Source organism: Cuneatibacter sp. NSJ-177 (assembly GCF_022867805.1).
Classification (GTDB): domain Bacteria; phylum Bacillota; class Clostridia; order Lachnospirales; family Lachnospiraceae; genus Pseudolachnospira.
In genome coordinates, this window is sequence record NZ_JALIFO010000012.1 from 1 (window position 1) to 44,695 (window position 44,695).

General features: G+C 52.0%; 32 protein-coding genes, 6 tRNA genes and 1 riboswitch. Of the genes, 10 read left to right on the forward strand and 28 right to left on the reverse strand.

Annotation, left to right across the window (positions count from 1 at the left end; genetic code table 11):
* The 3 genes from MUB23_RS15990 to MUB23_RS16000 all read right to left on the reverse strand — a co-directional run.
* Window positions 1-7,829, reverse strand: a 7,829-nt coding sequence (locus tag MUB23_RS15990) for a DUF6531 domain-containing protein (protein WP_244801750.1), incomplete at its 3' end; no start/stop codon positions are given.
* 146 nt (window positions 7,830-7,975) lie between these two features.
* Window positions 7,976-9,355: a M56 family metallopeptidase gene (locus MUB23_RS15995; protein ID WP_244801752.1), complete on the reverse strand. Its 1,380-nt coding sequence runs from the start codon at window positions 9,353-9,355 to the stop codon at window positions 7,976-7,978.
* Entirely contained in the window at window positions 9,342-9,716 is a 375-nt protein-coding gene (locus MUB23_RS16000; RefSeq protein ID WP_244801753.1) for a BlaI/MecI/CopY family transcriptional regulator, read from the reverse strand. The genes MUB23_RS15995 and MUB23_RS16000 overlap by 14 nt, the downstream gene beginning before the upstream one ends.
* A 183-nt stretch (window positions 9,717-9,899) precedes the next feature.
* On the opposite strand from MUB23_RS16000, the gene MUB23_RS16005 reads away from it, so the two are divergent.
* On the forward strand, window positions 9,900-10,184 hold the full coding sequence (locus MUB23_RS16005; RefSeq protein ID WP_244801755.1) for a helix-turn-helix domain-containing protein: 285 nt from the start codon (window positions 9,900-9,902) through the stop codon (window positions 10,182-10,184).
* 66 nt (window positions 10,185-10,250) lie between these two features.
* On the opposite strand, the gene MUB23_RS16010 is transcribed toward MUB23_RS16005, so the two are convergent.
* Window positions 10,251-11,027, reverse strand: coding sequence for a helix-turn-helix domain-containing protein (locus MUB23_RS16010; protein ID WP_244801757.1), 777 nt, complete (start codon window positions 11,025-11,027; stop codon window positions 10,251-10,253).
* A 197-nt stretch (window positions 11,028-11,224) separates the two neighbouring features.
* Window positions 11,225-11,314: riboswitch (NiCo riboswitch) on the forward strand.
* A gap of 106 nt (window positions 11,315-11,420) precedes the next feature.
* Between MUB23_RS16010 and MUB23_RS16015 the strand changes: the two genes are divergently transcribed.
* On the forward strand, window positions 11,421-12,335 hold the full coding sequence (locus MUB23_RS16015) for a cation diffusion facilitator family transporter (RefSeq protein ID WP_330641914.1): 915 nt from the start codon (window positions 11,421-11,423) through the stop codon (window positions 12,333-12,335).
* Between the two features lie 113 nt (window positions 12,336-12,448).
* Here the strand turns inward: MUB23_RS16015 and MUB23_RS16020 are convergent, their stop codons facing one another.
* Together MUB23_RS16020 and MUB23_RS16025 are read right to left on the reverse strand one after the other, a co-directional pair.
* Entirely contained in the window at window positions 12,449-13,729 is a 1,281-nt protein-coding gene (locus MUB23_RS16020) for a glycosyl hydrolase family 18 protein (RefSeq protein ID WP_244801759.1), read from the reverse strand.
* A gap of 101 nt (window positions 13,730-13,830) precedes the next feature.
* Window positions 13,831-14,415 (reverse strand): LysE family transporter, encoded by a 585-nt coding sequence (locus MUB23_RS16025; RefSeq protein ID WP_244801760.1) that lies wholly within the window; start codon window positions 14,413-14,415, stop codon window positions 13,831-13,833.
* Between the two features lie 230 nt (window positions 14,416-14,645).
* On the opposite strand from MUB23_RS16025, the gene MUB23_RS16030 reads away from it, so the two are divergent.
* On the forward strand, window positions 14,646-15,176 hold the full coding sequence (locus MUB23_RS16030; protein ID WP_244801761.1) for a spore maturation protein: 531 nt from the start codon (window positions 14,646-14,648) through the stop codon (window positions 15,174-15,176).
* Between the two features lie 95 nt (window positions 15,177-15,271).
* Here MUB23_RS16030 and MUB23_RS16035 read toward each other — a convergent pair whose 3' ends face one another.
* The gene (locus tag MUB23_RS16035) at window positions 15,272-16,444 is read right to left on the reverse strand and encodes an SAM-dependent methyltransferase (RefSeq protein WP_244801762.1); all 1,173 of its coding nucleotides are present in this window, start codon (window positions 16,442-16,444) and stop codon (window positions 15,272-15,274) included.
* 242 nt (window positions 16,445-16,686) lie between these two features.
* Here MUB23_RS16035 and MUB23_RS16040 point away from each other — a divergent pair, with 242 nt between their 5' ends.
* Window positions 16,687-17,505 (forward strand): DNA-3-methyladenine glycosylase family protein, encoded by an 819-nt coding sequence (locus MUB23_RS16040; protein ID WP_244801763.1) that lies wholly within the window; start codon window positions 16,687-16,689, stop codon window positions 17,503-17,505.
* Window positions 17,506-17,517: 12 nt separating this feature from the next.
* Here MUB23_RS16040 and MUB23_RS16045 read toward each other — a convergent pair whose 3' ends face one another.
* On the reverse strand, window positions 17,518-18,411 hold the full coding sequence (locus MUB23_RS16045) for a helix-turn-helix domain-containing protein (protein WP_244801764.1): 894 nt from the start codon (window positions 18,409-18,411) through the stop codon (window positions 17,518-17,520).
* Window positions 18,412-18,731: 320 nt separating this feature from the next.
* Between MUB23_RS16045 and MUB23_RS16050 the strand changes: the two genes are divergently transcribed.
* The 5 genes from MUB23_RS16050 (at window position 18,732) to MUB23_RS16070 (ending at window position 23,993) form a co-directional block, all read left to right on the forward strand.
* Window positions 18,732-19,379: an MBL fold metallo-hydrolase gene (locus tag MUB23_RS16050; protein ID WP_244801765.1), complete on the forward strand. Its 648-nt coding sequence runs from the start codon at window positions 18,732-18,734 to the stop codon at window positions 19,377-19,379.
* Between the two features lie 87 nt (window positions 19,380-19,466).
* On the forward strand, window positions 19,467-19,955 hold the full coding sequence (locus MUB23_RS16055) for a TRAP transporter small permease (RefSeq protein ID WP_244801766.1): 489 nt from the start codon (window positions 19,467-19,469) through the stop codon (window positions 19,953-19,955).
* Window positions 19,949-21,235, forward strand: coding sequence for a TRAP transporter large permease (locus tag MUB23_RS16060; protein WP_244801793.1), 1,287 nt, complete (start codon window positions 19,949-19,951; stop codon window positions 21,233-21,235). Before MUB23_RS16055 ends, MUB23_RS16060 begins: the two co-directional genes overlap by 7 nt.
* Before the next feature lie 50 nt (window positions 21,236-21,285).
* The gene (locus MUB23_RS16065) at window positions 21,286-22,368 is read left to right on the forward strand and encodes a TRAP transporter substrate-binding protein (RefSeq protein ID WP_244801768.1); all 1,083 of its coding nucleotides are present in this window, start codon (window positions 21,286-21,288) and stop codon (window positions 22,366-22,368) included.
* 713 nt (window positions 22,369-23,081) lie between these two features.
* Window positions 23,082-23,993, forward strand: a complete 912-nt coding sequence (locus MUB23_RS16070) for an MBL fold metallo-hydrolase (RefSeq protein ID WP_244801770.1) — start codon at window positions 23,082-23,084, stop codon at window positions 23,991-23,993.
* A gap of 129 nt (window positions 23,994-24,122) precedes the next feature.
* Here the strand turns inward: MUB23_RS16070 and MUB23_RS16075 are convergent, their stop codons facing one another.
* Together MUB23_RS16075 and MUB23_RS16080 are read right to left on the reverse strand one after the other, a co-directional pair.
* Window positions 24,123-25,073, reverse strand: coding sequence for a serine hydrolase domain-containing protein (locus MUB23_RS16075; protein ID WP_244801772.1), 951 nt, complete (start codon window positions 25,071-25,073; stop codon window positions 24,123-24,125).
* A gap of 25 nt (window positions 25,074-25,098) precedes the next feature.
* The gene (locus MUB23_RS16080; RefSeq protein ID WP_244801774.1) at window positions 25,099-26,412 is read right to left on the reverse strand and encodes an SLC13 family permease; all 1,314 of its coding nucleotides are present in this window, start codon (window positions 26,410-26,412) and stop codon (window positions 25,099-25,101) included.
* Between the two features lie 197 nt (window positions 26,413-26,609).
* On the opposite strand from MUB23_RS16080, the gene MUB23_RS16085 reads away from it, so the two are divergent.
* Window positions 26,610-27,449 carry an AraC family transcriptional regulator gene (locus MUB23_RS16085; protein ID WP_244801776.1) on the forward strand — a complete coding sequence of 280 codons (840 nt, stop codon included), beginning with the start codon at window positions 26,610-26,612 and terminating at the stop codon, window positions 27,447-27,449.
* A 253-nt stretch (window positions 27,450-27,702) separates the two neighbouring features.
* Here the strand turns inward: MUB23_RS16085 and MUB23_RS16090 are convergent, their stop codons facing one another.
* From MUB23_RS16090 to MUB23_RS16175, 18 genes are all read right to left on the reverse strand, one after another.
* A complete protein-coding gene (locus MUB23_RS16090) occupies window positions 27,703-28,497 on the reverse strand; it encodes an HAD-IIA family hydrolase (protein ID WP_330641915.1) in 795 nt (264 codons plus the stop codon).
* A 175-nt stretch (window positions 28,498-28,672) separates the two neighbouring features.
* A complete protein-coding gene (locus tag MUB23_RS16095; protein ID WP_244801778.1) occupies window positions 28,673-29,920 on the reverse strand; it encodes a ComEC/Rec2 family competence protein in 1,248 nt (415 codons plus the stop codon).
* Between the two features lie 19 nt (window positions 29,921-29,939).
* Window positions 29,940-30,665 carry an amino acid ABC transporter ATP-binding protein gene (locus tag MUB23_RS16100; RefSeq protein WP_244801780.1) on the reverse strand — a complete coding sequence of 242 codons (726 nt, stop codon included), beginning with the start codon at window positions 30,663-30,665 and terminating at the stop codon, window positions 29,940-29,942.
* A complete protein-coding gene (locus tag MUB23_RS16105; protein ID WP_244801781.1) occupies window positions 30,652-31,359 on the reverse strand; it encodes an amino acid ABC transporter permease in 708 nt (235 codons plus the stop codon). Before MUB23_RS16105 ends, MUB23_RS16100 begins: the two co-directional genes overlap by 14 nt.
* Window positions 31,360-31,524: 165 nt before the next feature.
* Entirely contained in the window at window positions 31,525-32,436 is a 912-nt protein-coding gene (locus MUB23_RS16110) for an ABC transporter substrate-binding protein (RefSeq protein ID WP_244801783.1), read from the reverse strand.
* Window positions 32,437-32,830: 394 nt separating this feature from the next.
* Window positions 32,831-35,116, reverse strand: a complete 2,286-nt coding sequence (locus MUB23_RS16115; RefSeq protein WP_244801785.1) for a hydratase — start codon at window positions 35,114-35,116, stop codon at window positions 32,831-32,833.
* 328 nt (window positions 35,117-35,444) lie between these two features.
* Window positions 35,445-36,824 (reverse strand): thioether cross-link-forming SCIFF peptide maturase, encoded by a 1,380-nt coding sequence (scfB, locus tag MUB23_RS16120; RefSeq protein ID WP_244801786.1) that lies wholly within the window; start codon window positions 36,822-36,824, stop codon window positions 35,445-35,447.
* 188 nt (window positions 36,825-37,012) lie between these two features.
* Window positions 37,013-37,159: a six-cysteine ranthipeptide SCIFF gene (gene scfA, locus MUB23_RS16125; RefSeq protein WP_244801787.1), complete on the reverse strand. Its 147-nt coding sequence runs from the start codon at window positions 37,157-37,159 to the stop codon at window positions 37,013-37,015.
* An 84-nt stretch (window positions 37,160-37,243) separates the two neighbouring features.
* Entirely contained in the window at window positions 37,244-38,701 is a 1,458-nt protein-coding gene (locus tag MUB23_RS16130) for an aminotransferase class I/II-fold pyridoxal phosphate-dependent enzyme (protein ID WP_244801788.1), read from the reverse strand.
* A 265-nt stretch (window positions 38,702-38,966) separates the two neighbouring features.
* Complete coding sequence (locus MUB23_RS16135) at window positions 38,967-41,345, reverse strand: sensor histidine kinase (protein WP_244801789.1); 2,379 nt, start codon at window positions 41,343-41,345, stop codon at window positions 38,967-38,969.
* A gap of 17 nt (window positions 41,346-41,362) precedes the next feature.
* Complete coding sequence (locus MUB23_RS16140) at window positions 41,363-42,055, reverse strand: response regulator transcription factor (protein WP_244801790.1); 693 nt, start codon at window positions 42,053-42,055, stop codon at window positions 41,363-41,365.
* A gap of 339 nt (window positions 42,056-42,394) precedes the next feature.
* Window positions 42,395-43,537: an aldo/keto reductase gene (locus MUB23_RS16145; RefSeq protein WP_244801791.1), complete on the reverse strand. Its 1,143-nt coding sequence runs from the start codon at window positions 43,535-43,537 to the stop codon at window positions 42,395-42,397.
* A 477-nt stretch (window positions 43,538-44,014) separates the two neighbouring features.
* Window positions 44,015-44,087: transfer RNA gene (locus MUB23_RS16150), tRNA-Phe, on the reverse strand.
* 7 nt (window positions 44,088-44,094) lie between these two features.
* Window positions 44,095-44,168, reverse strand: a tRNA-Met gene (locus tag MUB23_RS16155).
* A 14-nt stretch (window positions 44,169-44,182) separates the two neighbouring features.
* Window positions 44,183-44,264: transfer RNA gene (locus tag MUB23_RS16160), tRNA-Tyr, on the reverse strand.
* A gap of 22 nt (window positions 44,265-44,286) precedes the next feature.
* Window positions 44,287-44,359 (reverse strand) — tRNA-Thr (locus tag MUB23_RS16165).
* Window positions 44,360-44,403: 44 nt separating this feature from the next.
* Window positions 44,404-44,476: transfer RNA gene (locus MUB23_RS16170), tRNA-Val, on the reverse strand.
* A 17-nt stretch (window positions 44,477-44,493) separates the two neighbouring features.
* Window positions 44,494-44,567, reverse strand: a tRNA-Asp gene (locus tag MUB23_RS16175).
* Window positions 44,568-44,695 lie beyond the last annotated feature (128 nt).

Below are 44,695 nucleotides of genomic sequence, written 5' to 3' on the forward strand. Positions count from 1 at the left end.
TCCGTCAGCGTATAGCTCCCGGTTGCTCCGCTTGCCATCTCATAAAGCTCACTCAGGCCGTCCGAAGCATCCTCCGGAATCACAGGAATTTCATGGTTCTCCTTCTTATTTCCATTCCCGTTCCCATTGTTCTTCTTCTCCGGCTCCACATAATCCAGCTGGAAGATCTTCTCCCCGTCCCCGTCATAGGTCGCGGCCAAAAGAATATGGCTGCCGTCGCTGACCGCCTTCAAACGGTTCTCCGCTGTATAGGTGTAGGTCTTCGTCTCAGTCCCGTCCGTCTCCGAAATCAGGTTCCCGTTGGCGTCGTACGTATACTCAGTGGTGGCCTGCTTTTCTTCCTTCTTGTTCTTATTCTTCGCCACCATCTCCGTGGTCTCCGCCTTCACCAGCTGATTGCTGTCGTTGTAGGTGTAGACCGTCTCGGAAATGAGCTCGCCCTTTAACGTCTCCTTCGCACGAATCCGGTTCCCTACCTCGTCATAGCTGTAGGTGTAAACCGTAGCTCCATAATTGGGATCCGTCTCCTCGCAGCCAATCAGGCGGTCGTTCTCGTCATAAGTATAGCTGCGGGTGGTCTCAATATAGCGGGCCTGGCCGTTTCCGTCCTTGTCATGCTTTCCGTTGTGCTTTAAGCCGTGGGGGTACAGTTCATCGTGCTTGTCGTCGTGTTTCCCGTCATGCTTGCTGTCGTAGAGGTAGCCCACCAGGGATTCCCCTGCGGTCTCGGAGGTGATATTTCCATTGTCGTCATAGGTATAGGCATAGGAGGAGATCACATCCCCGCACTCGGAGCAGACATTTTCCAGCAGAACGATCTGATCCAGCGCATCAAGGGTCACCCTGGTCTCGGTCTGGTTGGGGCGCACAGTTTTCACCAGACGGTTTCCGGCATCATATTCATAGGAAGTAATCTCCCCGTTCCGGTCCGTCACCTGCGTCAGATTTCCATTTAAATCATACTGATAAGAAACACTGGTGCCGTCTCCGTAGTCAATGGAAGCCAGATGGTCCGTCTCGTCATAAGCATAAGAAACGGTTTTGCCGCTTCCGCTGGTCACGGTGGCAATCCGGCCCAGAGCGTCGTAGGTATAGGCGCTGGTTCCGGTGGTATCCATCATGGAAAGCCGCTGGCCCGCGGTATCGTAGCCGTAGCGCACCGCTTCCTCGGCAGGATTTCCTTCCGCGTCCGTGTAGGACTTCTCGATCAGGCTGTTCAGCTTGTCATAGTCATAATGGATCTTAGATCCTCCCGGCATGGTATAGTCGGTCATCCGGCCCAGAGCATCGTAGGTATAGCTCTCGGTCCGCCCGGAGGCGTCGGTCAGCGTGGTCAGGTTGCCTTCCAGATCGTAGGTGTACCGGGTGGCGCGGCCCAGAGCATCCGTGTACTGGGTCAGCCAGTTCATGCTGTCGTAGGCGTAGAAGGTATCTCCGCCGCCGGGAATGGTCACCTGCGTCAGGTTGTCGTTCAGATCATAGGCGTAACGGCTGACCCGGCCGGTTTTGTCAGTGTAGGTCAGAATATTTCCGTGGCCGTCGTAGGTGTAGTTCTCCGTCTTTCCGTCCTTTCCGGTCCAGGAAGTCAGCCGGCTCAGAGTATCATAGGCCGCCGTCTCGGTGCGCCCCAGGGCATCCGTGGCCGAGACCTGACGGTTCAGAGCGTCGTAGCCGTAGGAAGTCTGATTGCCCATGGGATCTTTGATTCCGGTCAGGTTATAGTTCCCGTCGTAGGCATAGGTGGTCTTCCGGCCGCCGGACTGAAGAATTTCCTTCACATTGCCCACCGGATCATAGGTCAGTTCGTCGATCTTTCCTTCCGGATCAATGGCCTTCACCATCTGATCCGCCAGGTTGTAGACATACTGGTTGGTGCGGCCCAAAGGATCCGTCTCGGAAATCCGGTTGCCCGCCGCATCATAGGCGTACTGGGTCACGCCTCCCTCTGCATTGCTGGCGGTCAGCATCCGGTGCATCGAGTCGTAAGTGTAGCTGGTCTCGCGGCCCAGGCTGTCCTTTTCCTGAATCAGGTTGTCGCCGTCGTCATAAGTATAGGAAATTTCATAGCCGAGGGGCGTGGCGCTGGTGAGTATTCTTCCCATCTTGTCGTAGCTGTAGGTGTAAGCTCCGCCGTTGGCCTGGGTCAGCTTCGTGACCTGGCCGTTCAAGTCCACCTCATAGGAAGTCACATGGCCCAGCGGGTCCGTGGTGCTGGTCATCACCTGATGGGCATCGTAAGTATAGGAGGTCTTGGCTCCTCTGGGAGTGATCGCCTCCGTCAGGTTCCCCATCACGTCGTAGCGGTACTCGGTGATGAAATCCTCGTTTTCCTTGTATTTCAGCAGGTTATCCATGGCGTCATACAGGTACTCCACCGGATTTCCCATCGCATCGGTCATGGAAATCAGACGGCCCTTGGCATCGTAGCCGTAATGGGTCTCCTGCCCGTTTCCATCGGTGACGCAGGTCAGATTTCCCGCTTCGTCGTAGGCATAGCCCGTAGTAATTCCGTTTCCGTCTGTGATGCTGGTCAGATTTCCTGCTCCGTCATAGGTATAGGTGGTTTTGGCTCCCAGCGGATCCGTCGACTTCGCCAGGCGGCCAGCCCCGTCATAGACGTATTGGTTTACCGCCCCGTTTCCGGCCGTGATGGAGAGGACCTCTCCTGCCGGGCTGTATTCATAGGCAGTCACCGTGCCGTCCGCAGCCTCGGAGGATACGACCCGGTCCAAAGCGTCATAGGAGTATTTCGTCACCGCCCCGTCCGGATCCGTCTGGGAAACCAGGCGTCCGTCCGAGTCATAGGCGTATGTGGTCACGCGGCCCAGACTGTCGGTCTCAGACAGCAGGTTTCCGGCTACGTCGTAGGTGTACGCAAAGGAAGCTCCGGTGCTGTCCTCAGTGAGCGTCAGATTCCCCCGGCTGTCGTAAGAGAAGGTGGAGGCAAGACCGGCGGCATCCGTACTCTTTACCAGCTGGTTCAGAGTGTTGTATTCCATCGTGGTGACTCCGCCGTCGGGCGTGGTGACGGTCAGGTTGTTGCCGTTGGCATCATACGTATAACCGTAAGGGTTCCCGGCTGCGTCCACCGCGCCGATCCGGTTCCCCTGGATATCATAGGCAAACGTGGTGGTCCCTTCCATCGGGTCCACAGAGGACAAAAGGTTGCCCGCCGCGTCGTAGGTATAGACCTGGATGGATCCGGCTGCATTAGTGGAAGAGGTCAGGCGGTTGCTGGAATCGTAAGTATAAGTAGCCGTATTCCCGTTTCCGTCTGTGCTCTCGGTCAGGTTTCCGTTTCCGTCGTAGGCAAAGGTGGTGGTGATCCCTTCTCCGTCGGTCTTTTTCAGGATCCGTCCCATCCCATCGTACTGATAGGAAATGATCCGGCCGTTCTCATCGGTTTCCTGGACCCTGCGGTTTGCCTCATCGTAGACGTAGGAGCAGCTGCCGCCCATCGGGTCCGTGGAACGGATCAGGTTTCCGTTGGCATCGTAGGCATAGGTGTATACGGCATCGCCGGTGCTGGTGGAAATCAGGTTCCCGTTACCGTCGTAGCGCATCTCGGCCGTATTTCCCAGCGCATCCCGGTAAGAGCGGACCCGTCCCCTTCCGTCGTAGGCCGTCGCCTCCGAACTGCCGTCGGCGTACTGGATTTCAGTGACGTTTCCATTCCCGTCATAGGCGTAATGGGTGGTGTTCCCGGCCGCGTCCGTCAGGGTAATGGGCAGGTTTTTCACCGTGTCGTAGGTGTAGGATGTGACATTTCCATTGGCGTCGGTGACGCTGAGGCGGTTCCCATTGGCATCGTAGGTATAGGAAATCGTCCGACCGGCTGTGTCGGTTTCCGACCGTACGCGTCCTGCTGCATCCACTTCATAGGAGACTTCATTCCCCAAAACATCTGTCGCAGCAATCTTTTCCCCATTTTTATTGTAGGTAAAATGCTCTTCTCCGCCGTCCGGATACTGGACAAAAACCCGGTTTCCGACTGCGTCGTACCCGTACGAGGTTGTCTTTCCTCTTCCGTCGGTCTCCGAGATCAGGCGTCCCGCCCCATCGTAAGCATAGGAGGTGGAAGCTCCGGCCCCGTCAATGCTTTGGATCAGGCGGCCTTCCGCGTCATAGACCTGGACCGTTGTCTCCCCCAGGGCGTTTTCGCTGCTGGTGCAGCGGTTCATCCCGTTATAGCCGTACGTGGTGGTGTTCCCGGCCGCGTCGGTCATGGACGTCTGGCAAGCATTGTCCCACCCGTAGGTAATGGTATTTCCGTTTCCGCCGGTCTCCTTTGTCATCCGGCCCAGAGAGTCGTATTCATAGGAAATGCTGCTTCCGTCGGCGTAGGTGGTTTTCGTCCGGTTTCCGGCGCCGTCATACTCATAGAAGGTCGTATTTCCGGCGAAGTCGGTCTCGCTTAAAAGGAGGCTGCGGCTGTCGTACGTCCAGGCTGCGGAGGTTCCGTCCGCGCGGGTCTCCCCAGTCTTGTTCCCATTTCCATCATAGGAATAAGAGGTGGTGTTTCCGGCCGCGTCCGTCTCAGATGCCAGGCGGTTGGCGCCGTCATAGCTCTTTGTGACGCTGGTTCCGTCCGGATAATCGATGCGGGTGGTCCGGTACTGATCGTCATAGGTGTAGACGGTCCGGCGGCCTTCATTGTCCACCGTGACAGTCTGGCCTTCCCCGTACTCAAAAGACGCCGTGTTCCCGTTGGCGTCGGTCTGGGTGATGACCCGGCCGTTCTCGTCGTATTCGTTGGCCGTCACCCGGTTCCCGTTCTCGTCGTACCACTCAGTCATCCGGTGGGCTTCCTCATAGACGTAGGTGCAGGTGTCCCCGCTGGCGTTGGTGTAGGAGGTCAGATTACCGGCCTCATCATAGGCGTAGGAAAGTTCCGCTCCATCCGGGCGGGTGATCCCAGTGATCCGCCCGGAAGCGTCACAGGCGATGCCGTACACCGCGCCGGAAGGGGAAGTAATCCCATTCAGGTAGTAGGCCTCGTTATAGGAAAAGCTGGTGATCAAGCCTTTTTTGTCCGTGATTGACTGCAGCATGCCCCAGGAATCAAAAAGGTACTGATTCTTTGCCCCGTCGGTCAGGGTCCAGGACTCCGCATAGGAATTTCCTTCCTCATCCTGGGCGTAGGCAGGCCGGAGCACATAGTCGTAGCCGGCCGGCGCGTAGTAGGCCCCGTCTTCTCTCAGACTGAATACCAACGTACTCCCGTCGCCCCGCAGGTAAAGGACGCTTCCGTCCTCCCGAAGGCCCAGCCGCTGGTCATAGTCAAAGCTCCAGCCATAGCCGAACATCCCGCGGCTTTGGGATACGGAATTGTAGGTGCGCCCGACGGAGAACATGCCGCCGAGATCCGGCCGCTCCGCGTCCACCGCGTCAAAATAGAAATTTCCGGTGTTCAGGTTCACCGGTTCAAAGCCGAACTCGCAGTGAAGCCCGCGCCCCATCAAAGCCCGGTCGATATCCTGTTTGGTATCGTCTCCCAGCTCGCCGGGGTTAAAAGGCTCCTGGGTCTTCGGGTTCCGGACAAAAATGGTATTGTTTTCAATCAGCAGCGTGTCCTGCACTCGGTTGTCGCGCATCAGGGTGTCCAGGGGAACGCCGTAGTGGGCAGCAATGCGGGGCAGCGTATCGAACTGCTTTACCTGATAGATCAGGAACGAATCACTCTTTACTTCCCCGGATTTTTCTCCGTCCTTGGCGGCTGCCGCCGTAATCTGATAAACCTTGTCGCATTCCAGGTTGGAGAAGAGTCCTGTCTGCCAGTTGGAATCCAGGCTCTTATATTTGGTTCCGTCCGGGAACGTGGCCTGAAATTCCGTGCTGTCCGGGTACATGTAGTGGCCCTGGGCCTCCGTGACACCCACCATGGTGCTTCCGGTCAGCTGGTACGCCACCACCGCCTTTGCCGTGGCCAGGCCGTCGGCAAACACGCCGTCAAAGCGCAGCTTTCCGTCCACACTCTTTTCCGTGATCGGGCGCAGGTTGATGGTCACATCACCGATGGGCCGGTTTGCCAGCTCCGGGTCCGTGTCGTCGGGATTCACCTCGGTCCACTCGATGATGATCTGAGGCGCGGCGTCGGCGCTGGTGCGGTTATTGTACATAATCTCACACTGGGCATACTCGTCGATGGCCTTTAAGGCTAGGCCGTAGTCCGAAGCGATTCCCTGCACATGATTGTTGACATACTCGGTGATGTCAAAATTCATGTAGACGCCCTTCCCGGCCGGGAACTGGGACTGGATAAAGGTAAACGGAAAATCGATCTGCATATTCCAGGTCCAGGTCTTGGGATTCCAATCCGAGTCAATGGTATAGAGCCCGATTTCCGTGGTCCCGTTGCTGTAATTGGACCGGGGCGCGATCTGGAAGGTCGCCTTCTCGATCTTCGTATTCTCCCCCAGCTCGGAATAGTCGTAGTCAATGTCCACGAACAGCCGGGTCCGCAGGTTCTTCTTATGGTATTCCTCCCAGTTGGTCGAGGCAATCCCGTCGTCGTAGCCGACATACGGCCAGTCGTTGTCCATAATGGTATTGGGGCTACCTTCTTCCATCCCATAAAGTCCGATGGCGGAGGAAGGGATTGCGACCTGAGACGGGTCGATGCGGACCGGATAGACTCTGGCCTCATCCAAAATCCATTCGGCATCCGGCGTCACGGTCAGCGTGTAAATTCCGTTTTCCTCGACGAGGCTCAGAGAAATCTTGCTGCTGGAGGCGTCCGCCGCATCGGTCATCTCCGGCGCGCACAGGTAGAAAACCGGATCCTCCGCGCCCTCGGCGTAGACAAAGATACCGGCAGCCGTCTGTTCCAGCGTCATCCCTTCTTCCAGCTCCAGCCGGTAAGAATAGGAAACTGGCTCTTCCGGCACGAAAAGCAGCAGGATATCTTCTTTTAAAGAATGGTCGGTCACCGTATACTGCACATCGGCTCCCGGATAAACCGCATTGTAGCGGATTGCGTTATCTTTTACCACCGGGTTGCTGTAATCTCCCCCCAAAGGAATCATCCGGATCACATGTCCGTCCTTTTCCATCAAAATTCCTTCTTCCCCCACAGAAGACGGAATCATCACCCGGTACGCATTGGCCCCGTTGGTGTAGCTGGGCTCGCTGTCCGCGGCAAAGGTGGCAAAGGAGGTCAGAGTGTTGTCGATCAGCTGAACCTGGCCTTCCTCATCCTGATAGGTCCCGGCATTTCCGACGATAGTCCGGTAGGTGCCGTCCGAAAGCCGGTACGTGCGGCTGACTTCGTCAAAGCGGATCAGTTCGCCCTCCTCCGGCTCTTTTTGATACAGTTCTTCGGGCTCCGCCAATACCACGGGTTCCGTCTCCGTTGTCTCGGACGGATCCGCAGGTTCCGAGACGCTCTCCCCGGTCTCCGGTTCCCCAGAGGGATTCACGGGTGACGGTTCCCCCAAAGAAGGTTCCGGTGCCGTGCTCTCTTTGCCGTTCTCCGCCCCGGCGTCTTCCCCGGAAGTTTCCGGAGCCTGGCCTTCCGGCTGCCCTTTGCTCTCTCCGCCTTCTCCCTCCGCAGGCAAGGCCCCTTCTTCCGAGCCGTGGGAAGTCGCTGTGTTGGCGTCGATCAGCGCTTGCTTTTCCGTTTCGCTCACCAAAGGAGCTTCCTCCTCCGGCTGGATCAGACCGTTCGTATCGGTCAAAGCCTTTGGCTGAACAAAGCTGACTGTGCGCGGCTGGTTCCGGATCTCCGTCGCCGCCCAGACCATCAGGGGTTCTGTCCCCTGCAGGCCCATGGCTACCGTCAATAAAACCGCAAACAATGTCCTCCATCGTAAATGCCGTTTCCTCTTCATGTACATTCCTTCCTTTCTTTCTGGTTCATTCCCCTTCGTATGCCGTCTCGCAATCAAGCAACGTCTCTTTGCCGTTTAAACCTCCTCTCTTTCCTATTTCCTCTATTTTTGTAGAGGATTTATGTAAATGGAAGATGAACTTCCATTTATGGCTTGACATAACTGCCGTCCACCTGAATACCGGTTTCGCTGGTGTTTTCCACATAAAACCGGTATTTTCCGCCCTTTTGAATCGGAAAGGTATGGCAGATATAACCGCTCCCATTGACATAAAATACCTGCCCGTCCGGATCAATCACCCCTACCCTTATTGTCTGATTGGCAGGCTTTACGGAAACCATCACCTCAATCCGGCTCAGTTTTCCGCAGGAAAAACTGGGGCTGGCGTGCAGCTCTCCGGGCTTAGCGGCCCAGTCAAACGGAATGCTGGAACCCGGCACTTTTCCTTCCGGCCCAGCCTCCTCCACATACATAGATGCGCTGCCCGCGATCCGGCCATGGTGCTCGGTCAAAATTTCCACGCTCTCACTGAGTTCTTCCCTTTCCACAACAGTGGCTTTGTAAACCTGTTTGTATAAATCCAGCGCGCCTTCCGTAGCGGCCCAGACCGTTCCGGAACTGAGGACAAAAAACAGGCTCGCGCAGGCCGTGGGAAACCATCGCCCTTTTTTCTTTGCGTTCTGGTAGCTTTTGACCCGCTTGAGACGCCTTTCCAGATATTCTTCTCCGGTATAAAACAGAGACATATGGAAACCAAAATAGCCCTCTTCCACCGACAGCGTGCGTCCCGCAACAATATGATAGTATTCCTTTAAATTTCCATAGATCGACCCGCTTAGATAATCACAGCAAGCCTCACTCCACTCCCCCACTTCTTTCAAAAGCCTGCAGGCAAATGGATTAAACCACTGGAAACAGTGAACGAACTCAGCCAGATACCGCCACCGCGTATCATGTTTTTTGTAATGGATTACTTCATGGAGCAGCGCCGCCTTCTTTTCTTCTTCCTTCATTGGAAAAACGAGAGGAAAATAGATGTTCGGCCGCCAGAAACCATAGACCAGCGGGGTGGCAATGATGCTGCTGTAGCGCAGAGAAACCCTCTTTTTATCGATTCCAACACGGTTGCAGCACTCTTCCAGAAGCCGAAGATCCTTCTCCGAAGCGCACACCGAATGCTTCTGGATTTCCCGGCATTTTCTCTCCCATAACCACAGGTCTTTTCCCTTCCACAAAAAGCCGGTAAACCAAATCCATAAAAAAAACCAGCCCGCGCTCCTCATCACCTCAGAACTCAGATGAAGCCAGCCTGTCCAGCCAAAGACCGTTCTGCTCTCTTCCATCAGGGCGACAATTAAAACTGGAAGCAGATAAAACACGATGACGACTTTTAACAGGCGGTAAAACAGCAGGATATCATTGGACTTGACCAGCAAGCGTTTCAACAAGTACCAGACTCCCAGAATACATGTCCCGCTGATCGTATTGAACAAAATGGCTAGTAGAAAAAATTCATTCCAATTCATCAATCAATTCCTGTATTTTTTTCCTTTTTTCTTCTGTGTAATTTTGCCGCTGCACAAAAGCTGCCAGCAGGAGTTTCTTAGCCTCATCATCCCAAAAACGATTCAGCGTATCCGAATAGTTTTTCAGGAATTGCTCCTGGGACACCAGGTAATAATAATAGGAAGCCCCCTTTTTATAGGAATCTACATAGCCTTTTTCTCTCAGGCGGCTCAAAAATGTGTACACGGTCGAGCATTTATTGTCTTTATGAAATTTCCCCTTCAGTCCCCCGATAATTTCCTCCACTGACAGGGGGCGGTCCTCATCCCACAGACATTTCATCACCAGTAGCTCTCCGTCGGTAATATCCAACAAGTTCATGTTTCACCTCTTTTAAAATCTTTACTTTTGTAGAAATTTTACCATAAAATTGCATAATCCGCAAGCTGTAGTCTAATTTTTTTACAAAATGCAACAAATGTCACGGTCAGTTAACAAAAATAGCCGCAGGGTTTATTTATGAATACTGGGAATTTGAATACAATGATTACTGGAGTGAAAAATATGGATCAGATGAATAACGAGCAAAAAATAAAATTGAGCAAAAAGGGGAAAATTCACTTCGAAAATGTGGATTTCTATCTGGATCTCTTTGCCCACATCAAGTATTACCGGCAAAAGGCTGGGATCACGCAAGAAGAATTGGCGAGCCGGGCGGAACTTTCCCGGCCGTTTCTCAGCGCCCTGGAATCCAAGACACAGGTGCGGGGCATGACCATGGAAACCTTTTTTAGCATCTGCCGGGCTTTGGATGTTCCGCCTGCAAAATTTTTTGAACCGCTGCCGTAAAGAAGTGCAAGAGTGAGAGGTTTTCTTTTCAGTTGGGGAGCTTTGCTTCGCCGGCGGCAGTATGATTTATATTATTCCATTACGATTAACACAATCATGAAGAGTTCTTGCAGGATCTGGCGAATCATTGACTACTGTATTTCGTCCAAACCAGCCGAAAAGATATAATGGAATCTGTTCTCCTTTATAGGAGAATTTTTCTCCATTGTGTGAAAGAACTGCGGAAGCGAGGCGCTCTGCATCTTCCACATTTTCAAAAGGTGTAATCACAGAAAACGCATCACCGCCAATTCGGAAAATCTGCATTTTATTATTTGCATAGGTATGTATCCGCCGTACCGTTTCCATGAGTGCGAGATCTCCTGCATCACGTGAAATTTCATTGATAAATTCCATGTTGGAGACATCAAAACAAACAACAAAACAGTTTGGTGTGTTTTGAATAGCTTCTATCAAGGCTGATGATTGTCGAATAATATCACCTTCATGCAGCATCCAAGGTGTAAAAGTAGACTGTGCTCCTTTTCCTTTGCGATAGCTTGATGGCAGACAACAATTCACTCTGCGAAAAGCACGGCTGAAAACTTCGGTTGACCGATATCCGTATTTGCTCGCTAATTCAGAAATTGAAATGGAACTTGACATGAGTTCTGCCGCTGCCAGTGTCATTTTTCTTTTTGTTATGTATTCATTGACGCTATGACCAAATACATAACGAAAAAGTTTTTGAAGTGAAGATAATGAAACACAGGCGGCCCGTGCAATTTCTTTCTGGCTGCAATTTTCAAATATATGTGCTTCAATATATTCCAGGGCATTTTTTAGTTCATAATATTTTTCCATTTTGCACTTCTCTACCCTTCCGGTTAAATTATGTACATTGTATCATATATTTTATTTTTTGGAATTGATGATTTGAGCATTTTAGTTGATGTTTCGAGCATGTTATGGGCGTAAGCCTTGCTTTAATAGCAAATGTACAGTATCATGATAACATACTTTTTGCACTGCATTACATCCGTTTTCGGGGTGCGAGTTCAACAGTACAAACTGAGCAGGCGATGGTCAATCGACCATGGGGCTGGGTCGCTGATTGCGGCAGCAGATGATTTCACATCTGTGGGACAGTTGTATGTCTCATGGGTGTTTTTTTTACACTTTTATGGGAGCTCTCATGGGCATGTTTCTATAAAGAATTAATTTGAATAGGTGGCAGAATAGAAAAGGAGAAAAACCATGAATATGAATACGGACAGCACCATCCAGGAGCAAAACAATATAACCGAGAATATAATCATTAAAAAAGTGTCTTTCGTAGGTATTTTCGGTAATATCGTTTTGACAGCCTTTAAACTTTTTGCCGGAATTTTCGGCAAGTCCGGAGCTATGGTTTCAGATGCGGTTCATTCGCTTTCAGATGTGTTTGCCACGCTGATTGCATTTATCGGTGTGAAAATATCGAAACAGGATGCAGACAAGCAGCATCCTTATGGTCATGAGCGGATGGAATGTGTAGCTTCACTGATTTTAGGACTAATTTTACTGGTAACGGGATTGGGAATCGGAAAAGTCGGCCTTAGCAACATTTTTTCGGGCAATTACGAGAACCTGGCCATTCCTGGTACAATCGCACTGGTTGCGGCAGTGGTTTCGATTGTCACAAAAGAAGGAATGTACTGGTACACCAGGCATTATGCAAAAATTCTTAATTCACCTGCGTTTATGGCCGATGCATGGCATCATCGTTCAGATGCGTTTTCCTCCATTGGTTCCCTTATTGGTATTGCAGGTGCTATGCTGGGTTTCCCTGTTCTGGATAGCGCCGCAAGCGTAGTGATTTGTATATTCATTCTGAAGGTGTCTTACGATATCCTGAAAGGCGCGCTGGCTAATATGCTGGACACCTCCTGCGGCGATGAATATGAGAAAAAGCTGAAAGATTATGTTTCTGCACAGGAGGATGTTGTGCGTGTCGATGTCCTTCGCAGCCGTATGTTCGGCAGTAAAATATATATTGATTTGGAAATCGAGGTTGATGGCGACAAGTCCCTGCGTGAATCACATGCGGTTGCCGAGCGTGTCCATTCCAGTGTAGAACGAAATTTTACGGATATTAAACATATTATGATTCATGTGAATCCGGCAAATTAAATAAAGGCAGGCCGGTATTTATCTAAACATACCGGCCTGTATTATTTTCAAGATGAAGAAATCTCTCTGTCTCCCATGTGTTGATAAAATCTATGAGAAATAGAAATTACCGTTTAAGTATTCTCCGCCCCATTCATCGCCCCAACCAGCAGCCACCCCGGCCGGAATTCCCGTAGAAGATTCCAGACTCCGACGCCGCGAAGCCCGTATTCCTGGGCCAGGTTCAGCTTAGCCTGCCAGCTTCTTACATCCTCGAACCATACCTCATGCGTAACCCCTGCCCGCTGATAGGTGAAGGTCGGACTCTGCGCCGTCTCGTCCCATTGGATCTCCGCGCCATTCTCAGCGGCGATCCGGACCGCCTCCGTATTCCCAATGGTCTCCGCCCTTGTCACGCCGCGCTCAAAGGGAAGCGGCCAATCATAGGCATAGTTGGGGACCCCAAGAAAAATCTGATCCGGCGGAATCTCGGTCAGGGCATATTCCACCACCTCGCGGACTTTGTTGAGAGGGGCAACCGCCATCGGGGGGCCGTAGGTATACCCCCACTCATACGTCATCAAAAACACACTGTCCGCCGCCTCCCCCAGCAGCCGGTAATCCATCCCTTCATACAGCAGTCCCGGCTGGTCGGCGGAAGTTTTCGGGGCCAGCGCCACGGATACCGTCAGGCCGTCGGGCCGGACCGCCTCTCCCAGCCGCTCCACAAACACCGCATACTCCACACGGTTCTCCGGCAAGATATACTCAAAATCCACGTCGATTCCCCGGTACCCCTTTTCCAGGGCATTCCATCTCAGTCCGGCGATCACCCGGTCCTGGACTTCCAGATCTTCGACCAATACCTTCACCAGATTGTTATTGAACTGCCCATCCTCCCCGAACGGCGTCAGCACAAGGATGGAATTCAGGCCAAATTCCCTGGCCTGCTCCAAGATAGCCGTCTCATTCAAAGGGGGAATCAGCGTTCCTTCCATCGTAAAACCATAGGAAAAAATCAGAAGATCCTGGATTTCCAGAAAAGCTTCGTGTAAAGTAGCCGCTCTGGTGAAGGGGTAGCTGTAGGCGCTCATATCGAGCTGCACCGAAGGCTCGCCCTCATACCGGATGACCAAAGTCTCACCGGGAATCAAAGGACCCTGGTCCAGAATCCACGGGTTGTTTTGCATCAGCTGTTTCAGAGGAATGCCCTGGCTTTGGGATATTCCATAAATCGAATCGCCGGGCTTCACCGTATAGACAAGCTCCGGTATCAGGACAAGCAGCGCCTGGCCGGGCACCAGAAGGGCCGGGTCCGCCAACTGATTGTCATAGCGCAGACGCGCTTCGGATACTCCGTAGACGGCCGCAATGGATGCCAGCGTTTCGCCGCTTTTTACCACATGAAGGATCATTCTCTGCCTCGAAAAGAAGAAGTCATACTAAAGTATGCAGCGGCAAAGCCATTCCATTCGTCAGACCATCAAATTCGAGACATTCCGTCCTTTTTCTTTTCCTACCAAACCAGCGACACCGCGCAATACACCAAAAGCCCTGTCAATATCCCATTGACCAGCTTAAAATGGCGGTTGACGAACCCCCGGAAAAACGACCCGAACAGCGTCCAGCATCCGGTCCCGACAAAAGCTGCCGCCGAAAGGAATGCACTGAACAAAGCCAGGTGCAGCAAAGATTGATAAAAAGGCACGATAAAGGTGGCAAAGACAGAGATTCCGTAGAGGATCGTATTGGGATTGACAAATTGAAGAAGGGCGCCCTGAAGAAACAGGCTTCCCGATGTTTCTTTTCCCCCTCCCTCCACCGGCTTGCTGATCCAGGTCTGATAGGCAAGCCAGAGGATATAACCTGCGCCGATCCAGATCAGGACCGGCTGGACCGATGGAAAAACCCGCACTACTGTCAGGCTGAAAACGCTGCACAGCAGCATCACAAAAAACACTCCGGCGGAAATCCCAATATTAAACCGGATGCTTTTCTTTAGTTCATAGCGGCCGGCGTTGGACATGGAAATAATTGCGTTCGGTCCCGGAGAAACATTGGCGACCGCCACGTAAGACAAAAATGCGGCAAGATTCATCATCGGTTTTCTCTTCTTCGTTATGATGTGATGATGCACATATCCGTACCCTACCGTGCACATCCGAATTCATCATAACACGCCGGTAACTTACCGTCAATCGAATGGCACTCTCCTTTCGAATCAGCCGGACCCGATCTGGCGGAGACCAAGGAATGGCCCGCACTCCTTTTAAGGTCTGTCTCCTTCTGCCGCCTCATAAACTAGTAAAAACACTCCCAAGGAGCTGCGACGTGAAAATCCTGCTCTACCTCTCCGACTTGATCCTGCCTCTGGTTATCTTTTATGTGGTCTCCTACGGCCTTTCCCAAAACCGTCCGGTGTACGATGACTTTATCCACGGCGCCAAAAACGGGCTGAAAACCGTGGTGGAGATTGCCCCGACCCTGATCGGACTTCTGACCGCCGTCAGCGTCCTTCGCGCCTCCGGACTTCTGGACCTGCTGGCCCACTGCCTGTCCGGCCTGACCGACTGGTTCCGGATTCCCAGCGCCTTGGTGCCGCTGATCCTGGTCCGCATGTTTTCCTCTTCCGCAGCCAATGGGCTGGTTACAGACATTTTCTCCAACTACGGCCCGGATTCTACCATTGGAATGGCAGCCTCCATCCTGATGAGCTGCACCGAGACCATTTTTTACACCATGAGCGTGTACTTTATCGCGGCAAAGGTGAAGAAAACCCGCTACACGCTGGCCGGCGCGCTGCTCGCCACCGTGGCAGGCGTTGCGGCCAGTATCTTTCTTGCCGGGCGGCTCGCCTACTAAGGCGCTGCCCTTGCTGAAAGATCAAGAAGAGGCCAAACAGCCAGCCTGGATTGAAAATCGGGCTGGCTGCTTTTTCGTGAGACAGAGGGAAACCGTCAATACCAGCGGACCATCGGAAGCTCGTTGTTGACCCCCTTGGTCGCCAGCACTTGATGCAGGTCAATGACCCCATTGTGGAACGTGGCGGCGCAGGCGGAAAGATAGAGATCCCACATCCGCGCAAACCGTTCGTCAAACATTTTCCGTACCTCCGGCAAATGCTCTCTGAAATTTTTTTCCCAGCACAGAAGCGTCCGGTTGTAATGGAGGCGCAGGTTCTCCACATCCTGCACGTGAAAATCATCTTCGCCCATAAAGTAGATGATCTCCCGCAGGCTCGGCACCATGCCGCCGGGAAAAATATATTTTTTTGTCCAGGGATCCCCGGGGTATTCTTTTCTGGCACTGATAAAATGGAGGAGAAATACGCCGCCCTCCTTTAACACCTGATGAACCGCATGAATGAAAAGCGGATAATTGTCCCGGCCGACATGCTCCACCATGCCGACGCTGACCACCCGATCAAAGACCCGGCCGGATTTGGGAAGATCCCGGTAATCCATCAATTTTACTTCCAGGTAGTCCTGTAGGTTCTCCGCCTCGATCCGGCGCTGAAATTCCTGATACTGTTCTTTGCTCAGGGTGATGCCGGTCCCGCGGATCCGGTATTTTTTCGCCGCTTCGATCAGCAAAAATCCCCAGCCGCAGCCGATATCCAACAGCGTCATGCCTTCTTTCAGACACAGTTTTTCCAGGATATAATCCACCTTGTTCACCTGAGCCTGGTAAAGGGTGTCCTCCGGATTTTTAAAGTATCCGCAGGAATAACTCAGCGTTTCATCCAGCCAAAGCCGGTAAAAATCATTGCCGATATCATAATGGCTCGACACCTCTCGTTCCTGGTTCTTCTTCGAGGTGGATGTATGAATCAACTTTTTCAAGGCTTTGGTATCCGCGGAAAACCGGTCCATCTGCCCTAGGAAATGATCCAGAGCTTCATAGAGATCCCCGTCGATTTCCAGATCGCCGTCCATATAGGCCTCCCCCAGCGCCAGGGAAGTGCTGGAAAGAAGCTTTGTCAAAGGTATTGCCTTTTTAAAAATCACGCGGAAAGCCGGTTCTCCCTCTCCAATCGGATACTCATGTTCCACAAATTTCACGAGGAACGGATGGTCGGAAAACTTGCCCAGAAACTGTACCATCTCTTTTTCTTCCAATGCTTCAAACATTTTTTAACTCCTTTTTTGTGAATTGCCTGATCTGCGCTTCGCTGCATAACCGTATACGTTGGTATTCTTGCCTTCTATTTCCATATTTACACCATTTTTATAATGACTCATTTCGTTTTAAAAGAACCGGCGCTAACGCCAGCTGTTTTTTCTTGATTTTTTATATTTCTTTCTATACAATATGGGAAAAAGGGATCGAAATGCCTGGCCGTCAGGTATCCATAACATCAGAAAGGAAACCAATGATAAAAATACAGCAGGACCTCTTTTCTATCCGGCAAATCTGTGAATCCGGGCAGTGCTTCCGGCTGCGCCCGATGGAAGAAAACCGTTACAGCCTCGTTGCACTGGGCCGGTACTTAGAGCTGGCGCAAGAGGGGGATGCCGTCACATTTTACTGCTCCCCCGAAGAATACGATGCGATATGGAAAAATTATTTTGATTTGGACGCCGACTATGGCCGGTATCAGGACTTGGCCCACAGCGGAAGCGCTTATCTCATCGAGGCCGCCGGTTTTGGCCGGGGCATCCGGATTCTGCGCCAGGACCTCTGGGAAATGACCGTCTCTTTTATCATCTCTCAGCAAAACAACATCAAACGGATCAAAAAGTGCATTGATTTTCTCTGTGAACGGTATGGAGAAAAGAAATATTCCGGTGATAAAGCCTACTATGACTTTCCAAAGGCCGCCGTTCTGGCGGACGCGGATCTGGACGGCCTTTGCGCCTGCAATCTGGGGTACCGAAGCCGTTACATCCGGGAGACCGCCCGCAGCGTCCGGGACCGGGAAATCAGTTGGGACAGCCTGGCTGATCTGGATTACGCCGATGCCAAGGCCGAGCTGATGAAGCTCTCCGGCGTCGGGACCAAAGTGGCCGACTGTATCTGCCTGTTCGGGCTGCATCACCTGGATGCCTTCCCGGTTGACACCCACATCCGGCAGGTGCTGGATAAGGAATACCCGGACGGCTTTCCCTACGAGTCTTTTCCCGGATTCTCCGGCATCTTGCAGCAATATATTTTCTACTATGACTTGAAGAAGGGGGAAATCTCCCAGTAACGGTGGTTTTCTCTACCGCATCTTTCCCTCCCCATGGTTTCCCGCCGGGATCGACGCAATATGGAACTGCTGCCGAAACAGGCCCGGCGCAATGCCGATCCGTTTTTTAAACGCACTGGAGAAATGATTGATATTGGGGTATCCCACCATCTCGGCGATTGTACCGATGGGCAGCATGGTGGACAAAAGCAGATGCTGGGATTCGCCGATCCTCCGGTTAATCAGATAATTGATCGGGGAAATTCCCACCTCCATCTTAATGATATGACTCAGATAATCCGTGCTGATAAAAAACTCCCTGGCCAAAACCTCCAGCGTCAGCGGAAGCATGTAGTGATTGTCAATATAATGGATAATCTCTTTCGCCAGATTGCTGGCCTGGGATGCCTCAAGGCTCTTCGGCAGATCGCCGATCCGGTCGTCCACAAAGGAAAGGATCGTACAGATCGCATGCTGGCAGATGTTGTACGTATTCTTGCTGGGGGAGGTGCAGGCGTCCAGGATCAGGCGGAAACACCCGTCGATAAAATCTCCGGACCGGCCCACTGGAATCACCGGGGTCAGATTGTCCGGGATGATCTGGTTAAAGGCTCTGTTTTTTAGTTGCAGCTCCCGGAAAGCGCAGGACCACCGTTCCACCGGTTCTTCCCGGTCGGAGCAGGCCGCATGCACGACTCCGGCATTTAGGATCAGGATATCCCCTTTACTGACGGTATAGGATTTGGTGTCGATGGTATAGTAAGCCTTGCCCTGATTAATATAGAGCACCTCGCACCACTCCGTGTGCTTCACCGGCGCAATGGTCCAGTCGGGATTCCCGGACACATGACTGATAAACGAGATATTGGGCAGATCGCTGCCGGCGAATATCTCATTCTTTGTTCCCTCCATATAGATCTTTCTCATAAAATCCGTCCTTTCCCCCATTTCTCATTTTCATCCTAGCATGATTCTTTTTTTCTGGCAAGCGGTCAAATTCCCAGTTATGGGACAGCTGTTTTAAATCCTGCGCCCTTTTCCGGCCGCCGCCAAGCGAGCGCAGCCGGAATAACAAGATATTAATAATGAACTGTGAAAACCCCGAAAAACCCCCGGTTTTCCGCCCGGATTTCAACGATATCTTCGATATACACGCCAAGGTTTCTGTGATAATATTTTTAATAATAGAACAATGTATATTTTACATGATAACTTAGCAGATTTCAGTGGAATTTATTGGTAGAAATATGAAAATCAAAGAAAATATTTATATGTTGGAATGTACCAGAAAAAAGGTGCTTTATCATGGCCGGGAATGCGACTCCATGGTGTACGCGGTCCTGGAACCGGACGGCGTCAGTCTGATCGATTCCGGCTTCCCTCCTTTTTCCTATGATATCCTGGAGGAGATTCGCCTGCTGGGGCAGCACCGCCTTCCTTTAAAACAGATCCTTCTGACCCATGCGGATCTGGACCACATCGGGAACGCGGCCTGGCTCCAGGAAAAGACCGGCTGCACGGTCTGGATCTCCCGGCTGGAAAAGGATTATCTCACCGGGGAGCGGGAGCGCCTTCCCAATAAACAAAAAATGTGCGAGGAGTTCCATCTCCAGCTTCCCCACATAGAATTTTACCCGGATTCCAGTGCTGTCGGCGAGTTTCAGATTTTGGATACACCGGGCCATTCGGCCGGACATGTCTGCCTCCTCTACCGTCAGGTCCTGTTCGGCGGGGACCTGTTTTCGATCTCAGGCGGTGTCTTTTCCGGAGCAAATCCGGAATGGACAGAGGATCCGGTCCTGGCTGGCCAATCGCTGGAACGGCTTCGCAGTTTAAAGTTTACCATGCTTTGTCCGGGCCACGGGATCCCGGATAAAAGGAGAAACTACCTATAATCAGTCAATCGTCGGAAACTATACGCTCCCGCCAAAGGAGCGTATGCAGCAACGATTCTGCCATTCTATCATAGGAGGAAGCAACAAATGAAAAAATTGCTCAGATGGCTGGATGAACGCTTTGAAGAAACCGTCCTGGGCGGGTTTCTCATCCTGATTACCCTGGTCATTTTTCTACAGGTGATCATGCGTTACGTCCTGTCCCACGCGCTGTCCTGGCCGGAAGAATTCACCCGGTATTGCCTGGTCTGCTCCACGCTCCTTTCCCTGAGCTACTGTATCCGCTACCGGATCAATCTCCGCGTGGATATCCTGGTGAAATACCTGCCGGAAACGGCCCGGAAAGTCCTGGAGTTCCTGGTTCAGCTGCTGTCGCTGGGATTGTACTCTTACCTGTTTTATCACTCCTTCTCCACAGTCCAACTGTCTCTGAACAGCAAACAGGTCAGCACCGCCATGGGCTTTCCCATGTATCTCCTTTACGGCTGGGGCACCGCCTGTTTCGGCCTTGCCATCATCCGCTCCATACAAGATATCATCCGTACGTTTCGGAATAAGGAGGAAAAGCAATTATGACAATCCTGGTATTCGCTCTCTTGGTCGTCCTGCTGATCTGCTCCGTGCCGATCGCCGTGGCCCTGGGATCGGCCGTCGTGGTGCCCGCCCTGGTGGATCCCAACTTTCTGACCTCCGAGGCCTACATCATCCGCTCCATCATCAGCGGAGTGGACAGCACGCCCCTTCTCGCCATCCCGCTCTTCGTCCTTTCCGGAGCAATCATGGCAAAGGGCGGGATCTCCAAAAAACTGTTTGATATCTGCGCCTGCTTTCTCGGAGAACGGACCGGCGGCATGCCCTGCGCCGTGATCCTGACCTGCCTCTTCTACGGGGCCATCTCCGGCTCCGGTCCGGCCACCTGCGCCGCGGTCGGCGCCATGGCGATACCGGTCTTAACTTCCCTGGGCTATGAGACCCTGTTTGCAGCCGCGGTCGTGGCAGCCGCCTCCGGGCTTGGCGTCATCATTCCTCCCAGCATTCCGTTCATTCTCTGGGGACTGGGAACCGGCGCATCCGTCGGCGATATGTTTGTCGCCGGTATTATCCCCGGCATTCTGATCGCCTTCTGCCTGATGGGCTACGCCTACTTTTACTGCCGCCGCCACGGGGAAGATAAGGAAAAGATTGCCGCCAATTATGCGAATCTGAAAAACCGCGGCCGCCTGTCCGTGATCAAAGATGGGTTCTGGGCTCTGCTGACCCCGGTCATTATCCTGGGCGGGATTTACTCCGGCGCGGTCACACCGACCGAAGCCGCGTGCATCTCCGTGATCTACTCCCTGGTGGTTTCTATCTTTATCTACCGGTCGCTGAAACCAGGGGAGGTCTGGCGTGAGATCTGCGATTCCGTCCGCTCCTATGCGCCGATTCTGGCTCTGATCGCTCTGGCCAGCGCGTTCAGCCGGGTTTTGACATTGATTGGCGCTCCCGCCATGCTGGCAGAATACCTGTTAAATAACTTCTCCACCCGCGCCGCCTTCCTGATCGCGCTCAACCTGATTTTGCTGATCCTCGGCATGCTGATCGACGTGGGACCTGCGATCGTAATCATCGGCCCCCTGCTCTCTCCCATTGCGGCGGCCCTGAACATCGACATTGTTCATCTCGGCATCATTGTGGTGGTCAACCTGGCAATCGGCTTCGTCTCCCCGCCTTTTGGGCTGAACCTGTTTGTAGCAAGCCCTCTGGCTAATGTGCCGGTCGGCGCCCTGGGGAAGAAATGTATTCCGTTTACCCTTTGTTTTATCGCCGCATTGCTGTTGATCACATTTATACCGGCCATCTCACTGGCCCTTTGATTGTTACTTTTGAAGCAACCATATAACCGAAACATAAAGGAGGAAGAAACATGAAGAAAACATTGGTTTGGCTCTTATCCGCCCTCTTGCTTGCAAGCGCGTCCGCCTGCGGCGGCGGCAGCGGAACCACAACTGCGGCGGCCCAGGCGGGAACCCAGGCCCAAAGCGGCGCGGAGGCCACAAAAGGCAGCGCTGTCGCGCCGTCCGGGGAATCCAAAAAGCTGCTCTACGTCCACGGGGCCAGCGACACCTCGATTCTCCAGGAAACTGCCGTCCACTTCAAAGAACTGTTGGAGGAAAAAACAGGCGGCCGCTACACCGTGGAGATCCACCCCAACTTTGAGCTGGGCTCCCTGACGGAAAGTGTAGAGATGATCAAAGCGGGCGAAGTACAGCTCTCCGGCGTCTGCCTCGGCTCCTACTATTCGCCGAAACTGGCCTTCATTGACCTGCCCAACGCCGTTCCCAGCATTGAGGCCGCCTACAAGCTGTACACGGAAACCGAATTCCGCCCGCAGATCAACGACATTATGAGGGAACAGGGCATCGAGCTTCTCTCCTTCGGCGCCGTGTATTTCCGGGAAATGAGCAGCAACGTGCCGGTCCACGGTGTGGAGGATATCGCAGGCATCAACATTCGTACCCTGGAGAATTCCCTGCACACGGCCTACTGGTCGGCGCTGGGCGCAAATCCTTCGCCTCTCCCCTGGTCGGAAACCTACATTGCCCTCCAGCAGGGTCTGGTGGATGCGGAGGAAAATCCGCTGGATTCCATTGTCGGCTCTAAGCTGTATGAGGTCCAGAAATACATCATCAACACCAACCATATCGTTTACACGGCCCCGGTCATGGTGAATGGCGCATTCTTTGACAGCCTCTCTGAGGAAGATCAAGCCATTTTCGAAGAATGCGGAAAGCTGACGGAGCAGTACGCCTATGAATACGCGAGAGATTATGAAAGCACGCTGAAAACCCAGCTGGAAGAGCAGGGAATGGAATTTATCGACCTCTCCGACGACGTGCTGAATCAGATGAAAGAGAAAGCCTCCAGCGTATATGACACGGTCCGGGGACAGATCGGCGACGAGACCATGGACGCGTTCTTGGCAGCCATTGAGGCGGTAACGAAGTAAAACTTTCGCTTTATCGGATGAGGCCTTCTGTATCTCCTGCCGTCCGGCAGCGGATCCGGAGGGTCTCTGCCCTCTTTCGTTTTAAAGTTTCGGACGGCGAAAAGGATTATTCCAGAAACGTCTGCGGTCACATCGATCACTAATTTGTCATTTTTTATTCACATTCTCTTTCCTTTTCATTGCTCTGATTTTCACTTTTCTTTGGTATGATAGAAAAGAAGTTGAGGATACTAATGGACAACCAGACAAAAAAGGAGGCACTCATGAAAAAACTAATCCTGATTCTGCTGCCCGTTTTCGCGATAGGCAGTTATCTGTTCCTTTCCCGGAAAAACGGAGAAGCTACGTTCTGACACAGAATCCACGAAAAGAATGTGAATCGTTCCAAGCAACTGGCGCTTTTAAGCGGCAGTTGCTTTTTTTGTATCAAAGGAAAATGTGCTAACGCGGCGCATTTGCAACGCAGAAATTTTCAGGTCAAAATTCTCTTTTATATGGAAGGGAGATTCTCATCCATCTCTTATTAAGCCATAGTCAATCCGTTATCCATCGCAGATTCTGCCCCTAAGGGACAAACGGAAAAGAGAATGGATGCCTTTGTCCTGTAAAGAGCGGCCCTTCCTGTTATAAGAATAATCTATAAGACCTTTTTGCTATGTATTTGTAGATTTCTCTCTCTCATGGTAAAATTTTTCTAAAAGGAGGATTTCATCATGAAAGAAATTGACTTTTCTCCGCTCCACGACTGGTTCATTGAAGCGGACGACGGCTCCATTCAGCGGGCGGACGAGCCCTATTTCAAAGCCAGACTCCGGGCGCCCGGAACCTGGCAGATCACAACCGCCGGGGATTACATCTATCTGGTGGAGGGCGAAAAGGAAGCCCTGGTCATCGATACCGGCAACGGCTGCGGCAACCTCCGCGAAATGTGCCGGAAGCTGACCGATAAGCCCATCCGGCGCGCCGCCAACACCCACGAACACTTCGACCACACCGTTGGCAACTGCTATTTTGACGAGGTCTATATGACCCAGGCGTGCAAAGACGCCGTCACCAGTCCGGATTATCGATATGCGTATCTCAATGATCTGGATATCCCCCGCGATTACCCGATCCATGTGGTTTCCGACGGGGATATCATCGACCTGGGCGGCCGGGAGCTGGAAGTCTTTGCCGTGCCGGATCACGCGGCTGGCAGCATGATGCTCTTGGACCGGAAAAACCGGCTTCTTTTCTCCGGCGATGAGCTGGGAACTCCTGCCTACAAGGAAGTGCGCACCACCGTAGAAGCCTACGCAAGAAACGTGGCCCGGCTGTATGAGCACATCGAAGAGATCGACTGGATCTTCGGCGGCGGCTTCGTATACGATCACATGATCCTCTACCGACAGATGCAGTGCCTGAATCAAATATTAAAGGGCAGCGAGGCGCAGGTCTACTACGCCCCCAAACCCATCATGCCCGACCCGGATCCGGAAGGCCGCATGGTGATTCCCCGCCGGGTGCCGAACCCCTATGATTTTTATAAACACAAAAAACCCGATACGGGAAGCCGGCGGATCATGACCTACGCTTACTGCAGTATCATCTACGAGCACGACCGGGTCTTTGACCAGAAATCCTGACCGATCGGATCCCAGCCGGACCTTTCCTGTACCGGCTGACGCGTCAAGAGGGCTGCCAGGGGAGATGAGTGATTCCCTTCTCCCCTGGCAGCCCTCTTTTGGACGCGCAAGCCCCTGAAAATCCAGCCGCTATAGCCGGTCGATGATGGTTTCCGTGACAAGCCGCTTTAATTCTCCAAGCCTCCTGCCAACCTGGGCGTTCATGCCGATGACAATCCCCCTGGACGGGAGAACGATCGTGTTCTGCCCGCCGATCCCGGCAAAACGGTAGCCGTCGTCCACCGGAAATTTCCAGATCAGATAGCCGTAACCGCAGTCCCAGGGATCCCGGATTGGCGTATCAATCTGCTTTTTTGTGGATTCCCTTATCCAGCCGGTGGGAAGGAGCGTTTTCCCTTCCCATACGCCCTCCTGACAGTAAAGCAGGCCTAGTTTTACCATATCCGAGGTTTTTAAAAACAATCCGGCATCGCCGTAACTATGGCCCCGCAGATCGGACTGCCACCTGGGATAAGGGATTCCCATCGGCTTGAGCAGCCGATGGTAGACGTAATTCTGCAAGGTCATTCCCACCGCCCGTTCCACACAGCGGGCCGCGATATCCGCCTCACAGTTGGAATAGGCAAAGCTTTCTCCCGGTTCCTCCTCAAAGGGCTCCGACAAAATCCGCTCTAAAAGATCCATCGGATTTCCGGCCCGATCCTTTGGCAGATGGGCCAGCTGATACTCCGGGTCGTCCCGCATCGGTCCAAAGAGAAGTTCACTTTTTTGGCCGGAGGACATGGTAAGCACGTGGCGGAGGGTCAGCCTCTTAAACCGAGGATCCGGGTTTATCTCTTGATAATCCGGAAAAAGCTCCACAATCCGGTCGGAGAGCATCAGTTTCCCCTCGGAGACGGCAAGCCCCACTGCTGCGCTGGTAAAGCATTTGGTATGGGACCAGATGTTGACCGGTTCGTCTTCCTTCCAGCGGTATTGATCCCGCAGGGCTCCCCCTTCGTAGATCTCGATTCCGAAGATATTAAGGTTTTCCTCGGCCGCCCTCTCCACAAAAGGAGCTAAAAAACTGGATTCTTTCATATTTTCTCCTTTTCCTGGGATACCGTCAGCCAAATACCGGAAATACCAATTCCGCGCAGACTGCCGTAATCACGCAGAGAACGAGCAGCAAGGGTAAGGTCCATTTCAGCACTTTGGCCGGATTGTACTCGCCCAGCGCAAAGGCAAAGGCGCAGGTGGTGCTGCCGGTCGGAAAACAAAACGCGTAGCCTGCTGCAATGGAGACGCAGCAGATCAGTCCTCTGGGATCCATGCCCGCCGATACGGCCATGGCAGCCACCAGCGGGATCAGTACGCCGCGGCAGCCTGAGTTGGACAGGAACGTAGTCATAACCGCCGTAAACAGGCAGACGATCAGCATGATCAAAAAGCCGTTGTCCGTCCAGCTGATCAGAGAGTACAAAGCTCCGCCGATGGCGTCGGCCGCTCCGGTGCTGGTCAGGGCAGCGGTGATCCCCATAATACCGGCCAGCATCCAGATCGTGTCGGAGCATACGTTCTGGGTGATTTCCTTGGGAGTCAATACCTTTGTCAGGCCCAGGACCACCAGGCCCAGGCCAGGAATGAGAAACATTAACTGACCGAAGTATTTGTTCAGGATCAGTACCAGAACTACACAGAGAAAGATTGCATACACCAGCCACTCTTTCCATTTGGGCAGCTCTCCCCTTTTAATTTTGGAGGACATGTCATCGTTGATGGTCAGCGAACGTTTCGGCAGCTTTTTCCAGACCCAGCAGGCATAGACAATCACGAGGATCGCCGGCAGGATACGGACTTTAAACATGTCCCCAAACACCAGCATCTGTTCTGCGGAAACAATATTTTCTATGTAAGCGTTTGCCTGAAAATCCTGGGTAGCGCCCATACCGATGGGGATACAGGTCTCCCAGCAGACATTGATCATCAGCATGGGAAGAATAATGCGGGACGGGGTCACCTCGCTTTTATCACCGAGAGACCCTAAGAAAGTAGAAAACATTACCATCAGAACCATGCCGGGCAGCACCAGCAGCATCACGACGAACAGCAGAGAAAGGGTAATCATCAAAACAATATCCCTCTTCCCGGCCATCACACCGATGAAGTCCTTAACCCGAAACGCCAGGCTGGTCTTTTGGAGGGCTGCGCTGAGGCCAAACATGGAGGCAACCATGATCACATTGGAGTGGGAAAGCCCGCTGAACGCCTCCGAGATGGGGGAGACGCCGGTTACTGCCAGCAAAAAACAGCAGAGCATAGCGGAGAGGCCAAAAGGCATCTTAGGCACCATGAACAAGACTGCCATCAATACGGTAATGGCGATAGTAATCTGCATAGGGGTCATTTTTTGTACGCCGCTTCCATGATCAGGAAGCATACTCCTTTCTCATTTGATACGATTATTTTATAAAAATATCCCCTAAAATTCATCAGCCAATCCTGCTTTTTCAGGACCGGAATTTCGATATGTTTCCGGTCTTTTGCAGTATGTGATCAGCCGATCCTGCTTTTTCAGTTTTTTCTCCTGCTTTCCGTGAGAAAACCTCTGCTTCGGGACGGCAAGAAAGGAATCTTATGAATGAATTTAACCAGACCAAACCTGCTCCGTTTGCCATAAGTTCCATGTCCTACAAGCCTGCCCCCATCACCTGGGGCTCCCGGATCCACTATCATGACTTTTTAGAGACCGCCGTTGTACTGAATGGAAACGGATTATTTACCACTCATGACCATACGATATCCGTACAGAAGGGTGATATTCTCCTGTCGCCGCCCGGCCAATATCACTGCTTGTACCCAGCCTCCCAAGATTTAGAGTACTGCACCGCCACACTTCTTCCCGGCTCCGGTTTCCTGTTAAAGGAGCGGAAACGCCCGACCGCTTCCCTGACCCACGCCGGAGCTTACACTTCCCAACTGGTGCAGTTGGCGCGGCTGGTTTTTTCGCTTCACAAAGAAGCGCCGGTTCAGGGCCGAGATACCTGCTATTCCTGCGCCTCCTCCCTGGTCTATCTGATGTCACTGCTTTTTTCGCAGGAATCACGGCCCATTATAAACGATTCCGGCATCCGTCAGGAAGCCACAGTCCTTCACCAAATTTATCATTATATCTCCGACCACCTGGAGGAGAAGATTACATTAGACTCTCTGGGAAGAATGTTTGCCGTCAGCCCTTCCCATTTGAGCCATCAGTTTTCCGCAGAATTCGGGATCTCTCCCATCGATCTGGCGATCCAGTCCCGGATTATCTACAGCACGGTGGACCTGATTCTCTCCAATCGGACCGTGGAAGAGATTGCATTTCGTTCCGGTTTTGACAGCGCCACCGGCTATATCCGCCAGTTTAAAAAGAAAATCGGCCAGACACCAGCGGATTTTCGAAAGAAAAACCGCTCCCACCTGATTCACTTTTGATTCAGAAGGATTTTCCCTCAAAGAGAATTTGGTTCTGCTATATTTTGCGGCAAATGCGTCCTGAACAAGAAAGAATTTCGCAAAGCGAAATTCTGCGCCGCAAATGCGTCGCGTCAGCGACATCTTCCTTTGCATTTGCGTGTGCATCCATAGCGGAGCGTTTTTTTGTTTCATAGGGAATTCCAAAGGAATTTCCTATGAAATAAAAAAAGAACCTGGCTAAAGCAGATTCCACAAAGCATTTCTTTTTCTCTTATCTCTTGTCGGAAAACGCCTTCGGCACCTCTCCGATCCCGGAAAGCACCAGTCTCGGCCGGTACGGAAAACGGCCAATTTCTTCTCTGGATGTGACTCCGGACAGCACCAGCACCGTATCCATGCCGGATTCAATGCCCGCCACGATATCCGTATCCATCCGGTCACCGATCATCACCGCTTCCTCTGAATGCACGCCGAGAATCCGGATGCCGGTCCGCATCATCAACGGATTGGGCTTGCCCACATAATAGGCTTCTTTCCCGGTGGCCCGCTCAATAGGCGCGATCAGGCTCCGGCAAGCCGGGATAATCCCGAATTCCGTCGGTCCCGTCAGGTCCGTGTTGGTCCCGATCAGCTTGGCCCCCGCCATGGTCAGGCGCACAGCCTTTACAATGTCGTCGTAATGGTAATCATTGTCCTCGCCAACAATCACATACTCCGGCTCTTTCTCCGTGAAAGCAACCCCTTCCGCGCTTAATGCCTCCTTCAGTCCTCCAGCCCCGATCACAAAAGCGGTCGCATGCTCCGACTGGGAGCGGATAAACCGGGCGGTCGCCAGTGCGCTGGTATAAAAGTGGACAGCGTCCACCTCCAGTCCCATTTTCGCCAGCTTTTTTTGCAGGCCCTCCGGCGTCAGCTGGCTGGAATTCGTCAGGAACAGGAAATGCTTGTTTTCCCGGTACAGCCAATCCAGAAATTCCTTGGTGCCGGGCAGAAGACGGCTGCCGTGATAAATCACGCCGTCCATATCACAGATAAATCCACGTTTTGTCTTTTTTGCTTCGATCAAATTTCTCCTCCTTTTTTCCATATGCCTCTAGTATCGCAGAGAAATGTAAAATCAGAGGGATCCTTATTGTAAAGCTTCTGTAAAATCCAAAATATTTCTTATTCCGCCCGGCTGTCATAAAAATAGAGCCGCCGGTTTCTGACCGCCCCGGCGGCTCACAGTGAAAAATCAATTCTCAAGGCTTACATCTACCGCAGGGCTCATACCCCTCTGCGATCAGTTCTTCCCGGCTCCCCTGAAATTCCGAGTAATTGTCCACAGCAATTGTCTTTGCGCTGTCGCAGCTTGGCAGGTGGAATTTCTTAGACCGGGTGTTCAGCACATAATCCGCATCTGCGGACACCTCCGTAACCGTCTCAAACGTGGCCGCAGGTTCCGGCTCTTTTTCGCCGGTCCGGCGGGAAGCGCTGGGGCCGGTGCTCCAGACAATGTCTTTGCCGTCGCAGAGGGCTACCACCGTGCCCTGTTCATCGGTCCGGAAAATTTCTGCCCCCTGGGCGTCCAGGCGCTCCAAAGTCTGGGCTGTGGGGTGGCCGTAGTCATTCCCCTGGCCGCAGCTGATCACCGCATATTTCGGATTCACTCTTTTTAAAAACTCGGTGCCGGTGGCCGTCGAACTGCCGTGGTGGCCGACCTGGTACACGTCCGCCGACAAATCCTGGCCGCTCTCGCACAAATCCTCCTCAGCCTCGGTCTCGGCGTCCCCGGTGAACAGGAAAGTGCAGTCCCCATACGTCACCTTCAGGGCGATGGACCAATTATTCAGCTCATCCCCGTAATCCGTGATCGGTCCCAATATCTGAAAGCTGGCGCCGCCCAGATCATATTGCTGTCCGATAACCGGCCGCGTGATTGGCACATTCTTTTTTTCCGCCGCGTGCAGAACGTCTTGGAAAGAGCGGGTCTCTGTCTCTACCTGGGGCAGAAACAGAGTCTCCGGCGGCCAGATACCGATGACCGCATCCATGGATCCGATGTGATCCTCGTGGGGATGGGTTCCAATCGCATATTTGAGCTCTTTGATCCCTTGTTCATTGAAATAATCCTTGATCGTATTGGCGTCGGCATTGTTCCCGGCGTCGATCACCATGGCCTCGCCGTCACAGACAAGAAGCGTGCAGTCCGCCTGACCGACATCCAGAAAATGGACCTCCAGCGTCCCATCCTTCGGCGTGGACGAAGGCCCCTTTGTGGCCCCGGCCGATTCATCTCCGGCGCTTGATTCTGCTCCGGCGGCCGCCTGCGTGCCTGTAGCCTTAGTTTCTGCCTCCTGTGTTTCTGTGACCTGGTTCTGCGCTGCGGAGGTTTGCGTATCGCCCTGAGAAAGGTTCCCTCCACAGGAAACGGCCATTGACGCCGTAAGGAGCAGGACTCCCAAGAAACGTACAACAGCCGTAAATGAAAACGATTTCTTTTCTTTCATCATATCTTCCTATTTTTCTTTAATGTAATACCTTGGATAAGAAGTCTCTCAACCGGTCGTTTTTCGGATTCTCGAAAAACTCCATCGGGCGATTTTCTTCCTTCACGATTCCTTCGTCGATAAACAGCACACGGGTGGCTACTTCTTTGGCAAAGCCCATCTCATGGGTTACCACGACCATTGTCATGCCGTCCTCTGCCAGTTCCTTCATCAGTTCCAGCACTTCTCCTACCATCTCCGGGTCCAGCGCGGAAGTAGGCTCGTCAAAAAGCATAACCTTTGGGTTCATGGCCAGGGCCCGCGCAATCGCAACTCGCTGCTGCTGGCCACCAGAGAGCTGTCCCGGATAGGCGTTCGCCTTCTCCGGCAGGCCGATCCGATCCAAAAGCCGCTTTGACAGCTCATCAGCCTCCTGCTGACTAATCCCTTTCAGCTTAATCGGTGCCAGCGTAATATTCTGCTTGACGGTCTTATGGGGAAACAGATTAAACTGCTGAAATACCATTCCCATCTGCTGGCGCAGCTTGTTGATATCGCAGGACGGGTCCGTGATATTGACCCCTTCAAAGATCACCTCGCCGCCGGTAGGCTCCTCCAACAGGTTCAGACAGCGGAGGAAGGTGGACTTTCCGGAGCCCGAAGGACCGATCACCACAACTTTTTCCCCTTTTTCAATGTGCTGGTCAATCCCGCAGAGAACCTGATGGTCCCCAAATGCTTTCTGTAAATTTTTAGTGATGATCACCCTGACTCAGCCTCCTCTCAAAAATTCCCATCACTTTGGTCAAGATCAGCGTGATAATCAAATAGATAACCGCTGCGATGACCATCGGAGGTATGATATCCCAGGTCCGGGACCCGACATATTGAGCCATTTTCGTCAGGTCGTTTACGGCAATGACGCTGATGACAGAAGTCTCCTTCACCATGACGATAAACTCGTTGCCCAGAGCTGGCAGAATGTTCTTTACTGCCTGGGGCAGGATAATGTAACGCATGGTCTGAATATAGTGGAAACCGAGGGACCGGCCCGCCTCCATCTGACCGCGGGGAACCGATTCGATTCCCGCCCGGATGATCTCCGCCACATAGGCGCCGGAGTTAATGCCGAAACATACGGTACCGACAATAATTTTATTTGTATCCGGGGAGGTGAAAATCAGGTTGTAAATGATCAGCACCTGTACAATGACAGGGGTGCCTCTGATCACGGTTGTATAGAACGTCCCCACTTTCGCCAAGAAACGCAACAGTGGGTTTTTACTGTTCCGGCCGCCGACTTTCAGCACAGCCACAACCATACCAATGATCACGCCAAGCAAAACCGCAAAGAACGCAATCAGCAGCGTCATCTTTAACCCGCTCAAGTAGGCCAGATAACGCTGCTCAGGCACCAGCGCATTATAAAAGCTTTCGTACAGTGTATTCAGCCATTCCATCTGTCTTCTTCTCCCTCTTCGAGGAAAGAAGAGGGCGCCGCAAAGGCAGCTCCCTCTGTCTCCTCTTCTTTCCTATGCAGTGATTTCATCGATCGATTTGCCTCCGGCAAATCCCTTATGCCACTGCCGGTCAGATCCCTTGATTGTGTTTCAATCCTGGGAATCTTATTTCGCCGTGCTGTGGCTGGCAATGATCTCATCCAGCTTTCCGGTATCCTTCAGCTCCTGGATCACAACATTGATCGCAGCTTGCAGATCGGAATTTCCCTTCTGTACCGCGATGGCATACTGATCCACAAACAACGGATCGCCTTCCAGGATCGCCAGAGCGCCGCCGCTGGATTCCACCAGCTCCTTGGCGGGCAGTTCATCCATAACGATGCAGTCGATCTTTCCGTTCTTCAGATCCTCGGCAGCCTGAGCAAATTTCGTATAACGAATGATTTCCTTCGGAGCAGTATTTTCCGTATTGGAAACCCACAGATCCGCAATATTTCCCTGCTGAACGCCTACCGTTTTGTCCTTCAGCGCTTCGCCGGTCGGCTCGCTGAGAGCCGGGGATGCCGCGTTCACCACAACCACTTCGGTCGAGTCCACATAGTTATCGGAGAAATCCATCACCTTGGAACGCTCAGGATCAATCGATACACCGGCAGCCACGATATCTACCTTGCCCTGCTGCACCGCAGCCAGAGCGCCGTCAAAATCCATATTCTGAATTTCCAGCTCCAGGCCCATCTTGTCTGCAATCGCCTTCGCAAGATCCATGTCCACGCCGACCACCTGGTCGCCGGACAGATATTCATAAGGAGCAAAACCAGCCTCGGTTCCGACAATCAGCTTGCCGTCGGAAACCGTCTTCACACTGGAAAAGTCCACTGCTGCCGTCGTAGCGGCCGCTGTGGTACCCGCAGCCGTGGTCGCTGCCTCCGTATTCTTATCTGCCGCCGTCGTCGCTGCCTCTGTCGAAGGGGCCGCTGTCGTAGCCGCAGCCGTCGTCGGGTTTGAACTGGAACCGCAGGCCGTCATGGACAGAGCCATCACTCCTGCCAACATTGCTGCTGCAAATTTTTTCATAACTTTTTCCTCCAATTTTGTCGTGCCATCTATGAATAAATATAAATAGAAATGGCTTTTGATTTATATTTTATCAGCTTTTGCCAAAAAGGCAAGCATTAATTTCTATTTCAGGCGGAAAATTGATCCAATCTGCTGTTTCCCGCCCCACCATTGCCGGAACCGCCCCTAAAACCCGGTGCTTCTCCCTTTTTCAGCGTTCTCAGCGTGATCTTGCCTATGGGGAAATCGTCTCCCTTTACCCATTCATATAGCAGCCAAGAAATTGCTGTCGGGGCTATCTTTCGAAAGCCGTTCTTTGTACAGCTGCTTGTGGATCCATCGTCCAAAGAAATTACCGAAGAAAAAGGAGGGTGCATCATCATGCACCCTCCCCCGTAACAAAGGCGAAAGATTAGCCTCTGTAGTAGTTGATCAGACATCCAGCTTTGATGATATCTCTCTCAGCGTCGGTCAGATCGCCAAGCTTCACAACGAATTCGGTCAGGGCGCCGTTCTTCACAGCATAAGCCTTGATCTCTTCCGCCTTCTCCTCGATCGCCTTGCGGATGCCAGGGATAAATACGTAGTCGCCAAGAGCGAAAGGAAGCTCCTTATCGTCGCCGTCATACAGGAAAGGCATCATGCCCCAGTTGATCAGGTTGGAACGATATCTCTTGGTTGCATACTCATGAGCAATGTTCGCCCAGCCGCCCAGTACTTTCTGACAGGAAGCAGCCTGCTCACGTGCGGAGCCGTCGCCAGGCTTCACAGCGTAGATTGTGGAACCGATCGCGGTGTTCATCGGATCTACGTTCGGGAACTGCTTCTGAACTGCTTCATAGGCAGCCTTAAATCCAGCGTCTTCCATGGGGCTGGTGCCAGCCTGACGGGCCTTCTCAACCGCCTGCACTTCCTTAGCGTTCGGAACGTAGTTGGGATCCTTACGGCTCAGAGCGAACTCAGCCAGGCCCAGAGGGTTGGAACGGAAGGAAGAGGTCTCGCCGGACGGGATCAGCTCGTCGGTGGTGGTAACCGGATCATGGATCTCGGAAACAACCTTCAGCATCACATCGTCGGTCAGAGCAGTCATTGCCGGCCAAGGCTTGATGTTCGGGCCTTCCAGCAGTTCCACTTCCGGATGAGCAACACCCTTGCTGTCGTATACACGATTCTCATAGATGGTGCTGTCGAAGTGGTACTGGTAAGGCTTGAAGCCCTCAAATCCTTCTGCGCTGGTCAGGAAGCCCTTGTTGGCAGCGGTAGCTGCGATGGAGCGGGCGTCCATAAGAGCAACGGAAGCGATCTGGCCGTTCTGTACCTTGGAACCTTCACGGTTCGGGAAGTTACGGGTCGCGTGACGGATGGAGAACGCATTGTTCGCCGGGGTATCGCCAGCGCCGAAGCAAGGGCCGCAGAATGCGGTCTTCAGGATCGCACCGGTCTCAAGCAGCGTAGCCGCGGCACCGTTCTTGATGATCTCCATGTAGATCGGAGTGGAAGCCGGATATACGCTCAGGGTGAACTTATCGGAGCCAATGTATTTGCCCTTCAGGATATCGGTAGCCGCCATGATGTTCTCAAAGCCGCCGCCGGCGCAGCCAGCGATCAGGCCCTGCTCCACATAGAGCTTGCCGTCCACAACCTTATCCTGCAGAGAGTACTGAACCTTGTCGCCAAAGCTTACTTTTGCTCTCTCCTCGGTCTCGTGGAGAATGTCCTTCAGGTTTGCATTCACTTCGTCAATGGTGTAAGCCATGCTCGGATGGAAAGGCATAGCGATCATAGGCTTGATCTCGTCCAGGTTGATCTCTACAACGCCGTCGTAGTAGGTAACCGCAGCCGGATTCAGCTCAGCATACTCTTCGCTTCTGCCGTGAATGTCGTACCACTCTTTGATCTTGTCGTCGGTTCTCCAGATGGAGGACAGGCAGGTGGTCTCGGTGGTCATAACATCGATGCCAATACGGAAGTCAGCAGACAGGTTGGAGATGCCAGGGCCTACGAACTCCATTACTTTATTCTTAACATAGCCGCACTTAAACACCTTGCCGATGATTGCCAAAGCTACGTCCTGAGGGCCTACACCTACGCGAGGCTTGCCGGTCATGTAGATCGCAACTACCGGAGGCATCTTAACATCGTATGTACGGCCGCACAGCTGCTTCGCCAGCTCACCGCCGCCTTCGCCGACAGCCATGGTACCCAGGGCGCCGTAACGGGTGTGAGAGTCGGAACCCAGAATCATCTTGCCACAGCCTGCCATCATTTCTCTGGCATACTGATGGATAACCGCCTGATGAGGGGGTACATAAACTCCGCCGTATTTCTGAGCGGCAGTCAGACCAAACATATGGTCATCTTCGTTGATCGTTCCGCCTACAGCACACAGGCTGTTGTGGCAGTTGGTCAGAACGTAGGTCAGAGGGAACTCGGTCATACCCGAAGCTCTTGCGGTCTGGATGATACCTACGAACGTAATGTCATGAGAGGTCATCTTGTCGAATTTGATCTTCAGATCTTTGTCATTGCCGGAAGTATTATGGCTGGTCAGAATGCTGTAAGCCATCGTTCCCTTCTTTGCAGCCTCCTTGTCCGGAGCGCTGCCGGTCTTCGCGGCAACGGCCTGGGCGACATCTCCCGTGTCCTCTACGAGGTCCACGCCATTGATGAGATACGCACCGTTCTCGTACAATTTCATTGGTTTATCCTCCTTCTTTACCGCCTGTTACCTCGGCGATAGATATATTCATTATTATACAAAAACCTCAAGAAGTCAAGAAGTCTGACAGAAAAATTGAGCAAAATATAACGAATAACTTTTCGTCTTGGTTTTCCTAACTTTTTTTCCGCTATGCCTTGTGAAAAGTAGCTTTTTTAAGGTTTCAGCCTTCCCCTTAAGCAGGTGGATCCGGCAGGTTTTTCTGTTTCTGGCAGAAAGTCTCTTTCATTTAGTTTTTGTATATCTACAAAGCATTTCTGCATATATTTATTCTTATGCTCCTCCGCCGCTCCATAAATAACGGCGCTTACCCGGCTGCGCTGTTTCTCGCCGCCTGCAGCATAATCGCGCACTCCATGCGCTTGCGGAATAGCTCGCATCCGTACTCATAGGTACCAAGAACGCTTCCCGCCGCGTGGTAGGCATTGGCTGCGCAGCCGCCGCTGCAATAGAGCCTTGCCCAGCAGTCCCGGCATTCCGGACGGGCATAGGCGTTGCAGAGCTTAAACTCCTCCTGCCTCTCCCGATTCTCAATTCCCTTCCAAACGTCGCCGAGGCTGTACTTGGAGTCCCCGACAAACTGATGGCAGGGATAGAGCTCGCCCCACGGAGTAACCGCCAGATATTCGGTGCCGGAACCGCAGCCGGAAATCCGCTTGTAGATGCAGGGACCGTGTTCCAGATCAATCATGTAATGATAGAAGGTGAAAGGTCTTCCCTCTTTTTCGCGCTTTAACATCTCCTCCGCCAGAATCTCATACTGCCGGAACAAAACCGGAAGGTCCTCCTCGGTCAGAGCATAGGGCTCTCCGGGGGCACAGACCACCGGCTCCATAGAAAGCTCCGTGAACCCCAGATCCGCCATGTGAAACAAATCCTTGGTAAATTCCACGTTATTATGGGTGAACGTGCCGCGGACATAGTAATTCCGATTCCCGCGCCGCTTCACAAATTCCTGGAATTTTGGCACGATGATCTCGTAGCTTCCCTGGCCGCTGATGGTCTTCCTCAGCCGGTTATGGGTTTCCGGCAGACCGTCCAGGCTGAGAACCACGTTGTGCATTTCCCGGTTGGCAAAGTCCATCACCTCTTCATTTAAAAGCAGGCCGTTGGTGGTCAGCGTGAAGCGGAAATTCTTCCCCGCCTCTTTCTCAACACTCCTGGCATAGGCCACCAGATCCTTGACGACCTCCCAGTTCATCAGAGGTTCCCCTCCGAAAAAGTCCACTTCCAGGTTCCGGCGGCTCCCGGAATTTTCAATCAGAAAATCCAGGGCCCGTTTTCCCACCTCAAAACTCATCAGCGCCCGGTCCCCGTGATACTTGCCCTGGCTGGCAAAGCAGTATTCACAAGTCAGGTTGCAGGTGTGGGCTACGTGGAGGCAGAGGGCTTTCACGTCGGTCTTCCGGTTCTTCAAGTCAAAGGCCTGTCCGGCGTAAATATCCTCCGTGAACAGCTTTCCCTCCGCTTTCAGTTCCTCGATATCGGCAAGGCATTCCCGGATTTCTGCCTCGTCGACGTCTTCTCTTTCACCGTATTTTTCCATCATTTTGGACACGATCTCATCGGCGGAGGCATTCTCGTAGAGGTTGATGATGTCAAAAGCCACCTCGTCCACCACATGAACCGATCCGCTGCACACGTCCAGTACAATATGATATCCGTTTAACTGATAGGAATGAATCAATGGTTTTCTCCTTTTATTATAGAAAAAGTGCGCCTCCTTCACGGAGCGTCTTTGTTTCTCGGAAACAAAGAGACTGCTGCGGGCCCGGATCCCTCGATGGCTCCGGCACCGGCAGCAGCCTGGTTTTTCTCACAGGAACCTTTGCGTCCTATGAAATGATACCCGTTTAGGATGTACGAAAACGGAACTTACTTGCTGGCCTTCTCGCAGGGCTGATTGGCAACGCCGCAGGAAGTCTTGCAAGCAGACTGACAGGAAGTCTGGCACTCTCCACATCCGCCGGTCTTCTTGCTGGACGCCAGATCACGGGTCGCAAGAGTCTGAATTCTCTTCATATTCGTTCACTCCTTTTCTATGGAATTCCTGTATAAATAAAATCAATACATGCAAGGTTATGTTACCATTTCGCGGAAAAACTGTCAACACGAATTTCCTTCCCTCTCATCCGTTACATACAACAAGCCTTTTGATATCCCTCCGTAGGTGCTGGAAAGTTCTACCCCGCGCTCCTCCATTTCCCTCCATCCCTCCGCAATTTCCGGTGAGATCACCTCTCCGGGAACAATCATGGGGATTCCCGGCGGGTAACACCAGACATATTCCGCGGAGGTCCGGCCGGCAGCGCTTTTTAGAGCAATCGGTGTTTTTGCCTTCCCCTTGACTTCCCAGCTGAACGCTTCCCGGAGGGGGAGACCGGCGGCCGGCCTTTCGATCGCCGGGAGGATCCCTTCTGACGGCAGCCGTTCTAAAGCCCAAAGAGCCTCCGCCAGCCGGTCAAAAGCTTCCTCCGTATCGCACAGGGAAGTCATGGCAAGCCCATATCCGCCCAAAGCCATTTCCAGCTCAATCTGATACCGGCCCCGCATCCTCTTCATCAGTTCCGGTCCCGTCATTCCGGCTTTCCGGCAGCCGATCAAAAGCTTGCTCCGATCCCAGCCCCAAAACCCCCTTTCTCTCTCGTCTCCCCTTTGCCGCAGCCCCCAAATGTCTATACGGGAAAGCCCGGAGAGGCGCTGATCCAGACGATCCAGTCTTTTCCCATATGCCTCGAACAATTCCTCTCCCTGCTCCTCCAGCAGCCTTACGCAGCTGTCTATGGATGCCATTAATAAATAAGAAGGGCTGCTGGTTTCAAAAATGGACAGCTCGCGGGCCAAGGCCTCTTCGTCCGCCCTTTCCCCACAGACATGAACCGCCGCTGTCTGTGTCAGGCTGGGCAATGTTTTGTGCAGGCTCTGAACCACGACATCCGCCCCCGCCCTTACGGCGCCGCCGGGAAAACGGCTGGAAAACCCCAGGTGGGCTCCATGAGCTTCATCCACCATAAGCGGGATCCCGTTCCGGTGAAGAACCGCGGAAATCGAGGCGATATCACTGATCACCCCCTCATAAGTCGGCGATGTCAGCACCGCCAGGCGGATCTTCGGATGGGCTTTGATCAATGCCTCCACGGCCTCCGGCCTTATGCTTCCCGCAATTCCGGTCTCCCCATCCACACCCGGCATCAAATACACTGGTTTTAACTGGTTTACTTCCACCGCATGGTACACGGATTTATGGCAGTTTCTGGCCATCAAAATCTCATCCCCAGGGCGAGTCAGGCTCCGGATCCCGGCGAGAATCCCACAAGTGCTCCCATTCACTAAAAAAAAGGAGCGGCGGCTCCCCCAGAGAAGGGCCATCCGCTCCATGCCATCTTTCAAGATCCCTTCGGCGCCGTGCAGGTTGTCGAAACCATCGATCTCCGTCACATCCATCCTGGCAAACGGCTCCATCCAAGAAAACGGGCTGTTTCTTTTATGGCCCGGCATGTGCATCGGACAGGCGCCGCTCTGCCCGTATTGTAGTAATTTTTCCGCCAAGGAAACCATTTCCATCGCATTTTCTCCTATATTTCGACTTTTCCCTGTAAAGTTTTCCACAAAATTCAAAGTTTGGTTTATATTTTTCCACATAAGCGGACAAAACTACCACCATATTGTGGATACTTTTGCCGAAAACGCAGGGATCTGGGGAAAACGTTATTCCGCTGTGCTCCGCAGATATTTTTATTCCGCTCCTCCGTCGCTCCATAAAAACGGCGGGAAGTCCGAACTCCGCTCCGCTCCGTTTGGACAAAAATATCTGCTCCGCAGATATTTTTCATTCTTCCTCTTCCGCCAGGGAAAATACCAGGCGTGCCCGGAACAGATCCCCTTCCAGATAAATCTCAAAGGTTCCTTTCAACAGCTCCGTGATGCTCTTGGCAATGGACAGGCCAAGTCCGCTTCCTTCCGTAGTCCTGGATACGTCTCCCCGGATAAACCGCTCCGTCAATTCCTCCGGCGCAATATTCAGGGGGTCCGCCGAAATATTTTTCATCGTAAAGATTGCCTTGTGGGAGGTCTCTTTTAGGTCAATGTAGACACGAGTTCCCGGCATCGCATATTTACAGACATTGTTGTACAGATTTTCCAGCACGCGGAACAGCAGGCGGCCGTCTGTCCGGATCAGGACCGGCACATTCTCCATCGTTGTAATCTCTTTCAATCCGGAGGCGTCAAACCTTTCTTGGAATTCACCGTTCATCTGATTGATCATCTGGACAAAATTGATGGTCTCCCAATTCACCGATACATTGCCGGAGCTCGCTTTGCTGGCTTCCACCAGATCCTCCGTCAGATTCCGGAGACGCTGCGCTTTCTGCTCCAGGACATTCAGATATCCCTGGACCCGCTCTCCCGGCAGATGTTCCCGCTTCAGCAGATCCACATAGTTGATGATAGAAGTCAGCGGCGTCCGGAGGTCGTGGGACACATTGGCAATCAGATCGGTCCGCATTCTTTCGCTCTTTGTCTGCTCCACCAGAGCGCGGGACAAACCTTCCCCGATCTCATTCACGGATTCCGAGAGAACCCGTTCACTGCCGTTCATGCCGTTGGTATCAATTTTCGCTTCCAGCTTTCCTTCGGAAATTTTCTTCACCACGCCGGCGATCTTCTCCCGATGAAAGGCCTTTCGGATTGCCTGAATAAAAAAGACAAGATTTAACAGGATAAAGCCGCCGAAGCAAATCACTCCCACCAGATTGATCTGTAAGCTGCTCCACCTTCCCTCATACAGCTTTAGACGGTTCTGCTGAATATACAAGATGGAACCGATCACAAAAAGTGTATTTAAGACCACATATCCGAGGAAACCCAACGCCGCATAGATTGCATGGCTTCCGTTTTGCCCCGTCCCCCGGAACAGCATTCCAATGCTGCGGGAAATCCGGTTCAAAATACTGGCCTTCCTCAAATCTTGGGTTCGGGTACGCCGGAAGAAGCTGAATATTGCCCATAAAATAGGCACATAAGCCAAAATGAATACCAGAAGCCCTCCGATGATGTCAACCGAATACGACATCAGAAAACCATTATAGATACTGGCCCCCGCCCAAACAGCCGCGGCGGCCGGTATCAGACAGACAAAGAGCGCGGCCTCCAGATACCAGGTGTCGAACGGTTTCTTTTCCTTCCCAATGGTCTGGAAAAGTCCGGTCAGAGAAAGCCCCCAGACGATCAGCGCCAAGACAGCGGCTATCAGCAGAAGGATCAAAAAAATCTGAATCTGGCGGAAATTCCTGAGGCCCTCCCGGAAGCCATCATTGGCTGGAAAATTGGTGTCGACAGCGGCTACAATCTCAAAGGTCCCGCCGTCAAAAATCCCATATTTCGCAATATTCTGGTATACGGAAGTTGCCGTGTCGCTGGATAGACGGTAGCTTAAAAAGGAGTCTTCCGAGGTCACATTAAAAAACTTACCGAATCCCAGCAGATCATTGGAGGTTCCGTTTGAGGACATGTTGGTGGATACCACAGGTTCTCCGTCCAAATTGGTAAACACAAACCGGTAATAAAAGTTGCAGGGGTCGCCGTTAATCCCCAGATGGCGCTGAAGATTGTAATATTCCGCCAACTGGTAAAGAAGTTCCAAGAGCATGGATTTTTCTGCGGAGGAGGCTTCATTGGTCAAGATTTCCTTCCATAGCTCATTATCCTCCGCCTTAATCTCAACTTCTTCCAGTGTGGAATCCGTGGACTGCTCTCCATCCGCAGCGACGGTGGTTTCATCGGTGCTCAGTTCCTCAGAAAAATTTTGAAGATCCTGAAGCGACACTTTTTCCGAGCCCACCACCAGCCGTTTATCCTTATCAAAGCTCAGCCCGATGGACGCGCCAAATTCAACGGCATCTTGGAGATTCAGCATGGTCTGGCTGTTTTCACTGGTTTTATGAATCGCTACGGTCTTGGAAAAATCCAACTGCCCGTTGGTCTCCAGCTTTTGTTTTAAGTCGGTATAGCGAAGCGCCCGGTCCACGTTCTGAAAAAATTGGTATTCAAAGTCGTCGGTTTCCTGAAAGCCTTCCTGATTGATAATATAAGGAAAATAGGAATTCCGTGACAACGAATACAGGCAAAAAACACCCCCCGCCAAAAGAGCGACGCAGAGCATATGAATCAGCCAATAACCTTTTCTCGGCAGCTTCGCAATACGCATAAAACTCCCCTTCTCATCTAAATTTTTTCTACTTTATATCCAATCCCCCAGACCACCTTTAAATACTGAGGATCCTTGGGGTTAATCTCAATCTTTTCCCGGATATGACGGATATGTACGGCTACAGTGTTGTCCACGCCGATGGCTTCTTCATTCCAGATATTTTCATAGATCTGCTCGATCGAATAAACCTTACCGGCATTCTTCACAAGGAAAAGAAGAATATTGTACTCCATCGGAGTCAGCCGGATGACCTCGCCCTCCACGGTGACTTCTTTTTTCTCATCGTCGATCATCAGACCGCCGGTCCGGTAAACGGAGTCTCTGTTCTCCACAATAGTCCCCAGCTTTGTATAGCGGCGCAGCTGGGATTTCACTCGCGCCACCAATTCCAGAGGGCTGAAGGGCTTGGTCATATAATCATCGGCGCCGATATTCAGCCCCAATATTTTATCTGCATCCTCCGACTTGGCGGAAAGGATGATAATCGGAATACTGCTCTCCTCCCGGATTTTCAAGGTGGCACGGATCCCATCTAATTTCGGCATCATAATATCGATAATCAGAAGCTGGACCTCTTCCTTTCGGAGAATATCCAGGGCCTCAATGCCATCGTATGCTTTTAATACCCGGTAATTTTCCTGCGTCAGATAGATGTCGATTGCTTCCACAATTTCCTTGTCATCGTCGCAAACTAAGATCGTCTCCAATTCTTTCCTCCTCATTCCGGTATTTGGATTCTACCGGATAAATGTTAATATCTGCGAGCTGCATTCTTAAATTTCTTTTAAACCGCGCAAACGCTAAAGAAATTATACGCTATTTCCCGATGAATCGCAAGACAATCAGGCGCAATCCGATTTCCATAGATTCCTAATGGGAGAGCGAAGGAAAAGTTTTTCCAAGAGCGAAATATGCCTCTTTAGTGGAGCGGTTTTTATTTCATGGAGAATTCAAGGAAATTTTGCTATGAAACAAAAACCGGGAATGCCTCCGATAAAAGGATTTCTCCCTCACCGGCGGCACTCCCGATTAACATCATATATGGGTCAATGATCCATTTCTTTTTCGACTCTTTCCACTTCCGCTTTTACTTCTTTCAACAAGTCGGGAATCGATAGCTTTTGCGGACAGTGGTCCATACATTGGCCACACTCCACACAGTTCTGTGCCTGATGATCTTTACCCAGAAGCTGATAGGAATTCGTCAGGCCAAACCCATGATTTGAGATCTTGTACGCATTATAAATGGCAAAGACACGCGGGATATCGACGCCCGACGGACATTCCATACAGTAGCGGCAGCCCGTGCATGGGATGGCGCCCGACCTCTTATATTCCATCAACGCTGACTGCAAAAGACTCTCTTCCTGCTCTGAAAGAGGAACAAAATTGCAGACCGTACGAAGATTGTCCTCCACCTGATCCATAGCCGACATACCGCTGAGAACCGTCATCACGCCGGGCTTCGATGCGGCGAAACGGATGCCCCAGGAAGCGATACTTTGATCCGGGCGGGCAGTCTTCAAAAGCTCCGTTCCTTTTTCTCCAAGGTTGGTCAAAGAGCCGCCTCTTAATGGTTCCATCACAACTACAGGAAGACCGGCTTCCTCCAAAATTTGATACTGACGGTCCGCGTGCTGTAAATCCCAATCCAAGTAATTCAGCTGAATCTGCGCAAATTCCCAGGGATGAACCGCCAACATTTTCTCCAAAGCTTCTGGGGTATCGTGGAAGGAGAATCCCAGGTGGCGGATCTGTCCTTTCTCCTGACGGGCTTTTAGCTTTTCATAAGTACGGAACTCCTCCATCTTTGGTATACGCTCCGCATTCATGGAATGAACCAAATAATAATCAAAATAGGTGACGCCGCAGCGCCGCAGCTGTTCGTCAAAATAGGAATCCACTTCCTCTTCCTTTTCCAGCATCCAAAGGGGAAGTTTATCCGCAAGAAAATAGGAATCGCGCGGATATTTTTTCAGGATCCCCCCTAAAATCTCCTCGGCTTTTTCCCCGTGATAAGGATAGGCTGTATCATAGTAGTTGACCCCATTTTTCATGGCGAGATCAATCATCTCTTCTGTAGCAGAGATATCCACCTCCGTGGTCCCTTCGATCAAAGGAAATCTCATTCCCCCAAAACCAAGCAGAGAAACCGAGTCTCCCAGCTTTGCAAACGTTCTTTTCTCCATTCCATCTTCCTCCTGGAAACAGCCTATCAGCCTTTTCCTTCATTATATTATTAGGGGTATGATCGGTCAAGAGAATTTTAGGTCAGGTTATTAAACGAAAACTTATTTACCAGAACCAAGGAGATATACGGCTAATATTTTCTCATAAAATAAATAATCCACTTCACTGCATGTCAAATTATGGTATTGAATACCAATCTAAAATAACAACAGTTCACACCTGTTTTTCTCCAGTAATCCACATTTTTTCGTTTATATTTCCTCATTTTGTGGAAAACTTTATTTTCTTATCCTCAAAATTGTGCTCAATCCGTCTTTAAATTACATAAATTTTCTTGTCGTTTTATTGTTTTAACCCTTCTTATTACCAGCGGATCAGGCAAAAAAAGACTGCCGCAACCTAAGTTACAGCAGCCTTTCCGCCTGATTTGTGCTTCGGCTAAAGCGAAGCGCTATTCAATTTTAGACATAAGAAAGTGCCCAGAGCCGGAATCGAACCAGCGACACGAGGATTTTCAGTCCTCTGCTCTACCAACTGAGCTATCTGGGCACATGAGTAGCGGGGACAGGATTTGAACCTGCGACCTTTGGGTTATGAGCCCAACGAGCTTCCGGACTGCTCCACCCCGCGTTATTAAGTTTGAGTGGGGGAAGGTGGATTCGAACCACCGAAAGCACAGCTAACAGATTTACAGTCTGCCCCCTTTGGCCACTCGGGAATTCCCCCATATATGATATGCAATTTGGTAAGCCGATGATCGGACTCGAACCGATAACCTGCTGATTACAAATCAGCTGCTCTGCCAATTGAGCCACATCGGCATATGACCGAATTCGACCGGCTGGAATCTACAAGACGTAGAAAATGGAACCTATAGGGCTCGAACCTATGACCCTCTGCTTGTAAGGCAGATGCTCTCCCAGCTGAGCTAAGATTCCACATAATAGTATAAAAGCGACCCGGATGGGACTCGAACCCACGACCTCCGCCGTGACAGGGCGGCGCTCTAACCAACTGAGCCACCGGGCCTCATTACACCTTCAAAACTGCACACCGAAAAGTTTCTAACATCCTTTTTCCATTCCTTACTTTTGAGGTCAAGCCCTCGACCGATTAGTAGCAGTCAGCTCCATACATTACTGCACTTCCACCTCTGC

Excerpts from the sequence above, each read along its gene's own strand:
- MUB23_RS16035 (WP_244801762.1), bottom strand. The coding sequence starts at position 16,444 with ATGTTTGAAGCATTGGAAGAAAAAGAGATGGTACAGTTTCTGGGCAAG.
- MUB23_RS16095 (WP_244801778.1), bottom strand. The coding sequence starts at position 29,920 with ATGAAAGAAAAGAAATCGTTTTCATTTACGGCTGTTGTACGTTTCTTG.
- MUB23_RS16025 (WP_244801760.1), bottom strand. The coding sequence starts at position 14,415 with ATGATGAATCTTGCCGCATTTTTGTCTTACGTGGCGGTCGCCAATGTT.
- MUB23_RS16065 (WP_244801768.1), top strand. The coding sequence starts at position 21,286 with ATGAAGAAAACATTGGTTTGGCTCTTATCCGCCCTCTTGCTTGCAAGC.
- MUB23_RS16015 (WP_330641914.1), top strand. The coding sequence starts at position 11,421 with ATGAATATGAATACGGACAGCACCATCCAGGAGCAAAACAATATAACC.
- MUB23_RS16135 (WP_244801789.1), bottom strand. The coding sequence starts at position 41,345 with ATGCGTATTGCGAAGCTGCCGAGAAAAGGTTATTGGCTGATTCATATG.
- MUB23_RS16070 (WP_244801770.1), top strand. The coding sequence starts at position 23,082 with ATGAAAGAAATTGACTTTTCTCCGCTCCACGACTGGTTCATTGAAGCG.
- MUB23_RS16130 (WP_244801788.1), bottom strand. The coding sequence starts at position 38,701 with ATGGAAATGGTTTCCTTGGCGGAAAAATTACTACAATACGGGCAGAGC.
- MUB23_RS16045 (WP_244801764.1), bottom strand. The coding sequence starts at position 18,411 with ATGAGAAAGATCTATATGGAGGGAACAAAGAATGAGATATTCGCCGGC.
- MUB23_RS16110 (WP_244801783.1), bottom strand. The coding sequence starts at position 32,436 with ATGAAAAAATTTGCAGCAGCAATGTTGGCAGGAGTGATGGCTCTGTCC.
- MUB23_RS16000 (WP_244801753.1), bottom strand. The coding sequence starts at position 9,716 with ATGAACTTGTTGGATATTACCGACGGAGAGCTACTGGTGATGAAATGT.
- MUB23_RS16055 (WP_244801766.1), top strand. The coding sequence starts at position 19,467 with ATGAAAAAATTGCTCAGATGGCTGGATGAACGCTTTGAAGAAACCGTC.
- MUB23_RS16075 (WP_244801772.1), bottom strand. The coding sequence starts at position 25,073 with ATGAAAGAATCCAGTTTTTTAGCTCCTTTTGTGGAGAGGGCGGCCGAG.
- MUB23_RS16105 (WP_244801781.1), bottom strand. The coding sequence starts at position 31,359 with ATGGAATGGCTGAATACACTGTACGAAAGCTTTTATAATGCGCTGGTG.
- MUB23_RS16020 (WP_244801759.1), bottom strand. The coding sequence starts at position 13,729 with ATGATCCTTCATGTGGTAAAAAGCGGCGAAACGCTGGCATCCATTGCG.
- MUB23_RS16050 (WP_244801765.1), top strand. The coding sequence starts at position 18,732 with ATGAAAATCAAAGAAAATATTTATATGTTGGAATGTACCAGAAAAAAG.
- MUB23_RS16080 (WP_244801774.1), bottom strand. The coding sequence starts at position 26,412 with ATGCTTCCTGATCATGGAAGCGGCGTACAAAAAATGACCCCTATGCAG.
- MUB23_RS16040 (WP_244801763.1), top strand. The coding sequence starts at position 16,687 with ATGATAAAAATACAGCAGGACCTCTTTTCTATCCGGCAAATCTGTGAA.
- MUB23_RS16115 (WP_244801785.1), bottom strand. The coding sequence starts at position 35,116 with ATGAAATTGTACGAGAACGGTGCGTATCTCATCAATGGCGTGGACCTC.
- MUB23_RS16010 (WP_244801757.1), bottom strand. The coding sequence starts at position 11,027 with ATGGAAAAATATTATGAACTAAAAAATGCCCTGGAATATATTGAAGCA.
- scfA (WP_244801787.1), bottom strand. The coding sequence starts at position 37,159 with ATGAAGAGAATTCAGACTCTTGCGACCCGTGATCTGGCGTCCAGCAAG.
- MUB23_RS16145 (WP_244801791.1), bottom strand. The coding sequence starts at position 43,537 with ATGGAGAAAAGAACGTTTGCAAAGCTGGGAGACTCGGTTTCTCTGCTT.
- MUB23_RS16085 (WP_244801776.1), top strand. The coding sequence starts at position 26,610 with ATGAATGAATTTAACCAGACCAAACCTGCTCCGTTTGCCATAAGTTCC.
- MUB23_RS16005 (WP_244801755.1), top strand. The coding sequence starts at position 9,900 with ATGGATCAGATGAATAACGAGCAAAAAATAAAATTGAGCAAAAAGGGG.
- MUB23_RS15995 (WP_244801752.1), bottom strand. The coding sequence starts at position 9,355 with ATGAATTGGAATGAATTTTTTCTACTAGCCATTTTGTTCAATACGATC.